This window comes from Myxococcales bacterium (assembly GCA_016703425.1).
Taxonomy (GTDB): domain Bacteria; phylum Myxococcota_A; class Polyangia; order Polyangiales; family Polyangiaceae; genus JADJCA01.
The window spans coordinates 572,752-630,422 of record JADJCA010000029.1 but is presented as its reverse complement, the minus strand read 5'-3'; the positions used below and the strand labels follow the sequence as shown (position 1 = coordinate 630,422).

At 68.7% G+C, this 57,671-nt stretch carries 48 protein-coding genes and 4 pseudogenes (2 of these 52 only partly in view); 31 read left to right on the top strand and 21 right to left on the bottom strand.

Features of this window, described 5'->3' with window-relative positions; all coding sequences use genetic code 11:
* Positions 1–3,323, bottom strand: partial view of a hypothetical protein gene (locus IPG50_36165; protein MBK6697580.1) — the 5' portion only. Its footprint begins 43 nt before the window's first position; only the first 3,323 of its 3,366 coding nucleotides appear in the window; the start codon lies at positions 3,321–3,323; its stop codon lies off the left edge, out of view.
* 23 nt (positions 3,324–3,346) lie between these two features.
* On the bottom strand, positions 3,347–4,318 hold the full coding sequence (locus IPG50_36160) for a metallophosphoesterase (GenBank protein MBK6697579.1): 972 nt from the start codon (positions 4,316–4,318) through the stop codon (positions 3,347–3,349).
* A gap of 276 nt (positions 4,319–4,594) precedes the next feature.
* Between IPG50_36160 and IPG50_36155 the strand changes: the two genes are divergently transcribed.
* From IPG50_36155 to IPG50_36145, 3 genes are all read left to right on the top strand, one after another.
* Positions 4,595–5,803, top strand: coding sequence for a c-type cytochrome (locus IPG50_36155; GenBank protein ID MBK6697578.1), 1,209 nt, complete (start codon positions 4,595–4,597; stop codon positions 5,801–5,803).
* 123 nt (positions 5,804–5,926) lie between these two features.
* Entirely contained in the window at positions 5,927–7,687 is a 1,761-nt protein-coding gene (locus IPG50_36150; protein ID MBK6697577.1) for a hypothetical protein, read from the top strand.
* Positions 7,688–7,707: 20 nt separating this feature from the next.
* Positions 7,708–10,095 carry a penicillin acylase family protein gene (locus IPG50_36145; protein MBK6697576.1) on the top strand — a complete coding sequence of 796 codons (2,388 nt, stop codon included), beginning with the start codon at positions 7,708–7,710 and terminating at the stop codon, positions 10,093–10,095.
* Between the two features lie 4 nt (positions 10,096–10,099).
* Here IPG50_36145 and IPG50_36140 read toward each other — a convergent pair whose 3' ends face one another.
* Positions 10,100–10,987, bottom strand: coding sequence for a diguanylate cyclase (locus IPG50_36140; GenBank protein ID MBK6697575.1), 888 nt, complete (start codon positions 10,985–10,987; stop codon positions 10,100–10,102).
* Positions 10,988–11,242: 255 nt separating this feature from the next.
* On the opposite strand from IPG50_36140, the gene IPG50_36135 reads away from it, so the two are divergent.
* From IPG50_36135 to IPG50_36085, 11 genes and pseudogenes are all read left to right on the top strand, one after another.
* Positions 11,243–11,701, top strand: coding sequence for a hemerythrin domain-containing protein (locus tag IPG50_36135; protein MBK6697574.1), 459 nt, complete (start codon positions 11,243–11,245; stop codon positions 11,699–11,701).
* A 1,130-nt stretch (positions 11,702–12,831) separates the two neighbouring features.
* Complete coding sequence (locus IPG50_36130) at positions 12,832–15,003, top strand: extracellular solute-binding protein (protein ID MBK6697573.1); 2,172 nt, start codon at positions 12,832–12,834, stop codon at positions 15,001–15,003.
* A 209-nt stretch (positions 15,004–15,212) separates the two neighbouring features.
* On the top strand, positions 15,213–16,241 hold the full coding sequence (locus IPG50_36125) for a hypothetical protein (protein MBK6697572.1): 1,029 nt from the start codon (positions 15,213–15,215) through the stop codon (positions 16,239–16,241).
* 108 nt (positions 16,242–16,349) lie between these two features.
* Positions 16,350–16,620 (top strand): annotated as a pseudogene (locus IPG50_36120) (roadblock/LC7 domain-containing protein).
* 25 nt (positions 16,621–16,645) lie between these two features.
* On the top strand, positions 16,646–17,407 hold the full coding sequence (locus IPG50_36115) for an FprA family A-type flavoprotein (GenBank protein ID MBK6697571.1): 762 nt from the start codon (positions 16,646–16,648) through the stop codon (positions 17,405–17,407).
* A complete protein-coding gene (locus tag IPG50_36110) occupies positions 17,391–18,386 on the top strand; it encodes a response regulator (protein MBK6697570.1) in 996 nt (331 codons plus the stop codon). The genes IPG50_36115 and IPG50_36110 overlap by 17 nt, the downstream gene beginning before the upstream one ends.
* Before the next feature lie 40 nt (positions 18,387–18,426).
* Positions 18,427–19,029, top strand: coding sequence for an OmpA family protein (locus tag IPG50_36105; GenBank protein ID MBK6697569.1), 603 nt, complete (start codon positions 18,427–18,429; stop codon positions 19,027–19,029).
* The gene (locus IPG50_36100; protein MBK6697568.1) at positions 19,026–19,934 is read left to right on the top strand and encodes a hypothetical protein; all 909 of its coding nucleotides are present in this window, start codon (positions 19,026–19,028) and stop codon (positions 19,932–19,934) included. The genes IPG50_36105 and IPG50_36100 overlap by 4 nt, the downstream gene beginning before the upstream one ends.
* Before the next feature lie 98 nt (positions 19,935–20,032).
* Positions 20,033–21,541, top strand: coding sequence for a hypothetical protein (locus IPG50_36095; protein MBK6697567.1), 1,509 nt, complete (start codon positions 20,033–20,035; stop codon positions 21,539–21,541).
* Positions 21,542–21,584: 43 nt separating this feature from the next.
* The gene (locus IPG50_36090) at positions 21,585–22,424 is read left to right on the top strand and encodes an ABC transporter permease subunit (protein MBK6697566.1); all 840 of its coding nucleotides are present in this window, start codon (positions 21,585–21,587) and stop codon (positions 22,422–22,424) included.
* A 120-nt stretch (positions 22,425–22,544) separates the two neighbouring features.
* Positions 22,545–23,906 (top strand): hypothetical protein, encoded by a 1,362-nt coding sequence (locus tag IPG50_36085; GenBank protein ID MBK6697565.1) that lies wholly within the window; start codon positions 22,545–22,547, stop codon positions 23,904–23,906.
* An 87-nt stretch (positions 23,907–23,993) separates the two neighbouring features.
* On the opposite strand, the gene IPG50_36080 is transcribed toward IPG50_36085, so the two are convergent.
* Positions 23,994–25,118 carry a protein-glutamate O-methyltransferase family protein gene (locus IPG50_36080; protein MBK6697564.1) on the bottom strand — a complete coding sequence of 375 codons (1,125 nt, stop codon included), beginning with the start codon at positions 25,116–25,118 and terminating at the stop codon, positions 23,994–23,996.
* A 68-nt stretch (positions 25,119–25,186) separates the two neighbouring features.
* The gene (locus IPG50_36075; GenBank protein ID MBK6697563.1) at positions 25,187–26,041 is read right to left on the bottom strand and encodes an SDR family NAD(P)-dependent oxidoreductase; all 855 of its coding nucleotides are present in this window, start codon (positions 26,039–26,041) and stop codon (positions 25,187–25,189) included.
* A 161-nt stretch (positions 26,042–26,202) separates the two neighbouring features.
* On the opposite strand from IPG50_36075, the gene IPG50_36070 reads away from it, so the two are divergent.
* Positions 26,203–27,786: a hypothetical protein gene (locus IPG50_36070; GenBank protein MBK6697562.1), complete on the top strand. Its 1,584-nt coding sequence runs from the start codon at positions 26,203–26,205 to the stop codon at positions 27,784–27,786.
* A gap of 34 nt (positions 27,787–27,820) precedes the next feature.
* Here the strand turns inward: IPG50_36070 and IPG50_36065 are convergent, their stop codons facing one another.
* Positions 27,821–28,702: a trypsin-like serine protease gene (locus IPG50_36065; GenBank protein ID MBK6697561.1), complete on the bottom strand. Its 882-nt coding sequence runs from the start codon at positions 28,700–28,702 to the stop codon at positions 27,821–27,823.
* A 158-nt stretch (positions 28,703–28,860) separates the two neighbouring features.
* On the bottom strand, positions 28,861–30,309 hold the full coding sequence (gene gnd, locus IPG50_36060; protein MBK6697560.1) for a decarboxylating NADP(+)-dependent phosphogluconate dehydrogenase: 1,449 nt from the start codon (positions 30,307–30,309) through the stop codon (positions 28,861–28,863).
* Positions 30,310–30,515: 206 nt separating this feature from the next.
* On the opposite strand from gnd, the gene IPG50_36055 reads away from it, so the two are divergent.
* Complete coding sequence (locus tag IPG50_36055; protein MBK6697559.1) at positions 30,516–31,319, top strand: 1-acyl-sn-glycerol-3-phosphate acyltransferase; 804 nt, start codon at positions 30,516–30,518, stop codon at positions 31,317–31,319.
* Between the two features lie 6 nt (positions 31,320–31,325).
* On the opposite strand, the gene IPG50_36050 is transcribed toward IPG50_36055, so the two are convergent.
* Entirely contained in the window at positions 31,326–31,673 is a 348-nt protein-coding gene (locus IPG50_36050; protein ID MBK6697558.1) for a hypothetical protein, read from the bottom strand.
* On the opposite strand from IPG50_36050, the gene IPG50_36045 reads away from it, so the two are divergent.
* Positions 31,645–32,412: a DUF4375 domain-containing protein gene (locus tag IPG50_36045; protein ID MBK6697557.1), complete on the top strand. Its 768-nt coding sequence runs from the start codon at positions 31,645–31,647 to the stop codon at positions 32,410–32,412. The genes IPG50_36050 and IPG50_36045 overlap by 29 nt on opposite strands.
* Before the next feature lie 48 nt (positions 32,413–32,460).
* Here IPG50_36045 and IPG50_36040 read toward each other — a convergent pair whose 3' ends face one another.
* On the bottom strand, positions 32,461–33,015 hold the full coding sequence (locus IPG50_36040; GenBank protein MBK6697556.1) for a hypothetical protein: 555 nt from the start codon (positions 33,013–33,015) through the stop codon (positions 32,461–32,463).
* A 73-nt stretch (positions 33,016–33,088) separates the two neighbouring features.
* On the opposite strand from IPG50_36040, the gene IPG50_36035 reads away from it, so the two are divergent.
* The 5 genes from IPG50_36035 (at position 33,089) to IPG50_36015 (ending at position 36,678) form a co-directional block, all read left to right on the top strand.
* Positions 33,089–33,226: a hypothetical protein gene (locus IPG50_36035; GenBank protein MBK6697555.1), complete on the top strand. Its 138-nt coding sequence runs from the start codon at positions 33,089–33,091 to the stop codon at positions 33,224–33,226.
* A 571-nt stretch (positions 33,227–33,797) separates the two neighbouring features.
* Entirely contained in the window at positions 33,798–34,226 is a 429-nt protein-coding gene (locus IPG50_36030; protein MBK6697554.1) for a hypothetical protein, read from the top strand.
* A gap of 40 nt (positions 34,227–34,266) precedes the next feature.
* Entirely contained in the window at positions 34,267–35,376 is a 1,110-nt protein-coding gene (locus tag IPG50_36025; protein MBK6697553.1) for a PLP-dependent transferase, read from the top strand.
* Positions 35,377–35,458: 82 nt separating this feature from the next.
* Complete coding sequence (locus tag IPG50_36020; protein ID MBK6697552.1) at positions 35,459–35,968, top strand: DUF2878 domain-containing protein; 510 nt, start codon at positions 35,459–35,461, stop codon at positions 35,966–35,968.
* A 290-nt stretch (positions 35,969–36,258) separates the two neighbouring features.
* The gene (locus IPG50_36015; GenBank protein MBK6697551.1) at positions 36,259–36,678 is read left to right on the top strand and encodes a hypothetical protein; all 420 of its coding nucleotides are present in this window, start codon (positions 36,259–36,261) and stop codon (positions 36,676–36,678) included.
* A gap of 76 nt (positions 36,679–36,754) precedes the next feature.
* Here the strand turns inward: IPG50_36015 and IPG50_36010 are convergent, their stop codons facing one another.
* Positions 36,755–37,615, bottom strand: a complete 861-nt coding sequence (locus tag IPG50_36010; protein ID MBK6697550.1) for a hypothetical protein — start codon at positions 37,613–37,615, stop codon at positions 36,755–36,757.
* Positions 37,616–37,803: 188 nt separating this feature from the next.
* Positions 37,804–39,452 (bottom strand): annotated as a pseudogene (locus IPG50_36005) (sigma 54-interacting transcriptional regulator).
* 127 nt (positions 39,453–39,579) lie between these two features.
* Between IPG50_36005 and IPG50_36000 the strand changes: the two are divergent.
* From IPG50_36000 to IPG50_35980, 5 genes and pseudogenes are all read left to right on the top strand, one after another.
* Positions 39,580–41,399: pseudogene (locus IPG50_36000) on the top strand (HSP90 family protein).
* Positions 41,396–42,463 carry a hypothetical protein gene (locus tag IPG50_35995; GenBank protein MBK6697549.1) on the top strand — a complete coding sequence of 356 codons (1,068 nt, stop codon included), beginning with the start codon at positions 41,396–41,398 and terminating at the stop codon, positions 42,461–42,463. The pseudogene IPG50_36000 and the gene IPG50_35995 overlap by 4 nt, the downstream one beginning before the upstream one ends.
* A 131-nt stretch (positions 42,464–42,594) precedes the next feature.
* A pseudogene (locus tag IPG50_35990) lies at positions 42,595–43,829 on the top strand (RtcB family protein).
* A 119-nt stretch (positions 43,830–43,948) separates the two neighbouring features.
* Entirely contained in the window at positions 43,949–44,446 is a 498-nt protein-coding gene (locus IPG50_35985) for a hypothetical protein (protein ID MBK6697548.1), read from the top strand.
* A gap of 57 nt (positions 44,447–44,503) precedes the next feature.
* A complete protein-coding gene (locus IPG50_35980; protein ID MBK6697547.1) occupies positions 44,504–44,827 on the top strand; it encodes a hypothetical protein in 324 nt (107 codons plus the stop codon).
* On the opposite strand, the gene IPG50_35975 is transcribed toward IPG50_35980, so the two are convergent.
* The 7 genes from IPG50_35975 to IPG50_35945 form a co-directional block, all read right to left on the bottom strand.
* The gene (locus IPG50_35975; GenBank protein ID MBK6697546.1) at positions 44,809–45,114 is read right to left on the bottom strand and encodes a hypothetical protein; all 306 of its coding nucleotides are present in this window, start codon (positions 45,112–45,114) and stop codon (positions 44,809–44,811) included. The genes IPG50_35980 and IPG50_35975 overlap by 19 nt on opposite strands.
* On the bottom strand, positions 45,075–45,512 hold the full coding sequence (locus IPG50_35970; protein MBK6697545.1) for a hypothetical protein: 438 nt from the start codon (positions 45,510–45,512) through the stop codon (positions 45,075–45,077). Before IPG50_35970 ends, IPG50_35975 begins: the two co-directional genes overlap by 40 nt.
* Positions 45,454–46,014 carry a hypothetical protein gene (locus IPG50_35965; protein MBK6697544.1) on the bottom strand — a complete coding sequence of 187 codons (561 nt, stop codon included), beginning with the start codon at positions 46,012–46,014 and terminating at the stop codon, positions 45,454–45,456. Before IPG50_35965 ends, IPG50_35970 begins: the two co-directional genes overlap by 59 nt.
* On the bottom strand, positions 45,996–46,328 hold the full coding sequence (locus tag IPG50_35960) for a hypothetical protein (protein MBK6697543.1): 333 nt from the start codon (positions 46,326–46,328) through the stop codon (positions 45,996–45,998). Before IPG50_35960 ends, IPG50_35965 begins: the two co-directional genes overlap by 19 nt.
* Before the next feature lie 8 nt (positions 46,329–46,336).
* Positions 46,337–46,963, bottom strand: coding sequence for a hypothetical protein (locus IPG50_35955; GenBank protein MBK6697542.1), 627 nt, complete (start codon positions 46,961–46,963; stop codon positions 46,337–46,339).
* Positions 46,960–48,624, bottom strand: a complete 1,665-nt coding sequence (locus IPG50_35950; protein MBK6697541.1) for a DUF2330 domain-containing protein — start codon at positions 48,622–48,624, stop codon at positions 46,960–46,962. Before IPG50_35950 ends, IPG50_35955 begins: the two co-directional genes overlap by 4 nt.
* Before the next feature lie 281 nt (positions 48,625–48,905).
* Complete coding sequence (locus tag IPG50_35945) at positions 48,906–49,934, bottom strand: hypothetical protein (protein ID MBK6697540.1); 1,029 nt, start codon at positions 49,932–49,934, stop codon at positions 48,906–48,908.
* Positions 49,935–50,193: 259 nt separating this feature from the next.
* Between IPG50_35945 and IPG50_35940 the strand changes: the two genes are divergently transcribed.
* Both IPG50_35940 and IPG50_35935 read left to right on the top strand, forming a co-directional pair.
* Positions 50,194–51,006, top strand: a complete 813-nt coding sequence (locus IPG50_35940; protein MBK6697539.1) for an SMI1/KNR4 family protein — start codon at positions 50,194–50,196, stop codon at positions 51,004–51,006.
* A gap of 80 nt (positions 51,007–51,086) precedes the next feature.
* Complete coding sequence (locus IPG50_35935; protein MBK6697538.1) at positions 51,087–51,959, top strand: hypothetical protein; 873 nt, start codon at positions 51,087–51,089, stop codon at positions 51,957–51,959.
* A 3-nt stretch (positions 51,960–51,962) separates the two neighbouring features.
* Here IPG50_35935 and IPG50_35930 read toward each other — a convergent pair whose 3' ends face one another.
* Together IPG50_35930 and IPG50_35925 are read right to left on the bottom strand one after the other, a co-directional pair.
* On the bottom strand, positions 51,963–53,495 hold the full coding sequence (locus IPG50_35930) for a hypothetical protein (GenBank protein MBK6697537.1): 1,533 nt from the start codon (positions 53,493–53,495) through the stop codon (positions 51,963–51,965).
* A gap of 97 nt (positions 53,496–53,592) precedes the next feature.
* Complete coding sequence (locus IPG50_35925) at positions 53,593–54,927, bottom strand: agmatine deiminase family protein (GenBank protein ID MBK6697536.1); 1,335 nt, start codon at positions 54,925–54,927, stop codon at positions 53,593–53,595.
* Between the two features lie 229 nt (positions 54,928–55,156).
* On the opposite strand from IPG50_35925, the gene IPG50_35920 reads away from it, so the two are divergent.
* The gene (locus IPG50_35920; protein ID MBK6697535.1) at positions 55,157–56,413 is read left to right on the top strand and encodes a Zn-dependent hydrolase; all 1,257 of its coding nucleotides are present in this window, start codon (positions 55,157–55,159) and stop codon (positions 56,411–56,413) included.
* 41 nt (positions 56,414–56,454) lie between these two features.
* On the top strand, positions 56,455–56,829 hold the full coding sequence (locus IPG50_35915; GenBank protein ID MBK6697534.1) for a hypothetical protein: 375 nt from the start codon (positions 56,455–56,457) through the stop codon (positions 56,827–56,829).
* Positions 56,830–56,837: 8 nt separating this feature from the next.
* Here IPG50_35915 and fadJ read toward each other — a convergent pair whose 3' ends face one another.
* On the bottom strand, positions 56,838–57,671 hold the end of the coding sequence (gene fadJ, locus IPG50_35910) for a fatty acid oxidation complex subunit alpha FadJ (GenBank protein ID MBK6697533.1). Its footprint extends 1,377 nt past the window's final position; the window shows 834 of its 2,211 coding nt (coding positions 1,378–2,211); its start codon lies beyond the right edge, outside the window; its stop codon occupies positions 56,838–56,840.

Below are 57,671 nucleotides of genomic sequence, written 5' to 3'. Positions count from 1 at the left end.
TCCAAGAGGCGCGCCGCACACGCGTCGCGCGCGTAGGCCGTGTGGCCGGCGGTACGCGCCGATGCGCCCAAGCGGAAGAGCGCGACGGCTTGCTGGGGTCGATTCAGTCGCTCGTGCGCCAGGGCCGCCGCGAGGAGGCGCTCGGGATCGATTTCGTCGATGAACCGCCGAACGCCGCGCGGCCGCGTCCGGCGCAAGAACAGGAGCGCGCGCTCCGGCGCCACCTCGACGAAGAGCCGAACGATGCCGATGTCGACCCATTGATGCGTCGCGAAGAGCTGCATCGCGTGCCGCTCGAGACGCGGCACCAACTCGCGGTTCACGAGGTGGGCCTGCCCCATTTCCATGGCGAGGCGAGCCGCCCGAAGGAGCACAAAAGGCGGCACCGCACTCATCTTCTCCATCGCCGAGAACACGGCCGCGAAGAGCAGAGGGTTCTCCGAGAGCGAAGGTGCCGAAAGCACGAACGGCAACGTGAGCTCGGTGAGCCCGATGCCGGACGAGCGCTTCTCGAGCTCCAGAAAGAACTCGTCCGGCGCCAGCTTGGCGAGCGATGCAGAGAACTCGGAGCCGGCACGCAGAAACGCGAATCGTCCGGTCACGTCACGGGGACCGTCGTCGTACCAATCCGGCGATACGAGGCGCGCGACGTCACCGGAGGGCAGGTCCATCGTCCCCATGGCATCCGCCAAGGCGAGGACGAAGCGCCTCACGATCTCACCAAACCCGATCTCTTTTGCGTGGGCGTAGGGATGAAACGTCACGATGCCACCACCGTCGGTGAGCCCGAGGAGCACACGACCGACGACGCGCCCCGCTTCGTCACGCGCGTAGACGACACGCTTGTTCACGTCAGCGGCGTTCGCGAAGACGGAGAAATAGTTGAAGCCGCCGGGGCTCAAGCACGTCTCGAAGTGAGCCCCCATCTCCATGATCGCGAGCGGGTCGTCCTCAAAGCCCACCATGAGCCTCTGCCCGTTTTCGGCGCGCACCGCCGCGGACTTGCCGTCGAGCCATGGCGCGAGGCGAACGCCGCGCTCACCAAGGCGCTTCAAAAACGTGGCGTTCTCGGGCGCGTCGCGGAGATCCCAAGGCGGCGGCCCCGCGCGCGCCCGGAGCACGCGGGCGGCGAGCGCGCGCATCGGTGCGTCCAAGGAGACGATCGCCGCGAGGTACTTGCGCAGGCGGGGCGCCAAGAGCACGTCGGGCAAGGGAGACGTGCCCAAGAGGCCCTCGGTGAACGCGCGGCAGGCGACGAGCGCGTCAGCCTCCAGCGCACTCACCATCGCACCGAGGATGGCGCGACGGAGCTTCTGAGCGAGCCTCGCCTCCTTGTCCTTCGACAGCCTCGTGCCCGTGGCGAGGCGCGCGCGAAGGTTCTTGCGCCGCTGCTCGAGCCGCGCGCGCGCGCGTTGAGCGATGGCGCCGTCCGCGAGTTTGCCCTCCAGCGCTGCGAGTTCGCGATTCAGCTCGTCCGTCTCGCGGAAGGCCGAGCCAAGGGCGCGCCGCGCCGTATCTTCCGCGTTCGGATCCACGGACGCCAACTCGCCGAGGAGCTCCCGAAAGGCCGACGGGAAGCGCTTCGCGAACTCCACCTTCGTGGCGCGGGGCACCTTGAGCGCGACCTCGGGCGCCGTCCCGCGCGCCTTCCCGCGCACCGTCCGCAGGGTCACCGCGGCCTCGGCGATGCGGGGCGCCAGCCGATCGACGAAGAGCGCTCGCGCGAGCGCCGCGTTGCCCGCCTTGGCCAAGGGCACGAGCGCTTGGAGCAACGGCGCGACCTGCTCGTGGGTGTCGAGGCGCGTCGCCGCCTGGAGGAGCTCGCTCACGGCGGCCGCATCGCCATCGGCGAGCGCCAAGACGCCGAGGAAGGTGGTCCGCCGCAAAGACAGGCTCTTGTGGCCCATGGCGAGCGTCGCCACGGTCGCGAGGAACTCAGCGTCACCGGCCGCTGCGATGTCAACGAGCCAGTCGGTGACCAACGACGGCACGTCGCCACCGCGGCGGAGCGCGATCACCGCGAGCGCGTCGTAGAACGAACGGAGGCGCGCCGCCGTCGGCTCGTCGGTGACGAGATCCGCCTCGAAGGCCCAGCGCGAGCGCCCGATGCGCCTCGACTCGATCAGCTCCTTCCACGGCCCCAACTGCGCGTCGCCTAGCGAGCGCGTGGCCTTGAGGTAGCGTCCAAGCTCCTTCACAACGAGCGCCGTGAAGCGTGGTGAGTGCAGGTAGAGGGCCCGCAGGTGCTCTAGGAAGAAGAGACTTGTAGGGCCTGGCCCGAGAGGGCGGAGCACGGTGAGGACGAGCTCCCGAAAGGCGTCGTCGGCGAGCGCCGCGTACCACTGGACGAGCGAGACGAGGGCTCGGCCGCGCAGCTCCGGTGGCGACGCGTCCGCGATGGGCCTTAGCGCTTGCTTGGCGGCGCCCTTCGCGCCCGCGTTCGCGGACGATGCGCGCCGCGTCGCCACGGCGAGCTTTGTCCAGAGCGACTCCCACGCATCGAGCGATGCGCGCACGTCGATCAGCGAAAATACGCGGAGCGCGCGACGACGAGAGGCCTCGTCTTCCGTCACGAGCCAGCGGGCGAGGCGAGCGAGCGACGTCTCGAGCGTGGGGACCTGGCGTTCCAGCTCCGGCATCGGAGCGAGGGCGCCCAGGTTGCTCACCCGGTTGGAGAACGCGAGCGCGGCGTCGCGTCCATGCGTGGCGATCGTGTCGAGACGACCGTCGGCGAAGGCTTCCACGATGGGCAGGAGTCTCTCGCCTTCCGTCGCGAGGGAGACGAGACGCGCCGCCGTCACCACGTCGCGATGCGCGAGCCATAAGGGCCGCCAACGGTCCAAGGCGAGGAGCGCGTCATGGAGCGAAGCGCGACGCGTGGCACACAACCACAACGCGGCCTCGACGAGCGGGCCGAGCGTCGGAGTCTCACGGGTGAGCGCCTCGGCGCGCGCACGAAGCCGTGCGCCAAAAAGCGGCGCCGTAACCGTCAGCGCCGGCGCGAGCGGCTCGCGACGATGCACCGGGCCTTTGAGCGCGTCCAAGACGACGCGCGCTCCGTCGATGAAGCCTTCGGGGAGCGCGTCGCCCAGCACCGGGCCGTGCTCGCGAACGAGATCGCCGAGCGCGCGCGAGGCACGACGCAACGCATCGGAGTCAATGAGCTGCTCGCCGCCGCGCAGCGCCACCCAAGGCATCGCTCCAGCGGAAGGCGCGGTGGCGACGGGAAACCCCTCGAGCCACTCGAGGTGCGCTTTGGCCAGCATTCGCGCCCGTGCCACGCTGGCGGCGCGCGCCGTGGTTCGGCGAACGTGCGCTTTCACGGGACGCTCACCGACGCGCGCTCCTACGGAGTGCTCTGCTTCTGCGGCTCGGGAATGATCTTGAGCGCGTGGCGCGCTTGCTCGTCGACACGGAGGACGACGCCACGGAAGGGCGTCGATTCGGCGTCGGTGCCGATGAGGCCCGTCACGTGCGCGCCGGCGCGGAGCGAGCCCGAGGGCAGGTTGTCGACGGGCTTGATGAGCATGCCGATCTCGGAATAGTTGATGGTGGCGAAGCGGTACACGCGCCCCTCGTGCTGCACCACGACGGGAACGCGCCCGGTGAAGCGGAAGGCTTCGCGGCGCGATTCGCGCGAGTCGCGCAGGTAGAGCGGCGTCGGCGCGGCACGGCGGTCGACGTGCCACATCTGCTGGGTGCGCACTTCCATCGCCGTCAGGCGATGCCCATACACACAAGACGTGTCGAGGTTGATGCGTCGCGGTCGAATCTCGACCTCCGGCACCGGCGTGTGGCCGTGCACGACGATCTTGTCGAAGTTCGGCTCCTGCATGCCCGCGCGACGACGCATCCACACCATGTCTTCGCCGTGGAGCGCGAGATCGATCTTGCTCACGTCGACGGGAATGCCCGCGTGGACGAAGCAGTAGTCGCCTTCGACATGGTAGTAGGCGAGCTTCTGGTAGAACTCGAGGTGCTCCGGCGGGATGGTGAAGTGGCCGTCCTCGTTGGAGTACGACGCAAGCGTGGCGCCGCCGCCGTTGTAGATGAACCGCGCGACGCGACGGGCGTCGGAGCCGTCGAGGAACTCGCGAAGCATGAGCTCGTGGTTGCCGAGGAGGCAGACCACTTGGCAGTAGTCCATGACCTCGAGGACCGTGTCGACGACGCCCTTCGAGTTGGGGCCTCGATCGATGTAGTCGCCCAAGAACACCACGAGCGCGTCGCGATGGAGCGGGAGCTGCTGGAGGAGCGCGCGAAGCTCCTCGTCGCATCCGTGGACATCAGCGATGGCGTAGACAGGGCCGGAGTGCATGCGCTTTCGCGGGGAGAACAAGGCGCCTAGTCCCATGACGGTGCCCGACGCTCGTGGCGTGATAGGGAGGGCATAGGGGAGCCGGTTGCCTCGGAACGCCGACGAGCGAGCGCCAGAGGAAACTTCAGAATAACCATGGCTGGCCTCGGCGCGCGCGTGTCTTTGTGGGGCGGTCCGACTTTCCTTCTTTGGAGAGGGCGGCAAACGCGTCCAGCGGCGCCGGTTCTTGTGAACCTACATCCCCCAAAGGTGCAGGAGGTCTGGTAGTGAGAGGGCATGTCGCCCGAAGCGAAGAGGCCCCGCGGCGCGGCCATCGCAACCGTGTTTGTCGCGCTGGCATCGCCCCTCGCGCTTGCGGCGGTCGCCGCGTTTGCCGCCCCCCTGCTTTCGTGCGTGCTGCCTTCGTGCGTGAAGATCAGCAAGACCGGGACCGCCGACGCAGGCGCCGACGCGAAGGCCGTGGCCATCGTCGACGCCGCCGCGCCCGTCGCGACCGCCGCCGTCGACGCGGCGCTCAGCCCTGCCGCGGCCTTCGAGCGCGGCAAGACCCTCTACGGGAAATATTGCGACTTTTGCCACGGCAAGCAGGGCGAGGGCTACGCCGCAGACGAAGCGCCCGCCATCGCGAACCCCGAGTTCCTGCGCGTCGCGAGCGACGAGTTCTTGGCGAAGACCATCGCCAACGGACGTCCCGGCACGACGATGAGCGGCTGGTCGCACGGCAAAGGGGGGCCGCTCTCCGACGCCGACGTGACGTCGCTCGTGGCGTTCATTCGTGGATTTCAGGCTCGCCCTCCGGAGGAGCTCTCCGCGGAGAAGGTCACGGGCGATGCGGCCCGTGGCGCGCCCATTTACAAGAAGTTCTGCGAGAGCTGCCACGGCGCGGAAGGTCGCAACGGCAAGTACATCGCGCTCGGCGGGGAGCTACTCGCCGTGGCCAACGACGACTTCTTGCAGAAGAGCATCGAGCGCGGTCGCCCCGGCACGCCGATGCTCGCCTTCGACAAGCTCGGCAAGACCGCAACGTCGGACCTCGTGGCGCTCCTCCGAACTTGGCAGAAGCCCGTCGAACAGATCACCGAGCTGCCGCCTCGGCCCGGGGCCCTAAAGAACGTCGTCATCAACCCGAAGGGCCCGCAGCCAAACTTCGACGCCAAGGCCGACTTCGTCCCCGTCGACCTCGTGAAGAAGGAGATCGATCGAGGGGCCACGGTGATCATCGCCGACGCGCGAGCGCCTTCCGACTACGTGCGCGCGCACGTTGTCGGCGCCATTAGCGTTCCATTTTACGAGGTCGAGGCCTACGCGAAGCAGATCCCCAAAGATCGGTACATCCTGACTTATTGCGCGTGCCCCCACGCGGTGAGCGTCAAGGCACGCGACACGCTGCGCAAGCTTGGCTATGCGCGCGCCGCCGTCCTCGACGAAGGCATCATGGTTTGGCGCGACCGCGGCTACGGCGTCCGCGGCGGCGCGAAACCCTGAAGAGGCGCGTCCGTGATCCGCGTCCTTAGGGGAGCGGGGGTCCTCCTTGTCGCGGTGGCCTGCGGCGGGAACCGCGCGCCAGACGTGTCGGGCGCCCGCGGTCCAGCCGCGGCGACGTCAAGCGTGACGACAAGCAATGTCCTCCGTCGCGACTACGCCGGCCAGAAGAGCTGCGCGGGTTGCCATGGGGAAATCGCCGCGAAGTTCTCCGCCGTGTCGATGCACGACATGACCCGCGACGCGAAGACGGCGTGCATCGTGGTTCCTTTCGACGGCAGCGTCTTTCGCTTCAAGGACGACAGCGCGACCTTCGAGCTGCGCGGCGGCCAGCGGTTCGTCGCGGTTCGGTCCGCCGCCTTCGGCGATCACGACTACCGCGTCACCAAGATCATCGGCGGTCGCCACCGAGAAGACTTCGTGGGCATCGCCAAGGATTCCATCGACGAAGAGATCCTGCCGGTCTCGTACCTCGTGGGTCCCAAGCGGTTTCGCTACAAGGGCTACTCGGTGATGTCGGAAGAGCGCCCCGGCCTCAAGGCGGGCCCCGTTTGGAAGACCACGTGCATCTTCTGCCACAACACGGTGCCGCTCCTGTCGACGGAGCTCGGCCTCTTGAGCCCCGGCTCGCGCGGCTATCAGGGCTCGAACGCGGATAAGTTTCTGCCGCCGGCGCTGCGAGCCACAGTCCGCGTCACCGACAAGGCGCGGCTCGCGGAGGCGCTCACGGAGGAGCTCGCGTTCCTACGAGGGCAGAAGGCCGGACCCAACGACGACCCGCAAGAGGTCGCGGCCTTGACGGCCACGACGCTCAACGAGACGCGCGGGCGCTTCGATGAACGGCACGTCGTCGACCTCGGCGTCGGCTGCGAAGCGTGCCACGGCGGCGCCAAAGCCCACGTAGAGGATCCGCGCGTTCGTCCGTCGTTCGCTCCCGTCGGCGGCGGCGTCGAGGTTCTGCTGCCGGGTGTAGGAGCCGGAGGCGCGAGCGGCGATGGAGGCAAGAGCGGTCGCGCCCGCGAGATCAACCGCGCGTGCGCACGCTGCCACCACGTCCTCTTCTCCGGCTACCAGCCCACGTGGGAAGGCGGAAAGCGCGCCATAGACCCCGGCGGCAGCCCCATCAACTCGGGCGAAGCGCGGGACTTTCTCCTCAGCCGTTGCGCATCGGCCCTCGCCTGCACCGCTTGCCACGACCCGCACGAGCGGAGCGACGCGCGCGCGAGAGCGACCTTCGAGACCAAGGCCGGCGACGGCTTGTGCGTGAGTTGCCACGGGAAGTTCGCCGCGAAGGCCGCGCGCGAGGCGCACACGCACCACTTGGACGACGGCGCCGGCGGCCGCTGCGTTTCGTGCCACATGCCGCGAAAGAACATGGGGCTCGACGGCCGCCTCACGCGCTACCACCGCATCGGCTCGCCGACCGACGCGGGCCGCGTCGAGCGCGATCGACCGCTCGAGTGCGCGTTGTGCCACGCCGACAAAACCGCCGGCGCGCTCCTCTCCGACCTCGAACGTCTCTGGGGCAAGCGTTATGACCGGTCCCGCGTCGAGCGCCTCTACGGTGGCCTCGACGCGAACATCCTGAGAACCACCGCGGCGCTCGGCCTCCCGCACGAGAAAGCGGCCGCGCTCGGCGCGCTCGGCCTGGCGAAGGATCGACTCGCCACAACGATCATGGCCGAGAGCCTGACGCATCCGATCCCCCTCATCCGCGAATACGCGCGCGGCGCCCTCGAAGCGACCGTCGGCGCGCCGATCACCTTCGATGTCTTTGGCAAACACGAGGACGTGGTGGAGAGCGCGGCCCACTACCTGCGCGAGCACGTCGCCACTCCGCGGGCGCCGCGCCCGCTGCCCTCACGCCCACCCTCACGAGAGCCTTAACCTTGGCTAGACTCGCGCCCATGAATCGATCGCGCCTCGTGCGCGGAGCGCTCGCGTTGGGGGCCTTGCTCCTCACCGCGACGTGCTCCGGCCGCGCGTACCTCCGCTCGTCGCTGCCCACGCTGAGCGGCACGCTGCCTCTAAAGGGCGCCTCCGCCGACGTGACGGTCACGCGCGACGAATACGGAATCCCGTCGATCTGGGCGACCACCGAAGACGACGCCTACCGTGCCCTCGGCTACGCGCACGCCCAAGATCGGCTCTGGCAGATGGAGTTCTTTCGCCGCGTCGCCGACGGTCGATTGGCAGAGATCTTCGGCGCCGACCTCGTCGAGACCGACCGCTTCATGCGCACCGTGGGCATGGGCCGAGCCGCCGGCGCGGACGTGGAGCTCTTGGACGAGACCTCCCGGCGCGTCGTCGAAGCGTACGTCTCAGGCGTCAACGCCTTCTTGACGTCGCGAAGCGGCGCCTTGCCGCCGGAGTTCGTCATTCTGCGCATCGAGCCGGAGCCCTGGACCGTCCGCAACACCCTGTCGGTCGCGAAGATCATCGCAGCCGATCTCGCGTCCTTCGACCTCGAGCTCGAACACCAGCGCGCCTTGGACAAACTCGGCGAGGCGCACGCCCGCGCCCTCGGGCCGCCCTACCCGGCCTACGGCCCAACGATCCTCGCGAGCAAGCCTGCCGAGGGGCGCTTGGGGTTAAACACGCCACCGACGCGCGGCGTCCCGCTCCCGCGCGTCGACGACACCACGCGCGAGGTGCTCAGCGCCGTCGTCGCCTCCCACGCGTCAAACTCATGGGTCATCGGCGGCTCGAAGACGGCTTCGGGAAAGCCCATCGTCGCCAACGACACGCACCTCACGCTGCGGGCGCCGTCGCTCTTCTACCTGGCGGCGATCCACGGTGGCGACGTCGACCGCGCCGGAGTCACGATCCCGGGGATCCCTGGCGTCATCCTCGGCCGCGCCAGGACCTTCGCGTGGGCCTTCACCGACGCCATGGTCGACGACGTCGACTTCTACATCGAGAAGGTCGACGACGAGGGACGCTACCTCACGCCCGGCGGCCTCGTGCCGCTCGTGCGCCGCGACGAGCGGATCATGGTCAAGGACAAGCCCGACGTCGTGCACGTGGTGCGCTCCACGCGTCACGGCCCGCTCTTCTCCGACGTCGACAAGCGCGGCGGAGGCCGGGCGCTCTCGATGCGCTGGAGCGCCGTCGAGCCGGCGCGCGGCATGAACGCGCTCTTGCGAATGAACCGCGCCACGACGTGGCAGTCGTTCCTCGACGCCTCGCGCGAGTTCGACACGGCGAAGCAGAACATGGTCTTCGGCGCCGACGACGGCACCTACGGCTACGTGCTCCTCGGCAAGGTCCCGGTGCGCAAGAAGGGCGATGGCATGTTGCCCGCGCCCGGCTGGACCGACGAGTACGAATGGGAGCGCTTCCTCACGCCCGAGGAGAAGCCCTTCGCGCGCAGCGACGCGCCCCCCGGCGGCCGCCCCCTCACCGACGGCTTCGTCGTCACGGCGAACCACCGGCAGGTCGGCGACGACTATCCCCACCTGCTCACGCGCATCTGGGCTTCGCCCTTCCGCGCCATGCGCATTCGCGAGCTGCTCTTGCGCGGCGACAAGTTCACCGCCAACGACGTGGCGCGCCAACAGATGGACGTGGAGGACGCCCTCGCGAAGCGCTTCTTGCCGAGGGCCATCGCCGCAGCCGAGGCCGCCGGCGCCGCGGAGGCGAAGGAAGAGCTCTCGAAGTGGAACGCGGAGGCGCGGGCCGACTCGCGCGGGGCCGCGTATTTCTACCTTTGGCTCGAGACCCTTCGGAAGAAGGTCGGCGAAGACGAGTGGGCGGGCGACAAGATGTACTTCCCCCGCTTCGTCCTCATCGACACGCTCGATCGAGGCGGCAGCGTATGGGTCGACGACGTGCGAACGCCAGAGGTCGAGTCGCTCGACGCGTTGGCCCGTGACGCGATGCGCGAGGCGGCGCAAACCGTTGGTAGGAAGACCTGGGGCGACTTTCACGCCACGCACCTCGAGCACCCGCTCGGGCGGGTCCGTGCGCTCGACGCGCTCTTGGGCTTCAACGTCGGGCCGGTGAAGCGCGGCGGCTCCTCCCACACCGTCAACGTGGCCATCTATCCGGAGGCGACGCCGCCCTTCAAGAACAAGGACGGCGCCAGCCATCGCGAGATCGTCGACATGGGGTCGCCCGACGGAAGCGGCTCCGGCTTCGTGGTGCCGACGGGCCAATCGGGGCACCCGCTCTCGGTCCACTACCGCGATCTCCACCGCCTGTGGCTGGACGGACGGGTCGCCGCGATGCCCCTCGCGCGCCCCGCGGCCGACGCGCTCGCAAGACACCACCTGGTGCTCACGCGAGCGCCGTGATCGATCAATCGGCAACGACGACGCGGTCCCTGCCGCGCGCCTTCGCACGGTAGAGCGCGGCGTCGGCTGCCGAGATCCAGTCCTGCGCCGTGGCGTTCGGCGCGAGCTGCGCCACGCCCGCGCTCACCGTAACGGGGCACGCGGCGGCGACCGCGGCGCGAACGCGCTCCGCGACGAGGGCCGCCTCCGCGGCGGTCTGGTGCGGCAACGTGACCACGAACTCCTCGCCGCCGTAGCGGTAGACGCGGTCCGCCGCGCGCACCGCGTGCCGGATGGCGTACGCGACCTCCTTCAGGATGCGGTCGCCGTCGACGTGCCCGTGCGTGTCATTCCACTGCTTGAAGTTGTCGATGTCAAAGAACGCGAGGGAGCTCGCGTGGTCGTAGCGCTCGGCGTCTGACACCAGGGCGTGGAGGTCCTCCTCCATGCGCAGTCGATTGCCGACGCCCGTGAGCGCGTCCATGCGCGCGAGCACCGCCGCCCCCTCGCTGTCGCGTCGCATCTGACGCTGTCCCGTCACGAGGCGCTCGGCGCCGCTGAGCCGCAGCCGAAGCTCCTCGACGTCGATGGGCTTGCTCAAGAACTCGTCCGCGCCGGCGGCAAGGGCCTCGAGCCGATGCTCTCGGTCGTTCATCGCCGTCACGAGGATGAAGTACGTGTAGAGCGACTCTTCGTGCACGCGCAATTCACGGCAGAGTTCGATGCCGCTCATGCGAGGCATGCGCCAATCGCTGATGACGACGTCGAAGTGGGCGTGCGCGAGGAGCCGAGCGGCGTCGTCGCCATCGGCGGCTGTAGAGCAGCGATGACCACAGGCGACAATGGCATGGCGGAGGCCGGTCCGAGCCGACGGCTCATCATCCACAACGAGGATCGACAGAGACGGGCTCATGATGCACCCAACCTCGGCCAGCGACCGGCCAAGCGGCGTAACGTGTGCAAGTGCGATGCCTCACCGAAACCGGGCGAAAGCGCTCGTCGACGCGGGGCGGGGCGCCGAATCTGCGCCGGCGTGCAAGGCCTTCCGCCCGAAGCGTCAGCTCGCGACGGACCGAGCCGACGGGCCGTGGCAAACGAGCATCGCAGGGCGGCGTTCGGGTCGCCAAAACGGCGCCGCCGACGCCAAAACGGAGTAGCCTCCGGCGCCATGCACGACGACCTCTTCGAGCGACTCGAGCACGATCATGCGCCCTTGTCGGCGGTGTTGCTAGAGCTTGGCGAGTGGTTCAAGGGGCCGGAGTTCGACCGCGCCGCCCTGACCGACAAGCTCTACGCGCTGACGGAGCTGGTCATCGAGCACTTCGGCGAAGAGGAAGAGACGGTCTTCCCGCTGCTCGCCGAGTTGGCGCCCGAGGCAGCGACGAGTCTCGCGTCGCTCGCCGAAGGGCATGACGCCATCTGTGGCCTCGCCGTAAGGCTCCAGGCCGTGGCCGCGCGGAGCGAGCTCGACGTCGTCACCATGCGCGCGCTCTTCGAGCGCCTTGAGGCCGCCTACGCCGCGCACGCGCAGCGGGAGACGGCGCTCTTGCGCGGCATCCGGAAGACCCTCAGCGAAGGCAACCTGAAGGCCCTCCAAGCGAAGCTCCAGGGGAAGAAGAGGCACTGACTTGGCGGCGCGACCCCAAGGGCCGTTCCGCTGCGAGCTATTGGGCGTTGTCCGCACGCTGGGCACGACGCCGGTGCTGCGCGGCGTCGACTTGGCCATCGGCGAGGGCCGCTTCGTCGTGCTCGTTGGCCCGAGCGGCTGCGGCAAGAGCACCCTGCTGCGCGTCGTCGCGGGCCTCGAGACCGTCGACGAGGGCGTCGTGCGCATCGCCGATCGAGACGTCACCCATCGGCCGCCGCGCGAACGCGACATCGCCATGGTGTTCCAGAGCTACGCGCTCTACCCGCACCTCACGGTGAGGGACAACATGGCCTTTGGCCTCAGGCTGCGAAAGACGCCAGAAGCCGAGGTTCAAACTCGCGTGGCCGAAGCGTCACGCATCCTCGGCCTCGAGCCGCTCCTCGAGCGCTTGCCGAAGGCGCTCTCGGGCGGCCAGCGCCAACGCGTCGCCATGGGCCGCGCCATCGTTCGAAGCGCGCAGCTCTACCTCTACGACGAGCCCCTCTCGAACCTCGACGCGGCGCTTCGCGCCGAGGTGCGCATCGAGATCCGCAAGCTTCACGACCGACTCGGAGCGACGTCGCTCTACGTGACGCACGACCAAGTGGAGGCCATGACCTTGGCCGACGACCTCTTCGTCTTGAAGGGCGGCAAGGTCGAGCAGTCGGGCCCGCCGCTCGAGGTCTACGAGCGACCTCGCACGCGCTTCGTCGCGACCTTCCTCGGTTCGCCTCCCATGAACTTCATAGACGGTCGGCTCGAAGGCGCCGGCGAGAGCGACGGCCTTCGCTTCGAAGGTCGCGGCTTCACGGTTCCCGTCGACGCCGCCCGCTTCGGCGGTCGCGCCGCACGCGGCATGACGGTCACGGCGGGCATTCGCCCTCACGACGTCACCGTGGGTGCGCCGACGCCGTCGGCGGTCAACGTGGGAACGCTCGAGATCGAGCTCGTCGAGGCGCTCGGCTTTGGCGCCTTCGCCTACGGCCTCCTCGACGGCGATGCGCGCTTCGTCGCGCGCGTGGAGGGCTCGTTTCCGAAAGTCGGAGAGCGGGCGCCGCTGTACGCCTCCCCGAGGCGGTCCATCTCTTCGACGGCGAGCTCGCGCTCGCCGCACCGCGATGACGGGAGCGATGGTGCCGGCGCGCTTCGTCCTCGTCGTCTGCGCGCTCCTCGCCTCGTGGCTCGCCGCGACGACGGCGCACGCCAAAGAGCCTGTGGTCGTCTGGCACTCGTACCGCGGCGGCGAAGAGCGCGGCCTTCGCGAAGCAGTCGTCGCGGCGGAGGCGGCGCTCGGCATCAAGAGCGAGCTGCTCGCCGTCCCCTTTGACGCGTACCTCGCGAAGCTCCAGGCGGCGGTGCCTTCGGGCAACGGCCCTGATCTCTTCATCGACGCCCACGAGCGCCTCGGTGTGCACGCAAGGCTCGGCGTCGTGGCGCCTCTGCCGAACGACTCGCCGAGGTCGGGCTTGCCTGCGAGGCTCGAGGAGACGTTGCTCATCGACGGCCGCCGCTACGGCATCGCCCTCGCGACGAAGGCCCTGGCGCTCTACGTCAACGAGGCGCTCTTGCCGCGCGCGCCGGCGACGCTTCAAGAGCTCGAAGCGACGCCGCTTCCATCGGGCGTCTATCCCTTGGCCTACGAGGCTGAGAACGTCTTCTTCCACGCGGCCTTCGTGCACGCCTTTGGCGGCCTCTTGCTCAGCGAAGACGGCCTCCGCTACGGCGGCAGCAGCGCCTTCAGCCAAGACGCCCTCGCTCTTGTTCGGACGCTCACCGAGCGTGGCGTCGTGCCGCGCGAGCCGAACGGCGCGCTCGTCCTAAGCCTCTTTACGACGGGCCGTGCCGCCGCGGTCATCGGCGGACCGTATTTGGCCGCCGAGCTCGGCACTGGCGGCGCAGCGAGGGTGCGCTACCGCGTCGCTAAGCTCCCCTTCGCCGACGCCGCGCAGAGGCGCCCGCTTCGGTCGTACGTCACCGTCGAGGCCGCGATGTTTACGCCGCGCGGCGCGGCGAGCAAAGACGCCCTCGCCCTCGGAGCATTTCTCTCGCAGAAGCCGGCCAGCGTGATTCGCGCGCGCGTGGGGCAGCAAGTGGTCACCGACGACGACGCCCTCGCCGAGCCCGACCTCGCGGCCGATGAGACCTTGCGCGTCTTTCGGCAAGCGGCGCTCGACGGCATTCCGCTGAGCGCGGCGCCGGCGATGCGAGCCGTGTGGCAACCCACGGGGCAGGCCATCAAGAAGGTCCTCCGCGGCGACGCGACGGAGAAGGCCGCGCTCGTCGAAGCGGAACGACGCTTCAACGACGCGCTCCGCCCTCCCCCGCCGGCGACGGCGACGATGCCGTGGCTCTTGGCGCTCGGCGTCCTCCTAACGGGCTTGTGCGCCTTCATGGTGTCTCGCGCGGGTGCGTTCATTCGCTCCGGCGAGGCGCGTCGCTCCGCTCGGCTCCTACCCTGGACGCTCACGGCCGCCGTCAGCGTCGTCGTCCTCGTCGTCGTGCCTTTGGCGGTGGGCGCCTTCACCTCGTTCTTTGCGGGTACGCGGCAAGCCCCGACCTTCGTGGGGTTCGCCAACTACGTCGACATCCTTACGGCGCGCGGCGGTCCACTCTTCGGCGCCGACTCGGTGTACCGAACGCTCTTCGTGACGGTCTTGTGGACCGCCGTCAACCTCGCGCTGCACGTGGCGCTGGGCCTCTTCTTGGGCACGCTCCTGGCGCGCCCGACGCTTCGCCTTCGCGGCCTCTACCGGGTCTTGCTCATCGTCCCGTGGGCTGTGCCGTCCTACGTGACCGCGCTCGTATGGAAGGGCATGTTCCACCGGCAGTTTGGCGCTGTGAACGCGCTCTTGGCGCTCGTCGGTGTATCGCCCGTCTCGTGGTTCTCGCGCTTCGGCACAGCCTTTACGGCCAACGTCATCACGAACGCGTGGCTCGGCTTCCCGTTCATGATGGTCGTCGTCTCGGGCGCCCTCTCGAGCATGGATCCGACGCTCCTTGAAGCCGCGGAGGTCGACGGCGCCACGCGCTGGCAACGCTTCCGGTTGGTCACCATGCCCATCGTCTTGCCGGCCATCGCGCCGGCCGTGGCGCTTGGCGGCGTGTGGACCTTCAACATGTTCAACGTCGTCTACCTCGTCTCCGGCGGTGAGCCCGACGGCGCCACCGACATCCTTGTGAGCGAGGCCTACCGATGGGCCTTCACGCGGGAAGCGCAGCTCGGCTACGGGACCGCCTACGCTGTGCTCATCTTCCTGCTCCTGCTCCTATTCACGAGAACCTTGCGCGCACGCCAAGGGTAGGAGCGCGTGCGACGGCGACGGCCGCGCCGCGAACGAGGTCGTAAGGCTGCCGGCGACGACCCTTTGGTCAGTCCACATTTTGGACGAAGGACTTGCGCCGCTCCTGCGCAAGCGGTTCGGAAAAACGCGACCACGCGGCCCCCAAACCCGGTTCGCGTCAGCGATTTTCACGCCGGGACCGCTGGCCTCGATCATGCAGAGCGACGGCCATGCTCGCCACGTCGTCCCACTTTGAGCCGCGCGAGAGCGAGCTCATCGACGCCCTCAGCGCAGGCGTGGTGGCGACGACGAACGCCGGCGAGATCACCGCCGTCAACGTCGCCGCGAGCCGAATTTTCGGCGCCGACCGCGGCGCGCTCGTGGGCTGCAACGTCGCCCAGTTCATCGCGCCCATCGCCGACATGGCCCTCGCAGGACGCGGTGAGATCAAGGCGCGGCGCGAACCCAACAAAGTCTATGGCTACTCCGTCTCGCGATACGTCGATCCGACGGGAGCTCCTGGCTACGCCATTCTCTTTCAGGAGATTTCGAACGTCCTCGAGCTCCGAACGCAGCGAGATCGGCTCCTCCAGATGGCGGCCCTCGGCGACGCGCTCCCGTGCATTCTACATGAGCTCAAGAACCCGCTGGCGGCGCTCTCGACGATGCTCGAGGTCATGATTGAAGACCCCCAGCCGGTTACCCCCGAGGACATCCATGCGCTGCTTACCGAAGTGCGGCGCATCCACCTGACCCTCCAAGGCGTCGGTGGCTTCGCCTCGCCGCTGCTCACGGGACGCCACGAGGCCATCGACCACGCGGTCCAAGAAGCGTGCCGAATCCTCGAACCGACGGCCGCGCGGCGCGGCATCACGCTCGTTTCGCTCGGTCGAGCGCTCCCCCTCCTCCCTATCGATCGCAACGTCGTCAGCGGGGTGGTCTTCAACCTCGTGCGCAATGCCATCGACGCGTGCGGCAAGGGGCACCGCATCGAAGTCGATGCGCGCCTCGACGAGGACGGCGCCGTCTTTGTTCTCCACGTTCGCGACGACGGGCCGGGCATGACGCCGGAGGTCGCCGCTCGCTGTACCGATCTGTTCTTCACCAACAAACCCACTGGTTCGGGCATCGGCCTTGCGTTGTGCAAGCAGGTCGCCACCGCGTCTGGGGGAACGCTCGATGTGACCAGCAACCTGGGAGCGGGCACTGAAGTCGTGCTCCGTTTGCCTGTGACCAAGGCCGGACGTCGCTCCGGCTGAAGGAGAACCGAACATGTCTCGAGTCGACTCACTGAACAAGATTCTCCGAGGACTCCAGAGCTCCTCCCCGACGTCGAGGCGAGCGCCCTCATCTCGGAGGACGGGCTGATGATCGCGAGCGCGCTGCCCGCAACACATCGAGGACGGGCGCGTCGCAGGCATGAGCGCCACCTTGTCGAGCCTCGGCGCGCGAGCCGCCTCCGAGCTCGAGCGCGGCGACGTCGAAGAGATCCTCGTGCGCGGAAAGAACGGCTACGCGGTGACCATTGCCGCTGCGTCGGGCACCGTGCTGCTCGTCTTGGCGGGGAAGGCGGCCAAGCTCGGCCTTGTGCTCCTCGACATGAGGCGCGCCGCCGAAGATCTACGCAAGGTGCTCTGAAGAACGAACGGAAAGGACGACGACCATGGCGCACACTGTTCTGTTCGACAACGGCACCCACAAGAACGTCCTCTTAGAGGACGTCTCCGGCGAGGGCCTGGCGGTCCAAGCCAACCAGTACGTCATCGTCGATGGCAAGGCGGGGATGATCCTCGATCCCGGCGGTCACAAGGTCTACTCGAAGGTCCTCAGCAACACCCTCGGCTTGCTCACCGGTGGCGCGAAGCTCGAGACGATCTTCTTGTCGCACCAAGACCCGGACATCGTCGCCGCCGTCAACGGCTGGCTCATGACGACCGACGCGACAGCGCACGTCTCTGCCCTGTGGACCCGCTTCGTAGCCCACTTCGGGCTCGATCGGCTCGTCGAGTCGCGACTCCTCCCGATCCCTGACGAGGGCAAGGTCCTGACGCTCGGCGCCAGCAAGCTGCCAGTGGTCCCGGCCCACTTCCTCCACTCACCGGGCAACTTCCAGATCTACGATCCGATCTCCAAGATTCTCTACAGCGGCGACCTCGGCGCCTCCCTCGGCGCCGGTTACATCGAGGTCCCTGACTTCGAGGCGCACCTCAAGTTCATGACGGGATTCCACAAGCGCTACATGGCCAACGGCAAGGCCATGAAGCTGTGGGCCGACATGGCGCGCACCCTCGATCTCGAGTGCATCGCTCCGCAGCACGGCGCGATCTTCCGTGGCAAGGAGAAGGTGAAGGCGTTCATCGATTGGGCCAGCGACTTCCCCTGCGGAACGGACCTCATGGACGCCTATCGTGTGCCCGCAGCCTGAAGAGCCCTCGCTGCCCGTCGTGCTCGTCGTGGAAGACGAGCCGACGCTCCGCGCGTCCATCGTGCGGGGCCTCTCGCGGGCAGTTCGCGCATCCATCGTCGGCGCAGGGAGCGTCGCCGAAGCGCGCCAAATCATCGAGGAGCGCGCGCCGTCGATGATGATCTCCGACATCGATCTCCCAGACGGGACGGGCCTCGAGCTCGTCGCTCACCTCGACGCACGCGAACGGCACGTACCCATCGTGTTCGTGTCGTCCTACGTTCGTCACTACGAAGGGCGCGTCCCCACGCGCGCAGGCATCGAGACCTACGAGAAGCCGCTCCCGCTCGAGAGGCTTCGCCACATCGTCGAGAGCGCGTTGGCTCGCGGAAGCACGCCCGATCCCTCACCGTTCTGCGCGGCCGACTACCTGCAGCTCGCAGGCATCGGCCGCAAGTCGGTGCTCGTCCACGTGAAGACGAGCCAGCTCACCGGAAGGATCTTCGTGCGCGGCGGCGCCGTGCTCGCCGCCGAAGATTCGCTCGGCGTTGGCATGGCGGCCTTTCGCCGCATCGTCTTCGCCGAGGGTGAGGTGTCGTGTCGGGCCCTTCGCGCCGGCGACGAGCCCGCCCCGAACCTCGAGGGAAACTGCGAAGAGCTCCTCATGGAGGCCGCGCGGCTCAACGACGAGGCGAGCATCACGACCTCGGGCGAATACAGCGCGACGGGACGCACGAGCCGGTTTCCGTCGCTGCCGCCGTCACGATTCTCGTTGCCGGCGCCGCCGATTCGCCCCTCGTCTCCGCCCGCGTCGGTGCGAGCCAATGGTGACCCCTTCGAGGAAGCCTACGGCTCCGGCGTCGATGCGCTGCTGGAGCGCCGCTACGAAGACGCCTTCGCGCTCTTCACGAAGGCCAACGGCATGCGCCCCGGCGACTCACGGGTCAGCGCCAATCTCGCGCGACTCGCGACCTTGCTGGAGTCCAAGAACACCGGCTGACGAGCCCGCCGAACCATTCAACCCAAGGATTTTGGTGCCCATGGACCCCATAGCCCGTACGCGAGTCCCCGGCGAAGACGTGCCGGTCGCCGTCCCCGCGGTGCTCATGGCCGTCGGCCTCCTCTTCGTCACGACGGCCGTCGGTGCCGCCGACGACGCCGTCGCGCCACCGCCGGCCGTTGCCCCGGAGAGGCCCGCGCCGACCGCCCTAGCGCCCCGCCCGCCGCCCGAGATCGCGACGCCACCGGTGCCCGTGGCTGCGCCAACCCCCAAGGCCTGCGGCAAGCTCGTGCTGCTCTACGCGACAGGCTCTGCCGAAGGTCCCGGCGCCGCGGCGGCCCCTCTCGACAAGCTGGCCCAATACTTCGTCGGCAACCCGAGCGCTCACGCGCTCGTCGAAGGGCACGCTGACGCGACGGGCAATGAGATCGACAACCTGCGCCTCAGCCGCGATCGCGCGCAGTGGGTCGCAACGAAGCTCGCCGAGCGGGGCCTCGCCAAGGGGCGCGTCACGGTGCGCGGCCTCGGCGCGTTCAGTCCCGTCGAGGGACAGCCTGAGACCGAGTCCGTCAATCGGCGCGTGGTGGTCACCGTGCATGGTGGGAGCGGCTGCGCGCCGGTTCCCGAGGAGGAGGTCAAATGATCGGGTTGTCGTTGGTGCTGACGTTGGGGGCCGCGTGCGCCTTCGGCGGCGGGGGCTACCTGTTTGGTGCGCGCCTAGGCCGAAAGGCGCGGGCCGAATTGACCACGCTCAATGCGGACAAGGAGCAGCGAATTCACGCCCTCGAGGAGGCGTCGCGCGCTCATGCCGCGGCCGGTCCGGAAGACCTAAAAGCGGAGCTGCAGGGACTCGTCGCGCGGCTCGGCTCGCGCGACCGAGAACAAGCCGACGCCATCAAGGGAGAGCTTCGCGCGCTGGCCACCGCCGTGTCGGCGCAGGAGCGCTCGCAAGACGCGCTCAAGGCCGATCTGCATCAGCAAGTCGCGTCGATGGCCAAGATGTCGCCCGATCCGGAGGCCCTCAAGAAGGACTTCCAGCGAATGGTCGTGCCGCTCATCCAGCAGCGCGAGAACGAGGCGCGCAAGATCGGCGACATGATGAAGGAGGTGCTCGCGCCGGTGCTCGATCGCGATCGGCTCGGGCGCGAGCTGATGGACGTCAAGGTCTCGGCGGGCCTCCATGAGCTGCCGCGCGTCCTCGACGCCGTCGCCGACAAGGGCGGCTTTTCGACCGTGGTGCTCGCCGACGACGTCGGTCTTCCGCTTGCGTCGAACAACGGCGCACGCAACGTCGAAGCGCTCGCCGGCGTCTCGGCGATGCTCTTCACGCTCGCGGATCGATCGGCGGCGCTCGGCGAGTCACGGCCAACGGCGGTCCTCGTGCAAGACGAGCACGGTCAGTCGGCCCTCTATCGAATCTTCCAGGTGGGCTCGAGTCGCTTCGTGCTCACGGCCGTCGGTCGCGGTGGGGCCATCGCGCCGGGCGCCCTCGACCCTGCCCTGCCGAAGCTCGAGAGCGCATTGGCGCGACCCGACGCCGTCGCTTGAAAGTTGCACGGGACTAATCCCTGACGCGGCGCGCGCTCGGAGGCGAAAGCCGCCGACCATGTTGCGTGACGCTCCTGCGTCGCGTACTGCGACCACCGATGGGGACCGCGTACGCGACGGGGCGACGGCGTGCGGTGGCAGGCGCGTTGCTCCTCTGCTGTTCCTCCGCAAGCGGCATTGCAGGCGCGCACACCACGACCGAGACGCTCGGGCAATACTGGAGGCTGCGCGAGCGCCTGCGGTCCGAGTTTGTCTCGCTCGGTGAAGGCCCCGGCGACGGCATCCCCGCGGAGCGCCGCGACGCGACGACGATCCACTACGCCGACGCGACGATTCATCTGGGTTGGTACATCGGCGTCCTGGCGACGGAGCTCGCGCTCCTCGAGAGTCCGAAACATCCCGGCTACGACGCCGGTGATGCGGGGGCCAAAGCGCGTGCGTCGAGCGAGCTGGCGGGCGCCCTTGGTGCGCTCGACCGGTTGGACCTGGCCGCCGACGCGGCCTTCGACGTTCCTTGCACGAGCACGCCGAGCCTCAACGGCTTCTTCCTCCGCGACGACGCGACGGCGAGCCAACACACGAAGTTCACGGGCCTCACCGCGACGGCTTCCGACTTCCTCGGGTCGCCGGCGATGAAGGAGATGAGCCAAGATCAGGCTGTTCATCTCTTGGTCGGCCTCGCACTCGTCAAGAAGCTCGTCCCCAGCTCGCTCGTCGTCTCGAGCAAAGGGCTGCGCGCGCAGGCCGTCGACGCAGCCGTGCGGATCGTCACTCACATGGCGGTGCCCAACGGTTGGCAGATCACCAACCCAGCCTGCGGTGCGCGACTCGTGGCCCGGGGCGCGGACGCGCGCGGGCTGAGCAAGGGCTTCAGCGTTTCGGTCGGGTTCATGACCAACGGCGCAACCACGCTCGCTGCCGATCCGTGGCTAGGCTCCCTTTGGGATCTCTTGCGGACACCGAACAGTCTCCTCAGCACCGACGCGCAGCACATGGGCATCGCCCTCGCTGCCGTCGGCCGCGGCTTCGGCGCATCGACGTTCGACGATCTGGTGAACCTGACGAGCCCCCAAGATTGGGTTCTGTACCCGGCGCTCCACGCCGCGCTCCACGGTGCCACTGGCACGCTGCACGATTGGCCGAGCAAAGGCCCGACGGTCGCGAACGAGGCCAAGAAGCTCCTCGACGAGCTACCGCTGGGCGCGGAGCCGAAGGCGCCTCCGGCGGGAGCGGTGAACCCGCACGGCTGGTCCAGCTCGCAGCGCTTCATCCGCGCCAAGGCGGAGCACAGGAGCGCTCAGGCCGGGTCCGGCATGCGCATGCCCGGCCTCGACTTCATGCTGCTCCACAACCTCCGCGCATTGACCTGGCCCGACGACTGGAGCGGGCCATCGTTCGACGCGGGCGCACCGTTGGCGACGACCCCTGACGCAGCGACGCGCGCCGCTGGCGAAGCGCCGCAGCCGGCGCCGCCGCGCGCCGCCGCCTCGACGAAGGGCGAAGAGACGCCGTCTCCCGGTTGTTCGATGGGCGCTCGCCACGCCCCCCCTGCCCTCGCGCTCCCGCTCCTCGGCCTCCTTCTCTGGCTCGGTCGCCGACGACGCTGACGCGGCCCTTGCGACCGGCGCAGCGGCGGGTTCTCCTGCGCCTATGCGACGAGGCGCGCTCGAATCGGCAGCGGTGCACTGCGCCCTCACGCTGGCGTCGCTCGCCTCGCTCTATCCGGTGCTCTGGGTCGTATCGCTGGCGCTCTCGCCGCGCGGCCTCGTTGACGAACGCGGGCGCGCGGCGCTGTTGCCGTCGTTGTCGGAGCTGTCGCTCGCGAACTTCACGACGCTCTTCGCGAGCCCGTTCTTCTTTCGCCAAGTGGCAAGCTCGCTCGTCATTTCGACGGCGACGGCCATCGTCGCCGTCGCCATCGCGACGCCGGCCGCCTACGCCCTGGCACGTTTTCCTTCCGCCGCCACCGAGCCCTCGCTCCGAGCGCTCTTGGCCACGCAGATGTTCCCGGCCATCGGGACGGCGGTGCCCATCTACGCGATCCTCTCGGCCCTGCGTCTCCTCGACACGCGCGCCGGCCTCGTCTTGGTCTACGCGTCGACGGCCGTGCCCTTTGCCGTCTTCCAATTGCGCGGCGCGTTCTTGACGATCCCGGAGGCGCTCGAGGAGGCGGCGCTCGTCGACGGCGCCACTCGCTTTCAGGCCTTCGTGCGCGTCGTCCTCCCGGCGGCTCGTCCCGCCATCAGCGTGACGGCGCTCTTCGCGTTCATGAGCGCGTGGAACGAGTTCATCCTCGCCGCGACGTTCCTCTCTCGTGAGGAGAGCTACACCTTGCCCGTCGTCTTGCAGCGGCTCGTCGGCGAGCACGGCGCGGCCTGGGGGCTCTTTGCCGCGGGCTCCGTCGTCGTGAGCGTGCCCGTCATGGCGATCTTCTATGTGCTCCAAAAGCACATCGTCGGCGGGCTCACGGCCGGCGGCGTCAAAGGCTGAGACGCACGGACGCGGCCACTTGCGCCCCCGCCGCCCGGCCCCCGGTGACGCCCGCAGCCCCCCCCCCCCGCGCCCCCCCCCGCACAAGCCGCAGCGCCTTCCGCTTGCTACCCTTTGCCGATGCGTCTCGTTCACAGTGTGGCGGGCTTGTGCTTGTCTGGGATTCTCTTCGCAGCGTGCTCCTCGGCCGAGGCCGATCCCTACGGCAGCGTGCCGGTCGGTCCCGGCGGGCCGGGCGGCAGCGGCGACGGTGGCGCGACGCTTGGAGACGGCGCCCTCGGTGGCGACGGCGGGCCCAGCGGCCCCGGCGCGCTCAAGGGATTCGTGGTGCGACGCAAAGAGGGACTCGCCCTCGCGGCGCGTGCGGTCAAGGTGCGCGACGCCACCGGCAAGGTGCAAGATCTCACGACCGACACGGCGGGAGGATTCTCCGCCAACGGCGTCGTGGCCCCGTACGACCTATGGGTGGCGCCGTCGGGCCCTTCAAACAATTCGCTGTCGACGACCTACCTGGGCCTCCGTGCCATGAACATCAAGGTTCACGGCGACGCCACCGAGTCGCCGCCGCCGGCCGTCAACGGGACGAACATCGCCCTCAGCTGGACCGTGCCCACGTGCGGCGGCGGTTCGTGCCGGTTGGAGCTCGGAACGCGCTGCGCCGATGGCTCGGTGACGACCGGTGGTCACCCGGGCCGCGCCTCCGGCGAGGCCTATTCGCAGAACTACCCGGTCAGCTGGTTCGGCGCGCCCAACACCACCTGCGAAATCTCCGTGCTCCTCATCAGCTTCGACAAGACGACGTATTACTTCTTCCGCACAAACGTCGCCGTGCAGAAAGACGTGCCTGCTGCGGCACCGATGACCGTGCCGGCGGGCTTGCCCATCGGCGTCGCGAGCGTCACCGCGACGACGACGGCGCCCGGCTCGTGGCCGGCCCCAAACGCGACCTTGAACCTCGTGTTGCCCGCGCCGGCCGGGTCTTTTGAGCTGCTCTCGGAAGCTGTGCCTTCAGCCCCAACGTCGCTCCCGGTCATCGCCGGCTCCACGGTGACCGTCAACGCCACGCAGACGTTCACGAGCGGCTCGAACTTCGCGCTCGTCGGCGCCACGCTAGTCGGCGCGGCACCGGCGGCGACGACGTACAACCTCCAGCTCGGCGATCCGACGCCGCTGGTAGCTCCGGTGGAAAATGGGCAGATCAACCTTTCCAACGGGAGCTTCGAATTTCGCGCGGCCCCCGAGCCGCGCATTCGCATGGCCACCTGGGTCGGCCCCTCGGGCCCCGGGCACTTCGTGATTCTCGGCGAGCCGAAGCTCCCGCTCTCACGGCTCGCGGGCCTCGGACCGGCGCTCACGCCCGCGGGCGTCACGCTCATCGCAGAAGAGCAAACGGGAAGCCTCGACGAGTACGTCTCCGACGTCATGGTCGTGCGCTCGACGCGCTTCGCGAAGTCGAGCTACTCCGTCGTCATGCCGCCCTGACGACCGACCGAGCCGCCGTCCGGAACGCCCGCTTCGGCACGGCCGGCGGCTACGACGTGCAGACGCTCCGCGGCTTGTTTCTTGCTGCTAGGCGCTGAAGAGCTGGGCGACGCCTCGTTTGCCGTCGACGCGCCACAGGGAGCTTTCGACGTCGAGCTTCTCCGCAAGCCCTCCGGGCAGGCCCACGATGGGGTCGCTCTTCAGCGTGCGGAGCGCGAGGAACGGACACGGCAAGGGACCGCTCGCCGACCGCGGCGCCGTGATCGGCGCCCAAATGGCGTCGCCGACCAAGCGGCGATAGTTGGCGTCGCCCTTCACGATGGCCACGTCGCATCGCGCCAACGCGAAGGCGAGGTGCGGCGGGACGTGGTCGATGAAGGCCGGCGAATTCCAGAAGACGTCGGGCGCGATGCGGAGGCGTCCCGCGTGAAAGTGAGCCTCGTGCACAGCGCCGAGCCGCGAGAGCGCGGTGCGCACATCCGCGGCGATCGCGTCGCTGACGAAGGTCGGATGCCCTTTGACGTGAACCACGACCTCACGCGCGCCGCCTTCGATGAGCGCCGCCGCGAGCACGAGATCGAGGAGCAGCTCGGCGCCGGTGTTGTCGGCCACGAGCGCGATGCGCGCGTCACGGCGCAGGAGCAGCGAAAGCGCACGCGAGCGATCGTCGACGATGAGATCGGAGACCGACGCGTGCATGCCGAGGGCGGCCGCGCCGGCGTAGCTGAGATCGAGCCGGTTGCCCCAGAGCGCCGCCTCGAGGAGCATCATGATCCGCGCCTCGTGCCCGAGTGACGGCGCCGAGCGCGCCGCCTCCACGGACTCCCACGTCGCCGGCTTCGCGAGGTCGTCGGCCTTCGTGACGGCGAACGGATCCACCTCGGTCTCGAAGTAGCGAACGGCCTCGATCATGCGCCGATAGAGGTACGTCTCGGCGAAGAACCAATCGGTCGCCAGCCATGTGTCGCTGGCGTGCGAGGCGAACGGCGCGGCCCACTGGTCGAGGTCGGGCGCGGGCCCTTGGAGGGGCCCAATCGGCTTGTCGCCGAGCACCTCGTCGGCGAGCGCTCGCACCGCATCCTTCGCCTGTTGCATGCTCGGCGAGAGGTCGGCGATGACGCGCTCGAGGATCGCAGGAAATCGCACGCGCATGGTGTGGTGCGCGAAGCGATTGGAGGCGTCGGTCCGAATGGAAGGCGGGCGCTTCACCATCGCCCGATGGTCGCACGCCTGGCCTCCGCCGATGGCACGCGATCGCGGCCGCCGCGCCCACGTGCTGGTTAGGCCTCGTTGGGAGTCGGCTTGTTCGCGAAGCGACGGCGCAAGAGATCGGCGAGGCGCGGAGCCAGCGTCTTGACCCACAGCTCGGGCGAGGCGCGCTTCGCAGCCCACGCGGCCTTGGCGTCGGCCATCGGCACCGAATAGAAGCGGCCCTTGCGACACGCATCGAGCGCCGCGCGCGCAACGCCCGCTGCGTCGAGCTTCGATTCGGCCATGAGTGCGCGGGCCACGTTGACCTCGTCGCCACCGCCGTGACGGCGCGCTGCTTCGACGATGTTGGTGGGGAAGAACGACGGGCACAGGACCGTCACGCCGACGCCATGGGGCGCAAGCTCTTGAAGCAGCGCCTCCGAGAGCCCCACGACGGCGAACTTCGTGGCGTTGTAGGGCGCCATGCCGGGCGTGCCGAGCAGGCCCGCGAGCGACGCGACGTTGAGGATGTGACCCGAACGAGCGGTGCGCATGCGGGGCGCGAAGACGTGGCAGCCGTGGACGACGCCCATCAGGTTGATCTCGACGATGTGACGCCAGTCCTCGAGTGGCACGACGCCCACCTCGCCGGAGACGGCGACGCCGGCGCAGTTGATGACGAGCTCTTCGCCCTGACCGAGCGCGTCGCTCGCGGTGGCAAGCGCGCGCACGTCGTCCACACGCGACACGTCGCAGCGAAGGGCGGTAACGCGGGCGCCGGCGGCGCGAGCCTTGTCCGCGGTAGCCTCGGCGCCGGTGAGGTCGACGTCGCCGAGAATCAGCGCGGCGCCGGGCCTCGCGAGTTCGAGGGCGAAGGCGCGACCAAGGCCACTGGCGGCGCCGGTGATGACGGCCCGGGTGGGCGACGTGGAGGGCGGGAGCATCTTCGACGACTATCAGCCCGCGGCGCGGCAAGGGCGAGGGAAAAGACCCCTCCGAGGGGTCCCGATTTCGGCGAAATTGCGCTGAATTGACAGCAAACCTTGCGCCGGGGCGACCATGGAGACACTTTTCCGCGGCCTCGGCCTCGCCGAGGGCGCCGCCCATGCGAAAAGCCCTGCTTCTGTCCCTCGGACTCGTAGCCGTTCCCGCCCTTGCTTGCAGCGGCTCCGGCTTCAGCGGCAACGCCCTCCCCGCGGGGCCCGATGACGACGCGTCCGTGAGCACGGAGCCGACAGGCGACGGTGGGGCTGGCACCGGCGATGCGAGCACGCTCACGTGCAAGGGCGCGCGCGCCGACTGCAACAAGCGCGCGAACGACGGGTGCGAGGTCGACACCTCGAGCAACCCGAAACATTGCGGCGCTTGCGGCAAGACGTGCAGCGGGGGCCAAGTCTGCGCCTCGGGCAAGTGCTCGGCGTCGTGCCCGACGGGCCTCGACAACTGCGGCGGCGCTTGCGTCGATGTGCAGGCGAGCGCCGAGCATTGCGGCGGCTGCGGCAAAGCCTGCGCAACCTCCGCGAACGCCACCGCAGTGTGCAGCGCGGCGAAGTGCGGGCTCGAGTGCATCGCGGGCTTCACCCCTTGCGCCGCCGGGTGCTGCAGCGGACCGACCCCTCCGCCACTCCAAACGGGCCCGACCTTGTCGGCCGGTGGCAACCACACGTGCGCCGTCACGGCGAGCGCGGGACTAAAATGTTGGGGCTCAAACGGCTCCGGGAAGCTCGGCGACAACACGCTGACCGATCGCAAGGCGGCCGTTCAGGTCTCGGGTCTCACGGCCAACGTCGTCGCGGTGGGCGCCGGCAACATTCACACGTGTGCGCTCCTCTCGACCGGCGAGGCGCGCTGTTGGGGCGGCAACGGCGAAGGCCAGCTTGGCACCGGCGACAACCTCGGCAGCAAGATCCCGCAGACCGTCTCGACGCTCGGCACCGGCGCCCTCGCGCTGGCCGTCGGCCGCGATCACTCCTGCGCCATCGCCACCGGCGGAGTGGTCAAGTGTTGGGGCGTCAACGACCACGGGCAGCTCGGTGACGGCACCACCAACTCGTCGAGCGCGCCGCTCACGGTGAGCTTGCCGCGCGCGGCCGTTGCCATCGCGTGCGGCTCCTCGCACTCTTGCGCGCTGCTCGATGACGCGTCGATCTCCTGTTGGGGCGCCAACGACGCGGGCCAACTCGGCGATGCCTCCGTGGACGAGCGGCTCACGCCGGTCGTCGTGGCCGGCGCTCCCGCCGGAATCCTCACCATCACGGCCGGCATCTCGCACACGTGCTCCCGCACGACGTCGTCGATCCATTGCTGGGGCGACAACGCCAGCGGCCAACTCGGCGACGCGACCACGACAAGCCGCCTCGCGCCCACGGAGGTGCCGGGTCTCGTCGGAGCTACGCAAGTCGAGGCTGGCACGTACCATACGTGCGCCGTCGACGGCGCGAGCGGCGTCGAGTGTTGGGGCCTCGGCAGCTCGGGGCAGCTCGGCGACGGCGTAGCCGCGTCATCGTCGGAGCCTGTGAAGGTCTCCTTGGCGGGCCTCCCGATCTCGGAGGTGGCCGCCGGCAGCTCGCACACGTGCGCCCGTGTCGCCGCTGGGCCGGTCCGCTGCTGGGGTTCGAACTCGCGCGGTCAGCTCGGCAACAACAGCCTCACCGGCTCCGCCAGCCCCGTCTCCGTTTTCGGAATGTGAGAGCCGACGCCCGTCGCGCGCTCATCGCGCGCGGTCATTTCCAGCGGCCGATCTGAAAGTCGACCCAGCCGCGAACGACGTCGAAGCGCGCGTGATCGTCGTAGGTCGCGCTCGCGCCCGGGTTCCACTTGGGGGTGCACGAGAGGACGCCCACGATGCGCCCGTCACAGAAGAGGCCGCCGCCTGAGTCGCCTTGGCGCGTCGCGCCGTCGAGGCTGTCGGAGAAGAGGCGGTAGGGCGCCGCCTCGCGAACGCGCCGATGGGCCACCCGCCGCTCGTGGGTGGTCTCGAAGTCGCGAGCCGGATCTTTGTGCGTGCTGTAGCCGACGACCTCGCAGGCCGCGCCCACGCTCGGCGCGTCGCCGAGCGGCACCGGCGTCACGTCGGTCACGGGTTTGTCGAGGCGCACCAACGCCACGTCGATGATCTCGCGACCGCAGACGTAGCCGCTGTCGATGGAGCCGTCGGGCCGAAAGGCTCGCGCGACCTCGAACGACGGAAACACCATGACCTCGCGCACGGCGAAGCGGCGCATCGACTTGAGCGCCTTGGTGCGCTCGTCGAAGATCGTGATGGGCACGCCCTGACCCAAGTAGAACGCGCTGAGCGTTTGCCCCATGCAGTGCGCTGCCGTGAGCACCACGTTCGGGGCCACGAGCGTGCCGCCGCAGGTCGGCGGCGACGAGTCGCCGGCCTTGGGCTCGCCAGCCATCAAGAGCCCGGCGGCGGGATGCGCGGAGTCGCGCGCACCCCCCATGATCGCGGCCTCGTCGGGCTCGCCTCCCGCCGTGTCCGAGTCGCCTTGGTCGCCGCAAGCCACGCCGCCAAGGGACGCCACCGCCGCGAGGGCGAGCGTAAATAGTCCATGAGCGAGCGGGCGAGTCGGCACGAGCGACCAAGGGCTCGCAGACTTCATGCCGAGACGCGCCGCCGGCCCGGCTTGTGGCTCCTCGCGAAGAGAAGCCCCTTTTCCGGCCCCACGTCGCCGCGCGGCGCTGGGGCCCTAGCGCCTCGCCACGCGTTGGAGCATGGGCGATCCGGGAGCCTCGCGATCCCGGATCGGGGCGGTCGTCTCTACGCGTTGTACGTGGTGCTCGACGTCGTGCCGCCGTGGCCGGTCCAGTTCGTGTGGAAGAACTGGCCGCGCGCCTTGTCGGTCCGCTCGTAGGTGTGCGCGCCGAAGAAGTCGCGCTGCGCTTGGAGCAAGTTCGCCGGGAGGCGCGCCGTTCGGTACGCGTCGTAGTAGGCGAGCGCGGCGCTCATGGCCGGCGTGGGGATGCCGTTCTGGACGGCGAGGCCGAGCACGCGGCGCCAGCCTTCTTGCGCGCGCGCGAGCGCGCCTTGGAAGAACTCATCGAGCATGAGGTTCTCGAGGTCGGCGTTCTTCTCGAAGGCCTCCTTGATCTTGCCCAAGAAGGCGCTCCGGATGATGCAGCCACCGCGCCACATCATGGCGATGCTGCCGTAGTCGAGCGGCCACTTGGAGTCCTTCGCCATCGCTCGGAGGAGCGCGAAGCCTTGCGCATACGAGACAATCTTCGCGGCGTAGAGCGCCTGCTCCACGTGTTTCTCGAGCTCGGCGGCGTCGACGCGCGACGGCTTGGGTCCCGCGAGGCGCTCGCTCGCGCGAACGCGCTCGTCCTTCTGCGCGGAGATGCACCGCGCGAAGACGGCTTCGCCGATGAGCGTCAGGGGAATGCCGAGATCGGCGGCGGAGCCGACGGTCCACTTGCCGGTGCCCTTCTGGCCGGCCACGTCCAAGATGAGATCGACGAGCGGCTTGCCGGTCTCCGGATCGACGGTGCCGAAGACGTCGCGGGTCACTTCGATGAGGTAGCTGTCGAGGGGCCCTTCGTCGTAACGACCGAAGACGCCGGCGAGGGCCTTCGCGTCGAGACCGCCGAGCGACGAGAGCAGGTGGTACGCCTCGCCGATGAGCTGCATGTCGCCGTACTCGATGCCGTTGTGCACCATCTTCACGTAGTGGCCCGAGCCGGCGGGGCCGATCCACTCGCAACACGGCGCGCCGTCGACCTTCGCGGCGATGGCCTGGAACACGGGCGCGACCGCGGGCCACGCTTCTTTGGCGCCGCCGGGCATGATCGAAGGACCGGTGAGGGCGCCCTCTTCGCCGCCCGAGACGCCGGCGCCGATGAAGTAGAGGCCCTTGTCACGAAGCCGCTTCTCGCGGCGGTCGGTGTCGGGGAAGTGCGTGTTGCCGCCGTCGATGACGATGTCACCGGCTTCGAGCAGCGGGACGAGCTCGTCCAAGACTGCGTCGACGGCGCCACCGGCCTTGACCATGATCATGACGCGTCGCGGCTTTTTGAGGGCCGCCACCAGCTCCTTCAGGGAGTGCGTCCCGACGAGATTTTTCCCGGCGCCCCGGCCCTTGATGAACTCATCGACGCGGGTCGTGGTGCGGTTGAAGACCGCCACCCGAAAGCCTCGGCTCTCCATGTTGAGGACCAGGTTTTCGCCCATGACGGCCAGGCCCACGAGACCAAAATCCGCGTTCGACATGCGCTTTGCCTCTTTGATTCGCTGAGTTCCGCGCGGCCGGGGTGGTCGCGGGATCGAGAGGGTACGAGCCTCCGAGGGCGGGCCTCAAGCGTCCCGCCTCTTTTGGCGGCTTCTTCGACGCTTCTTCGACCGGGTAGGGAAAAAACGCCCGTGAATTTGGCCCCGCGGGTTGCGAGACGAAGACCTTTGTGTAGGGTTCAGCCCCGATGCTGGACCTCACCCTTCGCCGCGCTCCCCGGGCCCTCGCGCTCGCCACGGATGGCGTCCAAGACTGGCTCTCCACGGGCTACGCCGTCTCGAGCGTCCTCACGTCCATCGTCGTTTACGACGTCGTGCAACGCGTCGCGTGGCGCTTCGGCCCCGACGCGCAACAAGACGCGTCGCGCGCCATGGCACGCTCCATCAACCGGGGCGCGCGCCGGTCCGGCGCGACGATCCGCGTGCGCGGCCTCGAGAACGTCGACCAGACCAAGAACTACATCGTGGTGTCGAACCACCAGTCGCTGCTCGACATCTCGCTGCTGACCGAGCACTTGGGCAAGCTCAACCCTCGCTACGTCTCGAAGGTCGAGCTGGCGCGTGGCGTCCCCGGTGTATCTTACAACCTTCGCCGCGGCGGCTCGGCGCTCATCAACCGCAAAGATCCGGCGCAGTCCAAGGCGGCCATCGCAGACCTCACGCGCCGCGTTCGCGACGAAGGTGTGACGGCGGTCATCTTCCCCGAGGGCACGCGCTCGAAGACCGGCGCGATGAAGCCGTTCAAAACGGGCGGCCTCAAGGAGCTCGTGCGCGGCGCGCCCAACACGCTCATCCTCCCGGTGACGAGCTACGGCGGCTCCGAGCTCTTCAGCCGCAACATGAAGCCGCTCGTGCGAGGCGTCGAGCTGGGCATGGTGTTCCACAAGCCGATGGCGGCGCCGCCGGCGGCCCTCGGCGACGAAGCGTTCACCGCCTTCACCGACGAGCTTCAGCGGGTCATCGCGAGCGGGCTGCCGCAGGCGCGAAACTGAGCGTCCCTAGCGACCGTCGCCGCGATCGCCAGGGACGGCTCGCCACTCGGCCCAAGCCGTGGTGAGATGCCGCGTGGCATCGAAGAAGAAGACAACGAAGGCGAAGCACCCCTCGAAGACCGTCCGCAAGGCACCCCCCGCGAGGGCGAAGGCGAAGGCGGCGCCGCCGAGAGCCAAGGCTCCCGCGAAGGACGACTCGAAGAAGAGCACGAAGAAGGCGCCGAAGGTTGCCACGAAGACCACGACCGCGAAGAGGAAGGCCGTCAAGAAGGTCGCCTCCGCCGCAAGCGCCGGCCACGAGGCGCTGCTCCTCACGAACGAGAGCTTGAAGAGCCCCGACCCGTCGGCGGTCATCGAGGCGAACATCGCCGTCGTCAACGGCCTCTTCGCGCAGCACTTGGAGGCCCAGGAGATCTCCCGCGACGCGCTTCGCAGCTACTACGTCGACTACTACCTGGCGCAGATGCAAAACGGCGGCTTCTCGCAGTTCGTCTACAACGCCAGCGCGTCGGGCGAGGTCTTCACGCTCGTCACCGAGGGCCTCGAGTCGATGGGCGCCAAGAAGCACCTGGCGCTCTTTGAGAAGGGCGTCGAGGGGCTCGTGGCGCTCGGCCAAAAGAAGGTGAAGGAGTTCCTCGCCAGCGAGTACTTCGGAACGAACAAGACCCGCGACGCGCTCGCCAAAATCGACGACGCCTTCTACCGGCTGCAAGAGAAGGAAGAGCTCACCACGCTGAACGCACGCTGGCTCAAGGGGCACGCGGACCTCGTGGCGCTGCCGGCCGCCAAGCTGGACGCAGAGCTCAAGCGCCGAGGGGCGCGGCTGCCCGATCGCGCGCGTCGTATCGCGAAGGCGTTGGCCGCCGAACCGAGATACCTCCAGTTGATCCGTGCGCTATGCAAGCGCGCGGGCCACGAGCTCGATCGCGTCACGGCGGGCGATCCGAGCTACAAGCACGACGGCGCCAGCACCGTCGCGTGGCACTTCCTCACCGATCGGGGGCACTTCTTCATGGTGGAGAGCAAGGGCAAGGCCCACATGCTCGACGGCAAGACGAAGAAGAGCGTCGCCTCGGTAGCGGCTCCTGCCTGAGCGCGCGCGCTCCGTGGCGGGGCAGGGGCCACGCACGCGACGCGGGCGCTACCTCGAGAGCAAGAACGCGGGGAGCGGGATCTGCACCTTGGTGGTGCTGAGCCAGAAGCCGCCGCCGCCCCCGAGCACGAGCGCGACGAAGACGATGATGGTGGAGATGGTTCCGCGAGGAGCGGGCCGCTTGCCCCACTCGCGCGGCGTGCGGCGTAGCGTGCGCTTGGCGAGGAGGCACGCGATGGGACTCGCTTCGGGGACGCCGTAGGCGTCGGCCGAGGCCTTGATGGCCAAGGCCACGAGACCGGCGTCTTCGGGGTGCGCTTCGGCGCGCGCCACGGCGTAGACCATCATGAGGTGCGGCGGCAGCTCACCGGCGCGGGCCGAGGCTTCGAGCATGTCGGAGAGGACGTCCCAGCGACCTTCGTCAATGAAGCGCTCAACGCTCGCGAGCGGCACACCGCCCGTGCCGGACGCGGCCCGCGCCGCCGAAGACGCGTTCGCCGCGTTGAGGGCGATGGAGACCGAATCGAGCGGCGGCGGCGGCGCGCTCGAGAGCGCGCGCGTGTCGAAGAGAGCGCGACTCGAGCGGCTCGCTCGGTGTCTCAACCGAGGCGTCCGAAGCGGTGTCGATGGGGGCGTCGATGGACGCGGAAGCGTCGACAACGGGCCGAGCCACGCGATGCGGCGGAGCACCGAGCTCGCCTTCGTCGACGACCGACGCATCGCGACGCGCGTCGCGGAGCGGCGAGCGGGTCTCTTCGACAACGAGCGCGCGAAGGCGAGCGTTCGACGACTCCTCGGGGAGGCGATGCCCTGAGGAAGGACGCTCGAAGGGCCGCTCCACCGATGAGTCGTCCCCATCAGGCTCGGCCCGTGGATCGCGACGGGAGGGGTCGCGGCGGCGGCGGTCGCCCTCAGTCATCGTAACGAGCATGGCACGAGGGCGCCGAGAGAGCCCAATCTTCGCCGATTCTCGTGGGCCGATGTGGGCGGGGATGGGGGGATGGGGGCGAGGGGCGACTCTTCCCTGTTCTCGCGCCGCGGGACTCGCGACGAACGCTCACGTTTTCCTCTTTGCGTGGTGCCCCGCCAGGGCACCTCCCGCCCATGTATCGCGACGGCGAAGAGGTGGCGCTCGCGCGGGCTCTCGCGGCGCACGAAGCGCTCGAAGAGGTTGGCGGCGCCGAGATGCCGGCGCCCGCTGCGGGCCTTTCCGCGCAAGAACTGACCGCCCTCGCCGAGCGCCTCGACCTCGACCTCGAGCGTCGCCGCGCGGCGATAGCCCATCCTCCGGGCCCGCCGGTCCATTTCGCGCACGGGAGCTCTGGCCCTTCTGGTCGTACACACTCCACACGAGCGACACGCCCGCCGTCGCGCTCGACACGTTCTTGACGCTCGTCCAAACGGGGCCGCTCAAGGGGCACATCACGGGACAGGTCGTCGAGGCGTCGAGGCGCATCTCGTATCGCAACGCGTTCCTTCCCGCGCTGCAACTCCGCGTCGAGGCCAAGTCCTATGGGGCGTCGCTTCACGTCCGCATGCAACTCCCGTGGTTCGTGGCCGCCTTCGTGCTCCTGTGGATGGGCCTCGCGCTCATCGGGGGACTGATAAGTGGGGTCGTCATGCTCGCGTCGGGACAGCTCGCGGGCCTCCTCTCGTTCGTCTTCCCGGCTTTCGGCATCGCCTTGGTGGGCGGCGCCTTCGCCTTCGAAGCGCGCAAGGCGCACGCAATCGTCTGCGCCGCGCTGACGCCGGTAAAGTTTGACGCACGAGGCCGCGTTCAGGCTGTCGTGCAGGGCAACGCGCCGAAGGGCTGATTCGAGCCGCTCGCGTGCGTCGCCGTGGCAAACTCGCGCCATGAGCAACGCTGAGCGCCCGCGAGCGCTGGCTTCCCTTCTTGTTTCGGCAGGCCGTCCGCGAGCCCAGGGCTCGCCCTTGAACGTGCCGCTCGTTCCAGCGTCCAACTTCGTCCTTGGCGGCGCGCGCGGATACGCGCGCGACGACGGCACGCCGACTTGGGAGGCGCTCGAAGAACTGCTCGGTCACCTCGAGGCCGGCGATTCCGTCGCTTTTGCTTCTGGCATGGCGGCCATCGCAGCAATCTTCGACGAGCTCACGAGCGGCGCGACCGTGGTGGTGCCCACCGACTGCTACCAGGGCGTGAAGCGTTTGGCGCTCGAGGGGCAGCGGAAGAAGCGTTGGTCCGTCGAGCAACTTGCGACCGACGACACCGCGGGCTGGCTTCGCGCCTGTTCGTACGCCGATCTTCTTTGGCTTGAGTCTCCGTCGAACCCGCTGCTCGTCGTGGCCGACCTCCGCGCCATCTGCGCGGCGCCGCGCAAGCCCGAGGCGATCCTCGCCGTCGACAACACCTTCGCGACGCCCCTCAATCAGCAGCCCCTCGAGCTCGGAGCCGACGTCTCGGTGCAATCCGCGACGAAGCTCATCGGCGGACACTCCGACTTGCTCGCCGGCGTGGCGACGACGCGGAGGCGATCCCTCTACGACTCGTTGCGACAGGCGCGGGAGGTCCGAGGTGCCACGCCTGGCGTGCTCGAGGCGTTCCTCGCGGTACGTGGCGCACGCACCATGGCCTTGCGCATGGAGCGAGCAGAAAGCACGGCCCTGGCGCTCGCGCGGCGCTTGGAGAGCCATCCCCACGTCCGAGTGACTCGCTATCCCGGGCTCGAATCGCACCCGACACACCAAGTGGCAAAGGCGCAGCTCCGCGGCTTCGGGACGGTGATCTCGTTCGACGTCGCCGGCGGCGCCGAGGAGGCCGACCGGGTCTGCGAGCGCACCACGCTCATCCGTCATGCGACGAGCCTTGGCGCCGTTGAGTCGACCCTAGAGCGGCGCGCTGCCATTCCCGGACAGGAACACCTCCCGCCCTCGCTGCTTCGGTTGAGCGTAGGCATCGAGGACCCTCACGACCTCTGGGCCGACCTGTCCGACGCGCTCCTGTGACTGGCCATTTTTGGCTGGCTCTTGCTAGGCGCAACCTCGCCGAAGGCGACGTTGCCCTATGCTCGGCGATTCGCCGACGACCATGCGAGCCGCACTCTCCTTCGTCACCCTTCAAACGGGCTGGTTCGCGTGCGTGCTCGGCGCCGCAAAGGGATGGCCTTGGCTCGGACCGGTGTTCGTCGCAGCGCTCCTCTTCGTTCACCTTCGAAGAAGACCAGCCCACGCTCGCAGGGCCGAGGCCGCGATGCTCGCGCTGAGTACGCTCATGGGCTTCGCGATCGACACGGCGCTCCTTCAAGCGGGCACGCTCGTCTTGCCGGGGGCCTCGGTCTCGCCGCCGTGGCTCGTCGCCCTCTGGCCCAACTTCGCCGCGGCGACGGCGGCCGGCGGAAGTCTCCGCTCGTTCGCTCGGCGCCCCGTCGCTGCCGCGCTTCTCGGGGCCGTCGCCGCCCCGCTCGCGTACGACGGCGGCTCGCGCATGGGCGCCATGACGCTCGGCGAACCGCGGGCGACCTCATGGCTCACGCTCGCCGTTGTGTGGCTCTTCGTCTTGCCGGGCGTCTTCTTGGTGCGCCCGGCTCGACGTTGGTGACGCCCAGCGGTGACCTGACGAATTCGAGGGCCAGCCTCGTGCCACTCGGCAACCTTGGTATTGGGCGAACGGCGCCCCGGCGGTCATCGCGCGGGCCGCTCGGGCCCCGCCCTTCTTGGCCCAGTGGACCTGTGTCGCAGCGGCGCGGAGAAGTCCATGTGCCTTGCCGTGCGATCTGGCCTACCGTCGACCGCGTTCCAGCCTTTCGCTTCCAGTAGGAGCCCCATGAAAAGCAAAGCCATCCTTTCCATGCTCGTCGTCGCGTTCAACGCCCCGCTTCTGGTCGTCGCTTGCTCGAGCAGCAGCTCGTCGGGCGGCGGCGCAGGCGCCGTCAGCTCCATCGACGCCTCCAAGCAGGGCAGCAGCCTGAGCGACGCCGAGAGGGTTCAGGCTGCAAGGATGTTGCCGCCTACGGCGCGAAGCAGATCCCGGAGGCCGACGCGAAGAAGGCGGCATGTTTCGGGAGCGCGGTCACGACCCTCTTCGTGGGTGGCGCTCCCAAGGACGACGCCGCTCCGCTCGAAGTGCAAAACGGCGTACCAGGACTGCCTGAGCAAACCTCTCGCGAAGGGCGACGCCGGCACTCAGGCGAGCCCGACTGTTCGTCGGCCGTCAAAGACCTGGGGTCATGCAACGCCACCATCGGCGAGCTCAACACCTGCTTCGCCGATCAGGTGAACGGGGCGGAAGGCTGCGTACACGAAGTTTGATACCGCGTGCGATTCGCTCCAAAGCGATGGTGGCGGCTTCCAGCAGAGCTCGCCCCAGACGCCCGCGAGCTGCAAGTCACTTGAGCAAAGTGCCCCGCCGCCGCGAAAGTCGACGGCTGAAGCTGAGCGTCCGCACATCCCCAAGCCGAGCTCGGGGGGGTTCGCCTCTCCCTCTCCATCTCCGTCGGCTCCTCGACCACCACCTCCTCCGGGGGGAGGCGGCGGCGGGGGCGACCTCTTGCTCGGCGACGAAGAGCGCGAGGCGTACCGGCGTGCGTGCGCCGCCAGTCACCAAACGCGCCGGCGCGCGGCGCATGGCGAGCTCCACCGAGAGCCGCGTGGGAAGGCGAAAGGTCGCGCTGGTTCCGTCTTCCGAGGACTCCGCGGGCGACGTCATGAACGTGCCCGCGCCGAGCGCCACGCCGTGGCTCGTTCCCGATACCGTCACCACCGCGTCTTCGCCTTCGAACTCCACGCCAAGGCTCTCCGCGGCCGCCGGCGATTCACCTTCGCTCGGTGAGTCGATGGACGCATCGAGGCGCACCGACATCGCGTTCGTGAAGCGACCGGGACGACCGTCGCGCGATGGCCGAAGCGCGAGCCCCGGCGCGCAACCGAGCGCGCGGGCAAGCTCCGCCGGCCCCAAGCGCCACGTCATCCACTGGCGCGTGCGCATGCCGCCGCCGACCGACATGCCGCAGCGCCCCGTCACCACATCGAGCTCGGTCGCCCGTTCGTCGAGCTCGAGGGGACCGGCCAGGCGAACCTCACCGCGACTCACCGAGACCTCTTCCACACTGAACGACGCGTAGAGCGACTCGAGCGGCGGCGCGACGCTGACGCCGCCGCCACCGCCACCGCAACCGACCGTCAGGCAGCCGAGCACTCCGACCATTCCGACCACGCCGACCTTCGCGAATCGAGCCACGAGCTGCATGCGGGGAGGACAACGCCCGATCCACCTTGTTCCCTTCCTCGCCGTCGATTTTCGGCGCCGATTTTGGTGGGAACTTCGGAGCGCCTACCGTGTCGGCACAGGAGACGAGGGGCCTCGCAGACTTCTCGCCTTTCGACCCAAGGGCCCATCGTGGCGCGCGTCAAACGGTGCTGCTTCCGCGTCGCGCTTCACTCGCCTTCAGCGTCGCGCGCTGGTTGCCCGGCCCGCGCGGCGTGCACGTCGGCCCACGTGAGCGAGAAGCGCCCCAGGTATTTGCGCAAGCGATCGGCGTCGTTGGCGCTCGTCTTTAGCTTCCGCGACTCCTTGAACAGCTCGCGCCCAGCTGCCGAGAGCGATGCGGAGCGCTCTGACACCGCGAGCACCTCTTCGAGTTGCACCCGATCGAAGCGGTCGAGCCCCCTCGCCTTGCGCGCGCCGAGCACGCGGTCGACGCGTGACGGCCCCACCGCGACGTCGTCGCCGTGCGCGAACAAGTCACGCAGCCGCGCGATCTCTTGTCCACGACGGCCGGTGTGGATGCGCCCGCCGGTGGCGAGCGTCGCCATGCGCGTCACGCTGGCGTTGAGATCGCGAAAGTTGCCGGGCCACGTCGCGGCGCTCGACGTGGCGAAGGCCACGTATTGCTCTCGCGCCTCGCGGCTCATCGTAACGGCGCGGCCGAGGGCCCGAGCCGCGGCCAAGAGCTCGTGATCGAGGTTGGGCTCGAGATCTTCGAGCCGCTCCACGAGGCTCGGCAAACGGAAGGTCCACAGGTCGATGCGCGCGAGCAAGTCCGGGCGGAAGCGGCCTTGGGCCGCCGCCCGCGGCAAGTCGCGGTTCGTGCCGCACAGGAGCTCGAACTGACTCGTCACCTCACGATCCGAGCCCATCGGATAGAACGCCTTCTCCTCGATGGCGCGGAGCAACATGGCTTGCTCGTCGCCGCCGAGCTCGCCGACCTCGTCGAGGAACAGGACGCCCCCGTCGGCGCGGCGCAGGAGCCCTTCGCGCGCCGCGAGCGCGCCGGTGAAGGCGCCTCGCTCATGGCCGAAGAGCGCGCTCATGGCCGCGTCGCCGCGGAGCGTCGCGCAGTTCAGCTCGACGAACTGGCCCTTGAGCTTCTTCCGCTCCTTCTTGAGACCATAGATTCGCTTCGCGAGCTGGCTCTTACCAGCGCCCGTCGGGCCGAGCAGCAACATCGGCGCGCTCGACGCCGTGGCGACCTGCTCGATGCGTCGATGGTCTCGTTGTAGAGCGCGCTCTTGGTGGCTATTCCGTCCTTGAGGCGCTCGCGCGCTGTCTGCTGCTCGCGCTTGAAGCGCGAGAGGATGCGATCGTACCGGGAGAGATCGAGATCGATGACCGAGAGCACGCCGGGGCTGTCTCGCTTCTCACGCCCCGCGCCGCGCGGCGGCGATGTCTGGAGGAGCTTGGCCGGCAGGTAACGGGCCTCGGTCAGGAGGAACATGCAGATCTGCGCCACGTGAGAGCCCGTGGTGATGTGCGCGAAGTAGCTCTCGCGCTCTGGCTTCCACGTCCAGCGCTGGCTGAAGTCGAGGAGCTTTCCGAAGACCTCCTCGAAGTCCCACGGATCGTTGAGCTCGAGCGCCACGGCCTCCACCGTCGTGTCCGGCGAGACCGACTCGATGTCCTTCTTGACGACGTCGTAGAGGCCCGCGTGCTGCGCGTCCGCGAAGAGCACGAGCCGGTCGACGACGAAGTCGTCGTGGCGACACAGGTCGACCGACGGGCGCCACCGCTCCCAACGCTTGGGCCCAAGGCCCCCGTCGAGCTGCGTGCCCAAGAACCCGAACACCACGTTTTTCGGCGAAGCCATATCCGGCAGTATAAGCGGTCGCCGCGACGCCCCAAGGTCGACGACGCCCGTTCGTCGGCAAATCGCCCTGCCGCTGCGCGCTTCGTGGCGCGCCTCGCTTGGCACGAGCCGCGCTACGCTCCTCGCCATGTCCGAGCGCTTCAAGGTCAACCTCCGCGGGATCATCGAGCTTCTCTCGAACCACCTCTACGGCTCGCCGGACGTGTTCCTGCGTGAGCTCCTGCAGAACTCCGCCGACGCGCTCGTCGCCCGCGGGCTCGTGACGCCGGGGCACAAGGGGAGGATCGGCATCGAATGGGTGCCGCGCGCCGACGGGCCGCCGGCGCTCCAGTTTCGCGACGACGGCGTCGGCTTGAGCGAAGACGAGATCCATCGGTTCCTGGCGACCATCGGCGAGAGCTCGAAGCGCGGCGACGTCTTCGCGGCGTCCAAGGACTTCATCGGGCGCTTCGGCATCGGCCTCTTGTCGTGCTTCATGGTGAGCGACGAGGTGCAGGTCATCACGCGCTCGGCGCGGGACGGCGCGGCCACGTTCGAGTGGCGCGGCCGCCAAGACGGAACGTATTCCGTGAAGCCGGCCGCGGCGCCGCTCCTAGAGCCGGGCACTCAGGTGACGTTGGTCCTAAAGGCGGAGAGCGCGGCGATGTTCCCCAAGGAGGTCATCGCCGAGCGGCTCGCGCACTTTGGCGGCCTCCTGACGCCGCCGGTGACCTTCACCGCCGACGGCGAGACCACGACGATCAACGGAGAGCCGCCGCCGTGGCGCCGGAAGTTCGAGAGCGCAGCCGAGCGGCGGGAGGCGATGCTCGCGTACGGAGAGCAGATCTTCGAGCAACGCTTCGTCGACGCGATCCGTTGCATGTCGACGCCGCAGGGCTCGACGGCGTCGCGTTCGTGCTCGCCGAGTCGCCGCACTACGCCGCCAAGCAGCAGCACCGCGTTTACCTGAAGAACATGCTGGTCTCGGAGCGCGCCGACAACCTCTTGCCCGACTGGGCGTTCTTCGTTCGGTGCGTGGTCAACGCGACGAACCTTGAGCCCACGGCGAGCCGCGAGGGGTTCTACGAGAACGAGGCCCTCGAGGGCGCACGCGAGGGCCTCGGAAACGCGCTCCGCGAATACCTCATGGATCTCGCACGAACGGCCCCCAACGTCTTGCTTCGACTCATGGGCCTGCACGGCCTCGCCATGAAGGCGCTGGCCCTCGACGACGACGAGTTCCTTCGCCTCGTCGGCGATTGGTTCCCCTTCGAGACGTCCATGGGGCTCATGACGCTCGGCGAGCTGCGCGGCGGTGACGGCGGCGTGCTCCGCTACGTGCCGAGCGTCGACGACTTTCGTCAGATGTCGCGTGTGGGCCAGGCGCAGGGACTCACGCTCATCAACGCCGGCTACACCTACGACGCCGAGCTCTTGAGCGCGCCGCGCAGGTATTTGAGGGCGTGAAGGCCGCGCGCTTTTCGCCCGGCGATCTCGCAGCGCTTCGAGCCCGTGTCAGACCGCGACCACGCCGCCTATCAAACGGTGCTGACCGTCGCCCGCGAAGCCATCGGGCGTTTTGATTGCCAGGTCGAGCTCTTGCACTTTCAACCGGTCGACATCCCCGCGCTCTTCGTCGCGAGCAGCGACAAGCTCTTTCGGCGCGACGCCGAGCGCACGCAAGAAGTCAGCGACGAGCTCTACGGCGGCCTCGTGGCCGGCGCGCTCGAACGCCCCGATCTCGATCCGCAGAAGCCCCGTGTGACCTTCAACGCATCGAACGCCTTCATCAAGAAGCTCACGCGCGTCACCGACCGCGCGATCTTGAGGCGCTCGCTCGAGATGCTCTACGTGCAGTCCCTCTTGCTGGGCCACCGGCCCCTCCGCCAGAAGGAGATGGCGCTCCTCAACCGCGGGCTCATGGCCCTCATCGAGGCGCAGCTCCAAAACGAGGGGAGCGTCCATTGAGCGGCTACACCCTCGCCAAGACCCTGGCAAAAGAGGAAAAGATCCTCGAGGCCGACACGCGTGGAGACGTCGACGGAGCCTTTCGACTCCGCAAGACGTTCATCTACGACACGCTCTTCACCGGTCATCCGGAGAAGGCGCTGGTCACCTTCGGCTGGCTGCGCGCCAAGAAGAAGGACGACCCGACGCGCTTCGGAGACGATCTCCTTTGGGAGCAAAAGCTCATCGCCGCGCAGCTCTGGGTCTTTCCCCACGTGCCGCGCGCGAAGATCGAAGCCGCCATCGCCGACTTCGAAGCGGAGGCGGGTGCGCACGCCATCGGCGAGCGGAGCATCGCAAAGATTCGCTTCCTGTGGGCCAAGCACAGGGGCGACGAAGCCGAGATGGCCAAGTGGTTTCAGAAGTGGCTCACGACGCGGCGCGACTGGCTCAGCGACTGCCTCGCCTGCGACAAGGACTCGGAGCTCGAGGAGCTCTTCGACCGCGGTGACGACGCGCTCGGCATGGAGAAGGCGCAGCCGTTCTTGAACGGCGACCTCTCCTGCGAAGAGGTCCCCTTGCGGACGCTCCCGCTCATGCTCGTGCCGCTCTTGCGCCTTGGGCGGCCCGACGAGGCCGCCGCTCTCTACAAGCGAAACGAGCCCAAGCTTCGTCGGAGCCGGAACCTCATCCGAGCCTTTGGGCGCCACCTCACTTACGTCACGCTCTTGGGGAACCTCAAGGCGGCCTGCGCCACCTTCGAGCGTCACGCGGAGTTCTTGCTGACGACCTACGACGCCGACGAGCGCTTCAGCTTCTTCACGGCGGCGCGCCTCACCATGAAGCGCCTCGGCGACGAGCGCCTTCGGCTCAAGCTCCCCGAGGCGAGCGGCATCGCCGCGGGAGAAGACGGCATGGTGGCGGCGCCGGAGGTCTACGCGTGGGTCGATTCCATCGCGCGAAACCTCGCGACGACCTTCGACGAGCGCAACGGAACCGACGCCTACCATCGCGCCATTGAGAGGGGCCGACGCGCTCCTGGCGGAGCTCGGCGGCGGGGCCGCGACGGTGCATCCAGGACCTGACGGGTTTATCCGTCCGTATCCAGGCAATCCCATTGCATCGACCGTTACCGAGGTTGTCGCGCAAATCGCCGCGCCTTTTGGGCGCCGGCGGCCGGCACGCCCCGTGATGACTGGGCGGCAGGAGAACGACGATGCACGACCTCATTGAAACGAGCGGTGTTCCCATCAAGGCCTGGACGCAAGGCGTCGCCTTCGAGAAGGAGGCTCGCTTGCAGGTGACGAAGGTCGCCGAGTTGCCCTTCGTGTTCCGTCACGTGGCCGTCATGCCGGACGTGCACCTCGGCATCGGCGCGACCGTTGGAAGCGTGATCGCGACGACCAAGGCCATTGTGCCGGCGGCCGTGGGCGTCGACATCGGATGCGGAATGATCGCGCAGAAGACGTCGCTCCGCGCGTCGGACCTCCCCAGCGATCTCGGCCCCATTCGAAGCGCCATCGAACGCGCCGTCCCGCACGGCGGGCCCGGCCTTACTGGATCTTGGCGCGACCTCGTCCCCTCCCGGGTGTCGCGCGCCTGGCGCGGACTCTCGGAGGAATACGCGAAGCTCTGCCAGAAGCACCCGGTCGTGAACCGCGGCCTCGACATCCAGCACCTGGGAACGCTCGGCACCGGCAACCACTTCGTCGAGCTTTGCATCGGCGAGGACGACTCGGTCTGGATCATGTTGCACTCCGGATCGCGCGGCGTCGGGAACCGCATCGGAACGTATTTCATCGAGCGGGCGCGTCGCGAAGTGCTCGCGCTTGATCGACGCTTGCCCGATCGCGACCTCGCGTATTTCCGAAGAGGGAACGACGGGCTTCGACGACTACGTCGAGGCCGTGTCGTGGGCGCAGCGTTTCGCCAAGACGAGCCGCGAGCTCATGATGCAAGCGGTCCTCGCGGCGCTTCACGCATCCAAGCTCCCTCCCTTCAAGCTCGGCGCGCGCGCCGTGAACTGTCACCACAACTACGTCGCGCGCGAAGAGCACTTCGGCGAGAACGTGTGGGTGACGCGCAAGGGCGCGGTTCGCGCGGGACTCGGTGAGCTGGGGATCATTCCCGGCTCCATGGGCGCGCGTTCGTTCATCGTCCGAGGCAAGGGAAACGCCGACTCGTTCTCGTCGTGCAGCCACGGGCAGGCCGCCTCATGTCGCGCGCGGCGAGGCGAAGCGTCGCTTCACCCTCGCCGACCACGAAGCGGCGACGGCGGGCGTGGAGTGTCGCAAGGACGCCGAGGTGATCGACGAGACGCCGATGGCGTACAAGCCGCTCGACATGGTCATGGCGGCCCAGGACGATCTCGTCGAGATCGTGCATACGCTCCGCCAGGTTGTTTGCGTAAAGGGTTACCGCCATGCTCGACATCGACGGCAGCTTCGGTGAAGGCGGAGGGCAGATCTTGCGATCGGCCTCGCCCTCTCCATCGCCACCCAAACTCCGTTCCGATTGACCGGCATCCGTGCCGGTCGATCGCGACCAGGGCTTCTTCGTCAGCACCTCACGTGCGAAGGGCCGCCGCCCTCGTGTCGAGCGCGGCGGGGCGGGGCGCGGAGCTGGGCTCCAGGGGGCTGATCTTCGAACCGACGCTCCCGCTCGAGGCGCTTGTTCGGGGCGTCCACCACTTGTCCATCGGCTCGGCTGGCAGCACGACGCTGGTCCTCCAGACCGTGCTCGCACCCATGCTTTTTGGTGCCGGCGGCTCGCTCGCGGTGACCGGCGGCACGCACAACAAGGCCGCTCCGCCCTTCCCGTTTCTGGAGCAAGTGTTCTTGCCGCGACTCTGCGAGATGGGCGCGACCGTTTCGGCCACGCTCCCGCGCGCAGGGTTTTACCCTGCCGGCGGCGGCGAGCTTGCGGTGGAGGTCGAAGGGCGCGCCGCGCTTCGCCCCCTCCAACTCATGGAGCGACCGGAAGGTGCGCGCGCGCGCGGCGTCGTGCTTAGCGCGAACCTGCCGCCCGGCGTGGCCCATCGCGAGCAAAGGCGCTCGCGTCTCTCTTGAGGTCGACCTTCGAGACATCGAGGTGCGCGACGTCGCGTCCGACGGTCCGGCAACGTCGTGATGGTGGAGGTCGCGTGGGAGGGCGGCCGCGAGCTGTTCACGGCCTTCGGCGAGCGCGGGGTTCGCGCGGAAGAGGTCGCGGAGGGCGCCGCCCGCGAGGCTCTCGCGTTCAAGGCCACGAGCGCCCCCGTCGGCGAGCACTTGGCCGATCAGCTCCTCGTGCCGATGGCGCTCGGCGCCGGTGGGCGCTTTCGCGCGAGCGTGAAGAGCTCACACCTCGAGACGAACGCGTGGCTAATCAATCGCTTCTTGGGCGACGGCGCGGTGACGCTCACCGCGGAGGCAGAAGAGACCGTCGTCGTTCAGGTGCGCGGCCGCTGACGCGCGTGCGCGTGGCGCGTGTTACGGAGTGCCTCCAGGCGGTGCGCGTGGACGCCATGCGCTCGGCAGCGCAGCCGGCGACGCGCCGAACAAGCAGCACGGATGCGCGGCGCAATCTCCGGCAGGCGCACCGACAGGAACGCGCCCGTCGCCTCCTTGGAAGACGCGCCGAGCTGGTCGAGCGACGTGGCCTGCACGCGCAACAGATCGGCGCCGCGCGGCTGAAGAACGAGCCCGACGCGCTGCATCAGGGCGGAGGCGAAACGTCCGGCGCCACCGAGCGCCATGGCCCATTCGGCAAAAGCGCCATCGTCGCGGGCGACACGCGGGCCACGGCGCCGTATTCCTGTGCCGCATCCGCGAGGCGCCACTCGGTCGTGTGCGCGTCGCCGCGCAGGCGCGCCACCGCGGGGCGATGACGAACGAGCTCGTCGGCTTGTGCCGCCGCCGAGAGCGCGTCGGCGGCGCGCCCTTCGCGGAGCGCAAGGCGGGCTTCCGCCGAGAGCACGATGGCGCGTTCCCGGTCGGTCCGCGCCAGTGTGTACGCGCGCGCCAGCGGTGCGGCGGCCTCATGGACCGCCTCGGAGACGCCGCGCAACAGCCCAAGCCCGCGAGCGACCTCGCCGTCAAAGTCCAAGGGGCGAGCGCCCACGAGCGGCACGCGAACCTCGGCGAGCGTCGTCACCGGTTGCATCACGCACGGATCGAGGCCGCTTTCGCGACGGAAGCGAGCGCCTCACGGTCTTCGATTCGCGGCAGGCGACATCGCGCAGCGCCGGCGTGCGGCTGCGATGACGAAGCTTCACGAGCGCGGTCAGGCGAGCCCGCGGAACGCCCTGCGGCAGCTCGCCGGCGAACCGAATGACCGCGGCGTCACGCGGCGGAATCGTGGCGTCGAAGACCGTCGTTCGGAAGAGGTGTGTCTCACGCTCGAGCAAACGCGCGCCGCTATCGCCGGCCGCGTGAGAAGCGAAGACGTGCGCGCCCCCCAGACCGGTCGCTTCGTGCTCCAACCCGGCGCCAAGAATGAGGCCCCCGTCCTCGCCGACGATGCTCACCTCGAGCCACGTGTCCTGCGCGTCGCGAACGCCGCCGGGAAAGTTGTGTCCAACGCCAAGATTTCGCACGACAACGTCGAGTTCGATGCCGCGCTCGGTCGAAGGGGTGGTCAGGGCGACGACGTGCATGCCCAGAGCGGCGCGCATGCGCTGGCGACAGCGCGCGTTGTGGCGTCGTCGCCGCGCATCGCCGCCAGGTAGGTGTGTCCGCCAAGGAATCGATGGGAGCGGACGCGCCCGTCTTTCGAGGCGGCGTCGCCGAGGCGTGTGGCTTCCGTCGGCATATGGCAACCGCGGCAGTCGGTTTCCGGCAGGTCCTCATCGACGCGCTCCGCGAGACTCCCGGCGTAGACGCTCCGCGCCCACGGCGTCGCGTCGTCTTGTCCCACGAGCGCGTGCGGGTTTCCGCTCGCTCCGTCGAGGAAGGAGCGGTGGCAAGTCACGCACAACGTCACCGATCGCAAGAGCGGCGGCGCGGTCCGCTCCTTGTGGGCGCGCAGACTCTCCGCGTCGCCCTCACGCGGCAGTGGAATGTCGCGCGCGTCGAGGTCCAGGCGCCGTTGCCCACCACGTCGACGGCCGAGAAGCCGTGGCAAGAGCGGCACGAGATGCCGGCGTGCGCTCGCCGATCGCTGGCTTCGATGGGCGCATCGAGAGCGCCATCGACGAGCAACGCGATGTCGTGACAGCCTCCACAGACGCGCGTCGCCGCGGTGCCACGTTCGCGCGCGAGTCGCTCAACGGCGACTCGATAGAGCGGATTGTCGAAGGAAGCGTGACCGTGGGCGCTGGCCCGGAAGCCGTCGGCGACGTCTTCGTGGCAACCTTCGCACAGGGCAACATCCGCGAGGCGCGCACCGAGCGTCGCCGCTCCGGGGTGAACCTCACGCTCGGTGACGCGTCCCATGGCCGGCAGGAGGTCGCCCGGCGTAGGCGGCAGTCGAGCCGCGGGCGCCGGCAAAGAGGGCGCACGTGGCTGCAGCGCGACGCTGCGGCGCGCATCGTCGTCGCTCGTCGAACCGCACGCCGCAAACGCGACAAGCGCGGCGGCCGTGAGCGCCGAGGTCGTTCGCCTCACGGCCTCTTCGCCGAGCGACGCTTCGCGAAGGCGAGCGCGACGAGCGCCGAGAGCGCCCAGGGCGACAGCGACGCTGATGCCGGCGCCGTCGCGCACCCGGCGCAGCCTCGCCCTTTGGCCTCCGCTCCCGGCGACGTCGGCGACGCGCCCGAGCCGGTCGCCGTCGCGACGCGCTGCGCCGCGCCGCCCGCCTTCTCGATGCCGAGCTCGGGCACCGACTCCATCACCATCGACGTGAGCTGCACCTGGCCCCGCGGCGCGAAGGCGGCGTTGGTGAGGCTCGTGGGCTTGTTCTGCGGGGCGCCGCCGGGCGGACCGCCCCACACGCCGCGGCGCGGATTGTTGCAAGCGACGGCGCCGGTCCACGGGTGCCGGATGATGTACCGACCTTGGAAGTTGTTCATGCCGCCGGGCGTCGCGCCCTTCTCGAGGCCGTTCCCTTGCCGCTGCTCTCGGCCGCCAGCGATGGGCGGCGCGGCACGGAAGACGAGGTCTTCGCCCACGGCGTCTTTGGTGTAACGCGCATGCAATCGCGTCAAAACGAAGCCTCCGCCACCCCAAGGCCGGCGGCCGAGCCTTGTGGGCATCGGATTCATCGGACCTCCCGGTCGCGTTTGAGGCGGCGCGACGACAGGTGACTCACGGCCTGGCGACGTGGGGCTGCCCTGCGACGACGGGAGCGCGTCGGCCCCCAGCGTCGTCAGCTCGTTCGGCGTCAGCGCTGGCGTGGGGCACGGATCGCACGACGACGCGTCCCACGAGTACTCGGTGACAACGGCCTTCGGCGTGCGCTCCATGGTGCGATCGAAGAGCGCCGTGTAGAAGCCACCGAAGCGCGTGCGGACGTCGTCGGCCACCTCGATGTTGGTCGGGATGGTCACGTTCGGGTAGTTCGCCACCTCGTAGCGCTGCGCCCGAGCGAGCACGTTGACGATGAGGTCCTGCGTGCCCTTGGAGTTCATGAGTCCGAGGCGCACCGGAAGCGAGAACGTCTCGGTGTCGTAGTGAAAGCGGAGCGGCGAGAGCGTGACCATCCCGTCTTCGAACTTCACCTTCTTGGCGTCGACCTTTGCCACGAAGAACTTGCTTCCGGACTGCACGTACGGCCGGAGGTACGCCTCGGCGCCCTCGGGGATCTTGTACTTCTCTTGGCGCAGCCAGGCGTCGAGACCGGAAGAGTCCTTCGCGCTCAAGATCACGATCTGGTACTCGCCCACGGTGAATTCGGCCTCCACGGTGACGCCGAGGTCGCTCTTCTCCCGGGCCGGGGCAGCGGCGGCGCGCGGCGCCATACCGGGCGGTCCCCCACGACCTTTTGCCTCCTCGAGGGCAGCGCAGGGATCTTGCTCCCAGTATTCGACGAGGCGCGGCGCCGTCAGCGCATCGATGCGATCGAAGATGGCCCGGGGCAGCGTCTTGACGTTCTCTTCTTGGAGCACGATGGGAACCGGCACCACCATCGCGAAATCGCCGGTAGGGCCCTGGTAGTTGTTCTGCATCGAGAGCACAGTCCGAGTGCCTTCGCGCATGAGCACGACCTGCGTCGCGTTGTTGAAGAGCTTCGCGTCAGCACCGCTGACGTAGAAGCCGCAGAAGGCCTCGGCGCGGGGAGCGAGGAGGCTGAAGGCGGCGAGGCAAGCGGCAGCAAATGTGGTCTTCATGGACTCTCCGAGGATCGCGGGCGGTGACGGCGGCGGTTTGCGCGGAGACTATCACCCGCCCCCGCGGGCCGGCGGTTCCCGCGACCCTTGGAATCGGTGATACGAGCGTCACCGACCTACAGATGGATGCGCCTCCGTCGGGCGGCGCTTCACCTTGACGTCGACAAGTTTGGCGGCGTCGAGGGCGAGCACCGAGAGGTACGTTGCGCCGGACATCGCGAGAGCATGCCACGGCAAGGTTGAGCTTTGCCCAAACCACGGCCCTGGCGCCGAGGCGCGAGTCACAGGGCGATCAAACGAGCCGTGACCCGAGAAGTCCCGCGCGTGTCCTGATTCGTGATCACGACGGCTCCCTCGCTCGTTGCGATCACCGCCAGCGGCAACGGGCCGGGGACGAATCGGCGAGGGACGCTGTCGATGTCGCGCCGCTCACCCAAACGCAGCTCCCGCACCGGGTCACCCTTGGCTCCTGAACCGAAGAGCACCAGTCCAGTATTCCCAAGGTCATGCGCTCCCCATTCACCCCAGAGCGCGTCATCGTCGCGCGCGAGCCGAACGGGCGGGCTAAGCGCGTCGCACGACATCGAGCACGTGCGTGCCCAAAGTCCGCCGACGGGACCGGCCGACGCGTTTGCCACGACATACCAAATGAGTGCGAATCCGTCGGCCAAGCGGAGGATCGACGCGTCGCTGAACGACGTGCGCGTACGGGCTCGCGCGACCTCACCAAGGCATTTGGGCGGACCACTCGCAGGCAGCGCCCATAACTCGAGCAACTTGGATGTGCCGGCCAGCGCCACGATTCCCTGCTCGGCAACGGCATGCGCACGTATCGCGCCCCCAATGTCAGTCTGTCGGAGGACGGGCAGCGAGGGGCCAACGCCATAGCCGTATTCCAGGCTGACGACGGCGTTCCAGACGCCCATCGATGCATCGGGTACCCACCTTACTGTCCCCATCGTCCACGTCGTCTGCCGACCGAGCGAAGCAGCCTGCACAGAGGCGACGTCGGCATGCCCCAACGGGCCAAGCTCGCTGATGCCGCACTTCAGCGGCGTGCCGAGATCCAGTAGCCGAGCGCGATCGTGGTAGAGCACCACGTCGCGATCCCCAAAGACCTCCTCGGTGCGCGTCGTTACCACGGCTAGGATGCGCTCCTCGTCCCCAGGGGCCGCAACCAGTGCCAGGTCACGGACCTCCCCGGCGACGGTCAGTTCGGTGCCATCACCGCGCTGATGCCCCTTCGCATCGAGGCGAACGAGCACGAAGCTCTGCTCGCCCAAGTCGCTTGCGCGCCCCATGCACACCATGACGTGGCCTCCGACCGCACAGGCCGACCACCATCCCTGACCCGCTCGCGAACTCCAGCCCACTTGCGGGCTCCGCGAGCGCCCACTCGTCGACGTACGTCGCTTGGCGGCATCCACGCGCCTCGTGCTCATCGAAGCCGCACGGTACCACGGGTCGGACGCGGTCCTTGCACCCGTCCTCGCCTGCGGTCAGTAGCGCGGGCGCCCCCTTGTGCGGCGGCCCTTCGAACCCGCGCAATCGGTGATACGACCGTCACCGATGACGACGATTCGCGAGAAGGTCTCTCTACTCGATGCGCTCCGACGTGAGCTCCGTGAGAGCTTTGGCGTGGGCGCCGAGGAGCACCGGATGTTTCCTCCGCCGGCGCCTGGCGAGGTACGCGCCCACGAACGGCGAACGGGGCGGTCGCTCCCACCTAGCTTCAAGGCGTTCCTCGAGCTGGCCAACGGCTGGTCGGGCTTCATGAAGGGCTTGTCGCTTTTAGGCCTCCGCCGACGCGAGACGGAGCTGCTCTTTCGTGAAGGCCTCGACGAAAAGATCCTCGCGGCGCTCCCCGATCTCGTACCCGATCACGAGCTTCGCTCGCTCCCAGCGCGCGAAAAGACTGATCCCAAGGTGCTCTCGCCGCGCGATCGACTCGTCCTTGGCGTCGACGGCCGCGGCAGCGCCCTCGTCTTCGATGAGCGCTCCGTCACCGACGGCGAGCCCTCCGTCGCGCTCGTGAAATACGTCTGGGTGCAGCGCTCGTGGCCGAGCTTCGCGGCCCTGCTCGACGACGCCATCGGCGAGGCGCAGGCCGAGCTCGACAAGCGCAAGGGACTCGCGGCAGCGACCGCCAAGGCAGGAAAAAAGGGCGCCGGGAAAAGGGCCACCAAGGCGAACGCGGGCGACGAGAGCGCGAAGCTCGTCAAGCGGCGTGTCGTCGAGATTCGCCCGTCGAAGGCGGCGAAGAAGAAACCGGCGACGAAGAAGAGCACCCCCGGTCCGGCAAAGCCGGCAAACGCGACCAAGCCCACCAAGGCCCCGAAGCCTGCGAAGAAGAAGCCGGCCCCCAAGAAGTCGCGACGCTAGACGACGGCGACGCCCGCGACCTCCAAAGCGCCGAAAACGCCTCTCCTTGCGCGGGCCTATGCCGATGCTAGAGCGGCGCGATGAAGCTTTCGACGCTTGCCCGCTTGCTCGTTTCCGCCCTTGCCCTCACCGCCCTCGGTTGCAGCGACGCGGCCACCGAAGAAGACGCGTCCGAGTCGGCAGAGGCTGAGCTAACGAGCACGTCGCGAGCCTTCATCGGTCGCTACCGGTGGCAAGAGGGCACCGACTACCTCGACTACGCGGCCCTCGATCTGCGGAGCGGCTCTGGGAGCTGGGCCCGCTACGAGGCCGAGGCCGATGTGGCGCTCACGGGTTCGCTGATCATGTGCGTTCGCGCGCCGTGCACGAGCGCCGAGAAGGGCAAGTGGCGCGTCACGAAGTACCGCGGCAAGTCGTCGCTGAAGCTTCGCCCCGACGCTGGCGGCGAGCGCTCGTACACGATCACGCGAAGCGCGACGGGCGGCGTCACGCTCACGCGGAGCGGGAGCACCGGTGAGCTTGCCGCCTACGAGCCGCCCTGCAACCTCGTCGACTGCCAGCCGGGCATGGTCTGCCGCGAAGACCAAGGCGTCGGCGTCTGCGTGCCCAGCGATCCGTGCATGACCGTGCGGTGCACCGCCAACACGCACTGCGAGGCCACGCCGGCGGGCGGCGCTCGCTGCGTTCCAAACGTGAGCCCCTGCGCCGCGATGCTCTGCGGCCCCAACACCACGTGCGTCGAGGAGAACGGGCAAGGCGTCTGCAAGCCCGCAACGACGTGCGTCAAGACCGGCTGCTCCGGCCAGATCTGCGCCGCGCAAGAGCGCGTCACCACGTGCAACTGGCGCCCCGAATACGCGTGTTACCAAACGGCCATCTGCGAGGTTGGCGCCAACGGTCAGTGCGGCTTCCGGCAAACGGCAGCGCTCACGGCCTGCCTCTCGAACCCCTGAGCGTTACTCGATCGTCAAGGTCATCTCCGCGAACTCGGTCGGAGCGACGACGGCTCCGACATCCCAGAGTTCGACCTCCGCTCCGAGGTCCGTGAGGGTGCAGCCGGAGGCGCTCTTCGCGTAGACCGAGGTGCCGGCGCGCTTTCCCTTTACGGACGCGACGACGCCCCGTCCGAGGCACTCGGGGCCCGTGTACTTGGCGTAGGTGGGCGCGCCGCCGCAGCTCGACAAATAGGTGAAGCCCACGCGCTCTGTGCACGTCGCGTCGCTGTAGTAGGCCGCGAGGGCACCGTCAGGCAGACAACGGTAGACCCCGTCTGACGCGAGCTGAGGGCTGCAGATGGCGTCCTTGAGCGTGTCTCGGACGTCCACCCTTCGCTCGAAGGTCTCGACGGCCACGGGGACCTCAGCCTTGTCTACGACGACCTTGCGCGCCGCGAGCCGGCCCGTCGGCGCAAAGGGCCCCAGCGTGCCCTGCGAAAAGGCCGCGGGCTGGAGCTCCGCCCCCAGCGCGAAGAGCGCAAAGCCCGCCGTCGGCGCCGTGGCGACGCAGCTCGCGCCTGCCTTGAAGAAGACGCCACCATCGGCGGGGTGTGCGGCGCCGATGTCATAGAACTGCATCACGTTGGGGCACGAAGGAACGAAGCGGCGCGCCACCTTCGCGCTGGCCGGGCACGAGGCGAACGTCAGCTCACTCGTGCACACGCCGTCCGCGAAGCGCCCAAAGAAGCCTGAGACGTAGGGTGACGCTGGTGTGCAGCGAAAGGTGCCATCGCTCATCGGCCAGAACGTGCAGGGGCTCGCCCGGGCCTTGTCCTCGAAGGTCGCGAAGATGCGGCTGCCGTCGTCGCCGTCGTAATAGACGGCGTTGAGCGCGGCGCCCGCCGGGACGCGCGTCTCTTTGAACGCCACGAACTCCGCCGGGGGCACTTCAGAGGCCACAGACACGTAGGTCGTATTCGGTGACGCGGGCGACGCAGTGCAGCTCGGGCCGTCTTTGACGTAGAGCGGGATGGCCGGCGCTCCACCGTCGGGCGCCGGTCCGCCAAGCTCGGCACCGAGCTTGTAGACACGGGTCTTCGGAGCGGTGCACGCGTCCGCGTCGGGGACGTTTTCCGCCGCGTACTCTGGTTTGGCCGCGCACGACGTGTAGCTCGCGACGCGCTGCGTACAAGCCGCGTCGGCGTAGAAGAAGACGGCGGCGGCGGACGGCAAGCAACGGCGGACGCCGTCTTGCGCGAGCTGCCGCACGTTGCACGGCTCGCCCGTTTGCCTATCGAAGAACCCGGCGCGGTAGCGAAAGCCGTCGGCGCTATTGAAATTGCGGAGCGCGACGCGTGTTCCGCTCCGGTCGGCGAAGGGATCCACAGCTATCGCGTCGGCGGCATCAGGCGCAGTCGCCGCGTCGACGGGAAGAACGTCGCCATCGGCTCCACCGTCCGTGGGGACGTCGACCGAGGGTACCGTCGCGGGATCGTCTTCGCAGGAGGCGAGCGCGAGGGTCCCAATCAGGAAGGCGCGAAGGAGAAGCCGCATGCTCCGAAGGTATCGCCTTGGCGCGCAGCTCCGCCAGTCGCCGCGCTAACGACAGCGCCACCGAACGGCCAGTCGCCGCGAGAGTTCCGCGCAGCAGCTACTTCGGGATCTGCATCGAAATGCAGTGAATCGAGCCGCCGAAGTTGATCATCCCGGCGCCGGGCACCTGCACGACGCGGAAGCCCAAACTTTCGTATGCCTTTCTTGCCTCGCCGTCCCGGCGGGCGATCTCGAGCGCGTACTCGTGGTAGCTCGTCGCTTCGCCGGCGGGCTTCGCCACCTTGATGACCTCCTCGAGCGCGCAGCGAGCCCGCTCGCGGGCCACGAGGTCGGCTGCGAGATCGGTCGTTCCGGGGAACGGGTTCTTCTCGTTGCACGCCTTCACGATGGCCTTCGCCGGAACCTTGGCCGGGTCGAACGCCACGGCTACGTCATCGGCGACGGTGGGGTCGAAGTACATCGGCAAGAGCGCCGTGCCGTTCACCAAGAGCGAGTTGGCGTACGACATCGCGCGCGCGTCGCCGTCGCTCTCGGCGTTCATGATGCGCGTGACGCGATAGCCGCGCCGCTCGAAGGCCGCGGCGATCTTGTCGAGCGTGGGCTTTCGCTTGGCGCAGGTCGGCGGTGCCTCGGCGGGGCAACGGCCATCGGATGACCCGACGATGGCGCGCTTCTTCCCAACGACCTTCGCCACAATGTCGACGTGCGCCGTCATCTCGCCGGGCAGCGGGTCCAGCCACTCGATGTCCTTCGCGCCGAGGGTGCGACGCAATTCCGCTTCCACCTCGGCTTTGCTCTTTGGCTTGTTCCTTTCGAGGATTTTCGTCGTCGAGAAGAGCGTACCGTCCTCGTCGATCATGATGTTGCCGCCCTCGAGCGTGAGGGCCGACTTCGACACCTTCATGCCGATGCCCTCGGCTGCCTTTTCGGCCGCCGGCCCCGTGCCCTCCATCACGTCGTAGGTGAAGCGAACGGTCTCCTTCGGCGACGCCGACTTGACCACCATCGGGAAGAAGTCGCGCGCCCAGTTGGTCTCTACGGCCGCGTTCACGTGAACGAGGCGCTTCGCGGCGATCTCAGACGCGAACCGCGTCGAGAAGCGCGCCGTCAGGCGATCGCCGTCCTTCGCGCGCACCGGCGTCACGATGTCGGCGAACGAGAAGGCGCTGGGGCCAAGGTAGTGGACCTTGACGTCGGCGAGGGCCGGGTCCGAGAAGAGGCCTCGCAAGAGCGTGTAGTGGAGCTCGTTGATGCCCGCGAACAGGTCGGCGTTCGACAAGACGACAGCCTCGGCGGGCGCCGTCTCGGGAACGAGAGCCCCGAGGGCCTTTCCTTCGAGGGCGTCTTCCGACGGCGTGGACTCCTCGCCTGTGCCGCCAGCGCAAGCCAAGAGCGCCGGGAGTAGAAACGTTGCTAAGCGGCCGAGCCTCATGACGTCGCCGACGCACTCGGCGTGCCAACGAGGGTAGGGCAAAGCGCGCGAGTCTCGAGCCAGGCGCCTGGGCAAATCGGGACTTTCTCGCTGGATCTTGCCCGTCATAAGTCGACCGCTTGGCCGCCGGCTGCGGTCGACCCTGAGGCAAGTACGAGCGTGCCCCCTCCGCCCCCGCGCCGCCCGTCTTGCGATCCCCCGTCGAGCATTCGCGGGTAGCATCGCGCGCATGAGTGCGCCCTCAACTTCTTCCCCTGTGGCCATCAACGGCAAGCGTCTCTGGCAGTCCCTCATGGACCTCGCGCGCATCGGCGCAACCCAGAAAGGCGGCGTCTGCCGCCTCGCGCTCACCGATCTCGACAAGACGGGACGCGACCTCGTCGTGGGTTGGGCCAAAGAAGCAGGCATGACGATCACCGTCGACAAGATCGGCAACGTCTTCATGCGCCGTGCCGGCAAGGATCCGAAGCGCGCCCCCATCGCTTGCGGCAGCCACATCGACACCCAGCCCACCGGCGGAAAGTTCGACGGCAACTACGGCGTGCTCGCCGGCCTCGAGGTCGTTCGTACGCTGAACGAGCGCGGCATCGAGACCGAGGCGCCCATCGAGGTCGTCTTCTGGACCAACGAGGAAGGCTCGCGCTTCGTCCCCGTCATGATGGGCTCGGGCGTCTTCGCCGGTGCGTTTACCCTGGAGCACGCCTACGCGGCGAAAGATGTCGACGGCAAGACCGTCAAGGACGAGCTCTCGCGCATCGGCTACGTAGGCCCCGAGGAGCCGGGCAAACACCCGCTCGGCGCCTACTTCGAGGCGCACATCGAGCAGGGTCCGGTCCTCGAAGACGCCAACACCACCATCGGCGTCGTGACCGGCGTCCTGGGCCTTCGTTGGTACGACTGCGTCGTCAACGGCATGGAGGCCCACGCGGGGCCGACACCCATGGCCTTGCGCAAGGATGCGCTGCAGGTGGCGACGCGCATCATGCAGGAGACCGTCGCCATCGCGCACCGCTATCCGCCTTACGGGCGCGGCACCGTCGGCTTCGTGCAGGTGTTTCCCAACAGCCGCAACGTCATCCCCGGCCAAGTGAAGTTCTCCATCGACCTTCGCAACGTCGACACCGAACGACTCGACGCCATGGACCGCGAAATCCGCTCGTTCATCGAGGCGACCTCCCGCGAGTCGGGCCTGACCATCAGCATCGAGCAGGTCTCCCACTTCCCGCCCTGCCCCTTCGAGGCCGGCTGCGTGGGCGCCGTCGAGGCGGGCGCGAAGGCCTTCGGGTATTCGCACATGAACGCCGTCTCAGGCGCCGGGCACGACGCCGTGTACATGGCTCGCCTCGCCCCGGCGGGCATGATCTTCGTGCCGTGCAAAGACGGCATCAGCCACAACGAGATCGAAGACGCCAAGCCCGAGCACCTCGAGGCCGGCTGCAACGTGCTGCTCCACGCCATGCTCGATCGCGCCGAGCGCGCCTCTTGAGCCCGACAGCGCTCTTCGCGGCGTTCAGGTAAGCTCCCCCGATGGCCGACCTCAAGGTCGTCACGCGCGAGGACGCCGACGCCTACGACGAGCTCATCCTCGATCGACTGGCCGAACTCCTGGTGCAGTGCGAGCGCGCCCGCGAGACGCGCGGCCTGTCGATCGACGAGATGGCCGCCATCATCGTGGCGAAGACCGACGCAAAGGGCGCCGTCGTCGTCGACGAGGAGCGCACCGGCGTCTTACCTCGGGACGCCGCCGCGGAGTTCTTCGATCGCAGCGGCTACCCGACCTTCGGCGAGTTTCTCCGCGATCGCGCGCGCCCCGGATTTCTCGCCGTGGTGGCTGAGCTCGACGGAAACGTCACGGGCCGCTTCGTGAAGCCGATGTCGCTCGAGGCGAAGGGCCAGGCGTAATCCGAGCTCTACCCGTAGATGCGTTTCCCGCTGGTGCCGAGCTCGACCAAGAGCGGCGCGGGCCGGAAGCGCTCGCCGAAGCGATCTTCGAAGGCGCGAACGCGCGCGAGCACGCTCTTGGCGCCCTTCGCGTCGAGGTAGCGAAACGGCCCGCCACGGAAGGGCGGGAAGCCGAGGCCGAAGATCGCTCCCACGTCGCCGTCGCGCGGACTCCTTAGGAGTCCCTCGCCGAAACAGTGGAGCGCCTCGTTGACCATCTGGAGCGCGCAGCGATCCACGATCTCCTCGGGCGTCGGACCGCCGCTCGCTTTCGGCGTGACGCCCAAGGCCACATACACCGACTCGTCGACGCGCTTCTTCGAGGACTTGTTTTGCGCGAAGGCAAAGGCTCGTCGTGGCTGCTTCTCCTCGTCGTAAACGTAAAAGCCGCGACGGTTCTTGCGACCTTTGCGGTCGTCTTTCACGAGCGCGAGCATCGTGGCCGGCGGCGCGAGGCGCTTGCCAAAGGCCTCCATCATGATGGGGCCCACGTGCGCGGCCACGTCGATGCCGACTTCGTCGAGGAGTGCGACTGGCCCCACGGGAAAGCCCCACGCCACGAGCGCCTCGTCGATGACGTCCACGGGTACGCCCTCCGAGACGAGGTACGCCGCCTCGTTCATGTACGGCGAGAGGATGCGGCTCGTGTAAAAGCCGACGCCATCTTTCACGACGATGACCGTCTTGCCCTGTTTCTTGCCGACGGCGACCGCCGTGGCCACGACCTCATCGGAGGTCTTCGCGGCGCGAATCACCTCGAGGAGCGGCATTTTGTGGACGGGGCTGAAGTAGTGCATCCCGAC

Bases quoted from the DNA above. Each gene is read 5' to 3' on its own strand.
- gnd (MBK6697560.1), bottom strand. From the start codon at position 30,309: ATGTCGAACGCGGATTTTGGTCTCGTGGGCCTGGCCGTCATGGGCGAA.
- IPG50_35940 (MBK6697539.1), top strand. From the start codon at position 50,194: ATGACGACGATTCGCGAGAAGGTCTCTCTACTCGATGCGCTCCGACGT.
- IPG50_36155 (MBK6697578.1), top strand. From the start codon at position 4,595: ATGTCGCCCGAAGCGAAGAGGCCCCGCGGCGCGGCCATCGCAACCGTG.
- IPG50_36100 (MBK6697568.1), top strand. From the start codon at position 19,026: ATGATCGGGTTGTCGTTGGTGCTGACGTTGGGGGCCGCGTGCGCCTTC.
- IPG50_36025 (MBK6697553.1), top strand. From the start codon at position 34,267: ATGAGCAACGCTGAGCGCCCGCGAGCGCTGGCTTCCCTTCTTGTTTCG.
- IPG50_35925 (MBK6697536.1), bottom strand. From the start codon at position 54,927: ATGAGGCTCGGCCGCTTAGCAACGTTTCTACTCCCGGCGCTCTTGGCT.
- IPG50_36035 (MBK6697555.1), top strand. From the start codon at position 33,089: ATGCGGCGGAGCACCGAGCTCGCCTTCGTCGACGACCGACGCATCGCG.
- IPG50_36075 (MBK6697563.1), bottom strand. From the start codon at position 26,041: ATGCTCCCGCCCTCCACGTCGCCCACCCGGGCCGTCATCACCGGCGCC.
- IPG50_36115 (MBK6697571.1), top strand. From the start codon at position 16,646: ATGGCGCACACTGTTCTGTTCGACAACGGCACCCACAAGAACGTCCTC.
- IPG50_36050 (MBK6697558.1), bottom strand. From the start codon at position 31,673: ATGACCGCCGACGGGTCGGGGCTCTTCAAGCTCTCGTTCGTGAGGAGC.
- IPG50_36090 (MBK6697566.1), top strand. From the start codon at position 21,585: ATGCGACGAGGCGCGCTCGAATCGGCAGCGGTGCACTGCGCCCTCACG.
- IPG50_36130 (MBK6697573.1), top strand. From the start codon at position 12,832: ATGGTGCCGGCGCGCTTCGTCCTCGTCGTCTGCGCGCTCCTCGCCTCG.
- IPG50_36055 (MBK6697559.1), top strand. From the start codon at position 30,516: ATGCTGGACCTCACCCTTCGCCGCGCTCCCCGGGCCCTCGCGCTCGCC.
- IPG50_35930 (MBK6697537.1), bottom strand. From the start codon at position 53,495: ATGCGGCTTCTCCTTCGCGCCTTCCTGATTGGGACCCTCGCGCTCGCC.
- IPG50_35965 (MBK6697544.1), bottom strand. From the start codon at position 46,014: ATGCACGTCGTCGCCCTGACCACCCCTTCGACCGAGCGCGGCATCGAA.
- IPG50_35920 (MBK6697535.1), top strand. From the start codon at position 55,157: ATGAGTGCGCCCTCAACTTCTTCCCCTGTGGCCATCAACGGCAAGCGT.
- IPG50_36080 (MBK6697564.1), bottom strand. From the start codon at position 25,118: ATGGTGAAGCGCCCGCCTTCCATTCGGACCGACGCCTCCAATCGCTTC.
- IPG50_35945 (MBK6697540.1), bottom strand. From the start codon at position 49,934: ATGGTGTGCATGGGGCGCGCAAGCGACTTGGGCGAGCAGAGCTTCGTG.
- IPG50_36010 (MBK6697550.1), bottom strand. From the start codon at position 37,615: ATGCAGCTCGTGGCTCGATTCGCGAAGGTCGGCGTGGTCGGAATGGTC.
- IPG50_36070 (MBK6697562.1), top strand. From the start codon at position 26,203: ATGCGAAAAGCCCTGCTTCTGTCCCTCGGACTCGTAGCCGTTCCCGCC.
- IPG50_36085 (MBK6697565.1), top strand. From the start codon at position 22,545: ATGCGTCTCGTTCACAGTGTGGCGGGCTTGTGCTTGTCTGGGATTCTC.
- IPG50_36125 (MBK6697572.1), top strand. From the start codon at position 15,213: ATGCTCGCCACGTCGTCCCACTTTGAGCCGCGCGAGAGCGAGCTCATC.
- IPG50_35950 (MBK6697541.1), bottom strand. From the start codon at position 48,624: ATGAAGACCACATTTGCTGCCGCTTGCCTCGCCGCCTTCAGCCTCCTC.
- IPG50_36105 (MBK6697569.1), top strand. From the start codon at position 18,427: ATGGACCCCATAGCCCGTACGCGAGTCCCCGGCGAAGACGTGCCGGTC.
- IPG50_35935 (MBK6697538.1), top strand. From the start codon at position 51,087: ATGAAGCTTTCGACGCTTGCCCGCTTGCTCGTTTCCGCCCTTGCCCTC.
- IPG50_36145 (MBK6697576.1), top strand. From the start codon at position 7,708: ATGAATCGATCGCGCCTCGTGCGCGGAGCGCTCGCGTTGGGGGCCTTG.
- IPG50_35975 (MBK6697546.1), bottom strand. From the start codon at position 45,114: ATGGCGCTCGGTGGCGCCGGACGTTTCGCCTCCGCCCTGATGCAGCGC.
- IPG50_35915 (MBK6697534.1), top strand. From the start codon at position 56,455: ATGGCCGACCTCAAGGTCGTCACGCGCGAGGACGCCGACGCCTACGAC.
- IPG50_36095 (MBK6697567.1), top strand. From the start codon at position 20,033: ATGGGGACCGCGTACGCGACGGGGCGACGGCGTGCGGTGGCAGGCGCG.
- IPG50_36140 (MBK6697575.1), bottom strand. From the start codon at position 10,987: ATGAGCCCGTCTCTGTCGATCCTCGTTGTGGATGATGAGCCGTCGGCT.
- IPG50_36065 (MBK6697561.1), bottom strand. From the start codon at position 28,702: ATGAAGTCTGCGAGCCCTTGGTCGCTCGTGCCGACTCGCCCGCTCGCT.
- IPG50_36160 (MBK6697579.1), bottom strand. From the start codon at position 4,318: ATGCACTCCGGCCCTGTCTACGCCATCGCTGATGTCCACGGATGCGAC.
- IPG50_36020 (MBK6697552.1), top strand. From the start codon at position 35,459: ATGCGAGCCGCACTCTCCTTCGTCACCCTTCAAACGGGCTGGTTCGCG.
- IPG50_36135 (MBK6697574.1), top strand. From the start codon at position 11,243: ATGCACGACGACCTCTTCGAGCGACTCGAGCACGATCATGCGCCCTTG.